This window comes from Pseudomonas sp. SWRI18, assembly GCF_014268345.1.
Classification (GTDB): Bacteria; Pseudomonadota; Gammaproteobacteria; order Pseudomonadales; family Pseudomonadaceae; genus Aquipseudomonas; species Aquipseudomonas cedrina.
Window position 1 is genome coordinate 57672 of the sequence record NZ_JACCQQ010000020.1, and the last position, 57262, is coordinate 114933.

The 57262-nt window shown below is 62.6% G+C and carries 50 protein-coding genes (2 of these 50 only partly in view); 16 read left to right on the forward strand and 34 right to left on the reverse strand.

All coding sequences use genetic code 11. From position 1 onward, the window contains the following. The 8 genes from H0Z09_RS20440 to urtA all read right to left on the reverse strand — a co-directional run. On the reverse strand, positions 1 to 347 hold the 5' portion of the coding sequence (locus H0Z09_RS20440) for a GNAT family N-acetyltransferase (protein WP_186692978.1). It extends 166 nt beyond the left edge of the window; 347 of the gene's 513 nt are visible here — the first part of the coding sequence; its start codon is at positions 345 to 347; its stop codon lies off the left edge, out of view. Positions 348 to 356: 9 nt separating this feature from the next. Continuing rightward, positions 357 to 659: an urease subunit gamma gene (ureA, locus tag H0Z09_RS20445; RefSeq protein WP_186692980.1), complete on the reverse strand. Its 303-nt coding sequence runs from the start codon at positions 657 to 659 to the stop codon at positions 357 to 359. A 160-nt stretch (positions 660 to 819) separates the two neighbouring features. Continuing rightward, positions 820 to 1659 carry an urease accessory protein UreD gene (locus tag H0Z09_RS20450; RefSeq protein ID WP_186692982.1) on the reverse strand — a complete coding sequence of 280 codons (840 nt, stop codon included), beginning with the start codon at positions 1657 to 1659 and terminating at the stop codon, positions 820 to 822. Positions 1660 to 1689: 30 nt separating this feature from the next. Further along, positions 1690 to 2388 (reverse strand): urea ABC transporter ATP-binding subunit UrtE, encoded by a 699-nt coding sequence (gene urtE / locus H0Z09_RS20455; protein WP_076954531.1) that lies wholly within the window; start codon positions 2386 to 2388, stop codon positions 1690 to 1692. A gap of 135 nt (positions 2389 to 2523) precedes the next feature. Further along, positions 2524 to 3357 (reverse strand): urea ABC transporter ATP-binding protein UrtD, encoded by an 834-nt coding sequence (gene urtD / locus H0Z09_RS20460; RefSeq protein WP_186692984.1) that lies wholly within the window; start codon positions 3355 to 3357, stop codon positions 2524 to 2526. Beyond that, complete coding sequence (gene urtC / locus H0Z09_RS20465) at positions 3354 to 4421, reverse strand: urea ABC transporter permease subunit UrtC (RefSeq protein WP_186692986.1); 1068 nt, start codon at positions 4419 to 4421, stop codon at positions 3354 to 3356. The genes urtD and urtC overlap by 4 nt, the downstream gene beginning before the upstream one ends. Beyond that, positions 4421 to 5923, reverse strand: coding sequence for an urea ABC transporter permease subunit UrtB (gene urtB / locus H0Z09_RS20470; protein WP_186692989.1), 1503 nt, complete (start codon positions 5921 to 5923; stop codon positions 4421 to 4423). Before urtB ends, urtC begins: the two co-directional genes overlap by 1 nt. A gap of 147 nt (positions 5924 to 6070) precedes the next feature. Continuing rightward, the gene (gene urtA, locus H0Z09_RS20475) at positions 6071 to 7336 is read right to left on the reverse strand and encodes an urea ABC transporter substrate-binding protein (RefSeq protein ID WP_076954527.1); all 1266 of its coding nucleotides are present in this window, start codon (positions 7334 to 7336) and stop codon (positions 6071 to 6073) included. Between the two features lie 299 nt (positions 7337 to 7635). Between urtA and H0Z09_RS20480 the strand changes: the two genes are divergently transcribed. Beyond that, positions 7636 to 12210 (forward strand): DUF4329 domain-containing protein, encoded by a 4575-nt coding sequence (locus H0Z09_RS20480; protein ID WP_186692991.1) that lies wholly within the window; start codon positions 7636 to 7638, stop codon positions 12208 to 12210. Between the two features lie 5 nt (positions 12211 to 12215). Here H0Z09_RS20480 and H0Z09_RS20485 read toward each other — a convergent pair whose 3' ends face one another. The 7 genes from H0Z09_RS20485 to H0Z09_RS20515 all read right to left on the reverse strand — a co-directional run bounded on the left by H0Z09_RS20485 (position 12216) and on the right by H0Z09_RS20515 (position 17885). Beyond that, positions 12216 to 13598: a PepSY domain-containing protein gene (locus H0Z09_RS20485; RefSeq protein ID WP_186692993.1), complete on the reverse strand. Its 1383-nt coding sequence runs from the start codon at positions 13596 to 13598 to the stop codon at positions 12216 to 12218. A gap of 116 nt (positions 13599 to 13714) precedes the next feature. Continuing rightward, on the reverse strand, positions 13715 to 15775 hold the full coding sequence (locus H0Z09_RS20490; protein WP_186692995.1) for a TonB-dependent copper receptor: 2061 nt from the start codon (positions 15773 to 15775) through the stop codon (positions 13715 to 13717). A gap of 91 nt (positions 15776 to 15866) precedes the next feature. Beyond that, on the reverse strand, positions 15867 to 16256 hold the full coding sequence (locus H0Z09_RS20495) for a DUF2946 domain-containing protein (protein WP_186692997.1): 390 nt from the start codon (positions 16254 to 16256) through the stop codon (positions 15867 to 15869). An 11-nt stretch (positions 16257 to 16267) separates the two neighbouring features. Further along, positions 16268 to 16750: a copper chaperone PCu(A)C gene (locus H0Z09_RS20500; protein WP_186692999.1), complete on the reverse strand. Its 483-nt coding sequence runs from the start codon at positions 16748 to 16750 to the stop codon at positions 16268 to 16270. Positions 16751 to 16796: 46 nt separating this feature from the next. Then, positions 16797 to 17192, reverse strand: coding sequence for a DUF2946 domain-containing protein (locus H0Z09_RS20505; RefSeq protein WP_186693001.1), 396 nt, complete (start codon positions 17190 to 17192; stop codon positions 16797 to 16799). 96 nt (positions 17193 to 17288) lie between these two features. Next, positions 17289 to 17579, reverse strand: a complete 291-nt coding sequence (locus tag H0Z09_RS20510; protein WP_186693003.1) for an addiction module antidote protein — start codon at positions 17577 to 17579, stop codon at positions 17289 to 17291. 3 nt (positions 17580 to 17582) lie between these two features. Beyond that, positions 17583 to 17885: a type II toxin-antitoxin system RelE/ParE family toxin gene (locus H0Z09_RS20515; RefSeq protein WP_186693005.1), complete on the reverse strand. Its 303-nt coding sequence runs from the start codon at positions 17883 to 17885 to the stop codon at positions 17583 to 17585. Between the two features lie 508 nt (positions 17886 to 18393). Between H0Z09_RS20515 and H0Z09_RS20520 the strand changes: the two genes are divergently transcribed. Further along, the gene (locus H0Z09_RS20520; RefSeq protein WP_186693008.1) at positions 18394 to 18642 is read left to right on the forward strand and encodes a DUF6124 family protein; all 249 of its coding nucleotides are present in this window, start codon (positions 18394 to 18396) and stop codon (positions 18640 to 18642) included. Between the two features lie 109 nt (positions 18643 to 18751). Here H0Z09_RS20520 and H0Z09_RS20525 read toward each other — a convergent pair whose 3' ends face one another. Beyond that, positions 18752 to 19483 carry a cobalt-precorrin-6A reductase gene (locus H0Z09_RS20525; protein ID WP_186693010.1) on the reverse strand — a complete coding sequence of 244 codons (732 nt, stop codon included), beginning with the start codon at positions 19481 to 19483 and terminating at the stop codon, positions 18752 to 18754. Then, positions 19480 to 20685 carry a precorrin-6y C5,15-methyltransferase (decarboxylating) subunit CbiE gene (gene cbiE / locus H0Z09_RS20530; protein WP_186693012.1) on the reverse strand — a complete coding sequence of 402 codons (1206 nt, stop codon included), beginning with the start codon at positions 20683 to 20685 and terminating at the stop codon, positions 19480 to 19482. Before cbiE ends, H0Z09_RS20525 begins: the two co-directional genes overlap by 4 nt. Positions 20686 to 20723: 38 nt before the next feature. On the opposite strand from cbiE, the gene cobG reads away from it, so the two are divergent. From cobG to H0Z09_RS20555, 5 genes are all read left to right on the forward strand, one after another. After that, positions 20724 to 22070: a precorrin-3B synthase gene (gene cobG / locus H0Z09_RS20535; protein WP_186693014.1), complete on the forward strand. Its 1347-nt coding sequence runs from the start codon at positions 20724 to 20726 to the stop codon at positions 22068 to 22070. Beyond that, positions 22063 to 22689, forward strand: a complete 627-nt coding sequence (locus tag H0Z09_RS20540; RefSeq protein ID WP_076954512.1) for a precorrin-8X methylmutase — start codon at positions 22063 to 22065, stop codon at positions 22687 to 22689. The genes cobG and H0Z09_RS20540 overlap by 8 nt, the downstream gene beginning before the upstream one ends. Beyond that, positions 22689 to 23420 carry a precorrin-2 C(20)-methyltransferase gene (locus H0Z09_RS20545; protein WP_186693016.1) on the forward strand — a complete coding sequence of 244 codons (732 nt, stop codon included), beginning with the start codon at positions 22689 to 22691 and terminating at the stop codon, positions 23418 to 23420. Before H0Z09_RS20540 ends, H0Z09_RS20545 begins: the two co-directional genes overlap by 1 nt. Beyond that, positions 23420 to 25057, forward strand: coding sequence for a precorrin-3B C(17)-methyltransferase (gene cobJ / locus H0Z09_RS20550; protein WP_186693018.1), 1638 nt, complete (start codon positions 23420 to 23422; stop codon positions 25055 to 25057). Before H0Z09_RS20545 ends, cobJ begins: the two co-directional genes overlap by 1 nt. Before the next feature lie 236 nt (positions 25058 to 25293). Beyond that, positions 25294 to 26073, forward strand: coding sequence for a hypothetical protein (locus H0Z09_RS20555; protein ID WP_076954509.1), 780 nt, complete (start codon positions 25294 to 25296; stop codon positions 26071 to 26073). Here H0Z09_RS20555 and H0Z09_RS20560 read toward each other — a convergent pair. From H0Z09_RS20560 to H0Z09_RS20620, 13 genes are all read right to left on the reverse strand, one after another. After that, positions 26070 to 26666, reverse strand: coding sequence for a MarC family protein (locus tag H0Z09_RS20560; RefSeq protein WP_003171467.1), 597 nt, complete (start codon positions 26664 to 26666; stop codon positions 26070 to 26072). The two genes, H0Z09_RS20555 and H0Z09_RS20560, sit on opposite strands and share 4 nt — an antisense overlap. A gap of 80 nt (positions 26667 to 26746) precedes the next feature. After that, entirely contained in the window at positions 26747 to 29518 is a 2772-nt protein-coding gene (locus tag H0Z09_RS20565) for a response regulator (RefSeq protein WP_186693021.1), read from the reverse strand. A gap of 113 nt (positions 29519 to 29631) precedes the next feature. Next, positions 29632 to 30924: a phosphoribosylamine--glycine ligase gene (purD, locus tag H0Z09_RS20570; RefSeq protein WP_076954507.1), complete on the reverse strand. Its 1293-nt coding sequence runs from the start codon at positions 30922 to 30924 to the stop codon at positions 29632 to 29634. A 227-nt stretch (positions 30925 to 31151) separates the two neighbouring features. Further along, a complete protein-coding gene (gene purH / locus H0Z09_RS20575) occupies positions 31152 to 32759 on the reverse strand; it encodes a bifunctional phosphoribosylaminoimidazolecarboxamide formyltransferase/IMP cyclohydrolase (RefSeq protein WP_186693023.1) in 1608 nt (535 codons plus the stop codon). An 81-nt stretch (positions 32760 to 32840) separates the two neighbouring features. Continuing rightward, a complete protein-coding gene (gene fis, locus H0Z09_RS20580; RefSeq protein ID WP_002555375.1) occupies positions 32841 to 33161 on the reverse strand; it encodes a DNA-binding transcriptional regulator Fis in 321 nt (106 codons plus the stop codon). Continuing rightward, positions 33158 to 34171, reverse strand: coding sequence for a tRNA dihydrouridine synthase DusB (gene dusB, locus H0Z09_RS20585; protein WP_076954505.1), 1014 nt, complete (start codon positions 34169 to 34171; stop codon positions 33158 to 33160). Before dusB ends, fis begins: the two co-directional genes overlap by 4 nt. 184 nt (positions 34172 to 34355) lie before the next feature. Then, positions 34356 to 35588 (reverse strand): DUF3426 domain-containing protein, encoded by a 1233-nt coding sequence (locus H0Z09_RS20590; RefSeq protein ID WP_186693025.1) that lies wholly within the window; start codon positions 35586 to 35588, stop codon positions 34356 to 34358. A gap of 30 nt (positions 35589 to 35618) precedes the next feature. Next, positions 35619 to 36497 (reverse strand): 50S ribosomal protein L11 methyltransferase, encoded by an 879-nt coding sequence (prmA, locus tag H0Z09_RS20595; RefSeq protein ID WP_186693027.1) that lies wholly within the window; start codon positions 36495 to 36497, stop codon positions 35619 to 35621. Positions 36498 to 36805: 308 nt separating this feature from the next. Next, positions 36806 to 38167, reverse strand: a complete 1362-nt coding sequence (gene accC / locus H0Z09_RS20600) for an acetyl-CoA carboxylase biotin carboxylase subunit (protein WP_057724124.1) — start codon at positions 38165 to 38167, stop codon at positions 36806 to 36808. Between the two features lie 17 nt (positions 38168 to 38184). Further along, positions 38185 to 38646, reverse strand: coding sequence for an acetyl-CoA carboxylase biotin carboxyl carrier protein (accB, locus tag H0Z09_RS20605; RefSeq protein WP_076954501.1), 462 nt, complete (start codon positions 38644 to 38646; stop codon positions 38185 to 38187). Positions 38647 to 38670: 24 nt separating this feature from the next. Further along, a complete protein-coding gene (gene aroQ, locus H0Z09_RS20610) occupies positions 38671 to 39126 on the reverse strand; it encodes a type II 3-dehydroquinate dehydratase (protein WP_012721999.1) in 456 nt (151 codons plus the stop codon). 315 nt (positions 39127 to 39441) lie between these two features. Beyond that, entirely contained in the window at positions 39442 to 41403 is a 1962-nt protein-coding gene (locus H0Z09_RS20615) for a methyl-accepting chemotaxis protein (protein WP_186693029.1), read from the reverse strand. A 53-nt stretch (positions 41404 to 41456) separates the two neighbouring features. Next, the gene (locus tag H0Z09_RS20620) at positions 41457 to 43127 is read right to left on the reverse strand and encodes a PleD family two-component system response regulator (RefSeq protein ID WP_186693031.1); all 1671 of its coding nucleotides are present in this window, start codon (positions 43125 to 43127) and stop codon (positions 41457 to 41459) included. A 299-nt stretch (positions 43128 to 43426) separates the two neighbouring features. Between H0Z09_RS20620 and H0Z09_RS20625 the strand changes: the two genes are divergently transcribed. The 4 genes from H0Z09_RS20625 (at position 43427) to speA (ending at position 47542) form a co-directional block, all read left to right on the forward strand. Then, on the forward strand, positions 43427 to 44494 hold the full coding sequence (locus H0Z09_RS20625; RefSeq protein ID WP_076954497.1) for a DUF2333 family protein: 1068 nt from the start codon (positions 43427 to 43429) through the stop codon (positions 44492 to 44494). Positions 44495 to 44496: 2 nt separating this feature from the next. Further along, on the forward strand, positions 44497 to 45057 hold the full coding sequence (locus tag H0Z09_RS20630; protein ID WP_186693033.1) for an NUDIX domain-containing protein: 561 nt from the start codon (positions 44497 to 44499) through the stop codon (positions 45055 to 45057). A 56-nt stretch (positions 45058 to 45113) separates the two neighbouring features. Then, entirely contained in the window at positions 45114 to 45485 is a 372-nt protein-coding gene (locus H0Z09_RS20635; RefSeq protein WP_043049484.1) for a translation initiation factor Sui1, read from the forward strand. Between the two features lie 143 nt (positions 45486 to 45628). Next, a complete protein-coding gene (gene speA, locus H0Z09_RS20640) occupies positions 45629 to 47542 on the forward strand; it encodes an arginine decarboxylase (protein ID WP_186693035.1) in 1914 nt (637 codons plus the stop codon). Between the two features lie 127 nt (positions 47543 to 47669). Here speA and H0Z09_RS20645 read toward each other — a convergent pair whose 3' ends face one another. Together H0Z09_RS20645 and H0Z09_RS20650 are read right to left on the reverse strand one after the other, a co-directional pair. Continuing rightward, complete coding sequence (locus tag H0Z09_RS20645; RefSeq protein ID WP_186693037.1) at positions 47670 to 49013, reverse strand: MATE family efflux transporter; 1344 nt, start codon at positions 49011 to 49013, stop codon at positions 47670 to 47672. 70 nt (positions 49014 to 49083) lie between these two features. Next, on the reverse strand, positions 49084 to 49377 hold the full coding sequence (locus H0Z09_RS20650) for a hypothetical protein (protein WP_186693039.1): 294 nt from the start codon (positions 49375 to 49377) through the stop codon (positions 49084 to 49086). A 204-nt stretch (positions 49378 to 49581) separates the two neighbouring features. Here H0Z09_RS20650 and H0Z09_RS20655 point away from each other — a divergent pair, with 204 nt between their 5' ends. The 5 genes from H0Z09_RS20655 to H0Z09_RS20675 all read left to right on the forward strand — a co-directional run bounded on the left by H0Z09_RS20655 (position 49582) and on the right by H0Z09_RS20675 (position 54157). Next, the gene (locus H0Z09_RS20655) at positions 49582 to 49890 is read left to right on the forward strand and encodes a MazG-like family protein (protein WP_186693042.1); all 309 of its coding nucleotides are present in this window, start codon (positions 49582 to 49584) and stop codon (positions 49888 to 49890) included. Then, positions 49883 to 50632 (forward strand): methyltransferase, encoded by a 750-nt coding sequence (locus H0Z09_RS20660; protein WP_186693044.1) that lies wholly within the window; start codon positions 49883 to 49885, stop codon positions 50630 to 50632. Before H0Z09_RS20655 ends, H0Z09_RS20660 begins: the two co-directional genes overlap by 8 nt. A gap of 24 nt (positions 50633 to 50656) precedes the next feature. Further along, positions 50657 to 51259, forward strand: a complete 603-nt coding sequence (locus tag H0Z09_RS20665) for a DUF4136 domain-containing protein (RefSeq protein ID WP_186693046.1) — start codon at positions 50657 to 50659, stop codon at positions 51257 to 51259. A 45-nt stretch (positions 51260 to 51304) separates the two neighbouring features. After that, positions 51305 to 51862: a DUF4136 domain-containing protein gene (locus H0Z09_RS20670; protein WP_076954489.1), complete on the forward strand. Its 558-nt coding sequence runs from the start codon at positions 51305 to 51307 to the stop codon at positions 51860 to 51862. A gap of 342 nt (positions 51863 to 52204) precedes the next feature. After that, entirely contained in the window at positions 52205 to 54157 is a 1953-nt protein-coding gene (locus H0Z09_RS20675; protein ID WP_186693048.1) for a pilus assembly protein TadG-related protein, read from the forward strand. Here the strand turns inward: H0Z09_RS20675 and H0Z09_RS20680 are convergent. Together H0Z09_RS20680 and H0Z09_RS20685 are read right to left on the reverse strand one after the other, a co-directional pair. Continuing rightward, positions 54154 to 56880: an ATP-binding protein gene (locus H0Z09_RS20680; RefSeq protein ID WP_186693050.1), complete on the reverse strand. Its 2727-nt coding sequence runs from the start codon at positions 56878 to 56880 to the stop codon at positions 54154 to 54156. The two genes, H0Z09_RS20675 and H0Z09_RS20680, sit on opposite strands and share 4 nt — an antisense overlap. Next, positions 56877 to 57262 carry the 3' portion of a TadE/TadG family type IV pilus assembly protein gene (locus H0Z09_RS20685; RefSeq protein WP_186693052.1) on the reverse strand. It continues 58 nt past the right edge of the window, so 386 of the gene's 444 nt are visible here — the last part of the coding sequence; its start codon lies off the right edge, out of view — the gene reads right to left on this strand; it ends in the stop codon at positions 56877 to 56879. Before H0Z09_RS20685 ends, H0Z09_RS20680 begins: the two co-directional genes overlap by 4 nt.

The window sequence follows — 57262 nt, forward strand, 5'->3', positions numbered from 1 at the left end:
ACCATGACGTGCTTGCCGCAGGCGCGCGCGCGTTCGATCAGGGCTTGCATCAGGCGCGGGCCCAGGCCCTTGCCGCGTTGGTCGTTGCGCACGTACACCGAGTGCTCGACGCTGTAGCGGAAACCCTCGAAGGGCCGCCAGTCGCCGAACGAGGCGTAGCCGGTGACCTCAGCGTTTTCGACTGCAACCAGGATCGGATAACCCAGGGCCTGGCGCGCAGTGAACCAGGCCAGGCGGTTGTCCAGTTCCACCGGTTGTTCGTTCCAGATCGCCGTGGTGTTGAGCACCGCATCGTTGTAGATGTCGCGGATCGCCGGCAGATCGTTCTCGGTTGCCTCACGAATCATGGCCGGGCCTCATGCGATGGGCTGGTGCACGGTCACCAGCTTGGTGCCGTCGGGGAACGTGGCTTCCACCTGGATATCCGGGATCATTTCCGGGATGCCTTCCATGACCTGTTCGCGGCTGAGCAGGGTGGTGCCGTAATGCATCAGGTCGGCCACGGTGCGGCCATCGCGGGCGCCTTCCAGCAGGGCCGCCGAAATGTAGGCGATGGTTTCCGGGTAGTTGAGCTTCACCCCGCGTGCGAGGCGGCGTTCGGCGACTAAACCTGCGGTGAAGATCAGCAGTTTGTCTTTTTCCCGTGGGGTCAGGTCCATGGTTCAAGGTCCTTCATAATGCAATTTAAATGATGAACGCCAACCCCTGTAGGAGCGAGCTTGCTCGCGAAAAACCTGAGGGCACTGCGTACATTCAGGATGACCGCATTATCGTTAACGTCTTTCGCGAGCGAGCTCGCTCCTACAGGGAGGCGGATGTTCATGTGCTCCAAATTCGTGGTGCGACGGCGTCCCGGCCCAGCACTGCCGGGCGCAAAAGCCGCCATAAATCAATCAACCAACCCCGCGCCAGCAACGCTTCGCCGGCCAGGCAGCGCGCCACCAGCAAGCCGGGCAGTTGGGTCAAATCTCCGCGCACGGCATTGGGCAGGGCGCGGCATTGTTCAAGTAAGTCACTGTCGATTTCGCCGGTGAGCAACAGCGTGGCAAACACCGGTTGCCCGTCCAGGCCGATGGGCGAGTCGAGCAAACCATCGCCGCCGACAATGCGCTGGCGTTCATGCCAGAGCAACTGGCCATCACGGCGGATATCCAAATGGGATTGAAAGTGGCCCAGCTCAAAACGCTCGCCGCTGGCCGGGCGGCCGAGGGCGATCACGTCCCAGTAGAACAGGCGTGCATCGCCTTGCAGCTCGATGCGGGTAGTGAGTTCGGCCTGGGCGGCACTGAACACAATGGTTTCCTGGGGCAGCCATTCCAGGGTCGCGCCGGCCTCCACGGTGAGGTCGAGCTGCTGATAGGCCGGGCCGCCGGCGCGATACCATTTGGCCGCGCCGGGGCTGGTCAATTGTGCCCAGGCGCCCGCGCCGACATGGGCGCTGATGTCCAGGCGATCGCCACCGGCAATCCCGCCGGGCGGGTGCACGATGATGTGCTGGCACACCTCGGGGCCTTCGGCGTACAGGTGTTTTTGCACGCGCAGCGGGCCGAGGTGGCGGCGCATCACCGGGCGCGTGGTGTCGCCGAAACGCGCGTAGCCGAGTTCCAGCGCGGCGTGCCAGCTGGGGGTGAACAGGGCAGGGGAAACGGGCAGATTCATGGTGTGTACTTATTGTCGGGACGCCACAGATTAGATGGTAACCAGGCCACGCACACCCTCGCTTTGCATATTTTCTCCTCGTCCCTGCTGCACGATTTCGCCACGGGACATCACCAGGTACTGGTCGGCCAGTTCGGCGGCAAAGTCGTAGAACTGCTCGACCAACAGGATCGCCATATCGCCGCGCTCGGCGAGTTTCTTGATCACCGCGCCGATCTCCTTGATCACTGAGGGTTGGATGCCCTCAGTGGGTTCATCGAGGATCAGCAAGCGCGGACGGCTGGCCAGGGCGCGGCCAATCGCCAACTGTTGCTGCTGGCCGCCGGACAGGTCGCCGCCGCGCCGATGCTTCATCTGCAGCAATACCGGGAACAGCTCGTAGATAAACGCCGGCACTTCCTTGGCTTGCGAACCAGGAAAGCGTGACAGCCCCATCAGCAGGTTTTCTTCCACCGTCAGCCGCCCGAAAATCTCCCGACCCTGGGGCACGTAGGCGATGCCTGCGTGCACGCGCTGGTGTGGCTTGAAGCCGGTGATGGCGCGGCCTTCCCAATTCACCGTACCTTCCTTGGCCGGCAGCAAACCCATCAGGCACTTGAGCAAGGTGGTCTTGCCCACGCCGTTGCGGCCGAGCAGGCAAGTGACTTCGCCGATCTTCACGTCAAACGACAGCCCGCGCAGGATGTGGCTACCGCCGTAGTACTGGTGCAGCTTGTCGACTTGCAACATTCTCAAAACCTCCTCAATTCCCCCTGAGGGAACCGAATCAACTGTGGGAGCTGGCTTGCCTGCGAAAGCGATGGCGAATCCAACACTGCTATCGCAGGCAAGTCAGCTCCTGCATAAAGCAAGTTTGCGGCCGGGTCAGCGGCCGAGGTACACCTCGATCACGCGCTCATCGGCCTGCACCTGCTCCAGCGAGCCTTCGGCCAATACGCTGCCCTGGTGCAACACCGTCACATGGTCGGCAATCGAGCCGACAAACCCCATGTCGTGTTCCACCACCATCAACGAATGCTTGCCCGCCAGGCGCTTGAACAGTTCGGCGGTGAACTCGGTTTCGGCGTCGGTCATGCCCGCCACCGGTTCATCCAGCAGCAACAGTTGCGGGTCCTGCATCAGCAGCATGCCGATTTCCAGGAACTGCTTCTGGCCGTGGGACAGCAAGCCGGCCTGGCGATGCAGCGAGGCGGTGAGGCGAATGGTGTCGAGCACTTCATCGATGCGGTCCTTTTGCTCGCCGCTCAGGCGCGCGCGCAGGCTGGCCCATACCGATTTGTCGGTCTTCTGCGCGAGCTCCAGGTTTTCAAACACGCTGAGGGCCTCGAATACCGTGGGTTTTTGGAACTTGCGGCCGATGCCGGCCTGGGCGATCTGCACTTCACTCAGGCTGGTCAAGTCGAGGTTTTCGCCAAACCAGGCGGTGCCGTGGCTGGGGCGGGTCTTGCCGGTGATCACGTCCATCAGCGTGGTCTTGCCCGCGCCGTTGGGGCCGATGATGCAGCGCAATTCGCCGACGCCGATGTACAGGTTCAGGTCGTTGAGCGCCTTGAAACCGTCGAAGCTGACGCTGATGTCTTCCAGGCTCAAAATGGTGCCATGGCGCGTGTTAAGGCCCTTGCCCGCGGCCTGGCCAATGCCGATGGCATCGCGGCCGCTGCCTGCATCGAAAATAGGTTCAAGCATGACGTTCCTCATTTCTTCAGCAGGCCGATGACGCCCTTGGGCAGGTACAGGGTGACGATGATGAACAGCGCCCCCAGGAAGAACAGCCAGTATTCAGGGAAGGCCACGGTGAACCAGCTCTTCATGCCATTGACCACACCGGCGCCGAGCAGCGGCCCGATCAGCGTGCCGCGCCCGCCGAGGGCCACCCACACGGCGGCCTCGATGGAGTTGGTCGGCGACATTTCGCTGGGGTTGATGATGCCCACCTGCGGCACATACAGCGCCCCGGCCAAGCCGCACAGCACCGCGCTCAACACCCACACGAACAGCTTGAAGCCACGCGGGTCGTAGCCGCAGAACATCAGGCGGTTCTCGGCGTCGCGCAAGGCGGTCAATACGCGGCCGAACTTGCTGCGCGCCAGGCGCCAGCCGATGAACAGGCTGGTGACCAGCAGCAGCACCGTCGCGACAAACAACACCGCGCGCGTGCCCGGTTCGGTAATACCGAAGCCTAGAATGCTGCGGAAATTGGTGAAGCCGTTGTTGCCGCCAAACCCGGTCTCGTTGCGGAAGAACAGCAGCATGCCGGCAAAGGTCAGGGCCTGGGTCATGATTGAGAAGTACACGCCCTTGATCCGCGAACGGAAGGCGAAGAACCCGAATACCAGCGCCAGCACGCCTGGCGCCAGCACCACCAGGCACAGGGCCCAGAGGAAGTGCTGGGTGCCGACCCAGTACCAGGGCAATTCGGTCCACGACAGGAACGTCATGAACGCCGGCAGTTCATCGCCGGCCGCCTGGCGCATCAGGTACATGCCCATCGCGTAACCGCCCAGGGCAAAGAACAAACCATGGCCGAGGGAGAGCATCCCGGCGTAGCCCCACACCAGGTCCAACGCCAGGGCGACGATCGCGTAGCACAAGATCTTGCCCACCAGTGTCAGCGTATAGGCCGACACGTGCAGCGGGTTTTCCGGCGAGAGCAGGGAGCACAACGGCAAGGCCAGCAGCAGGATCAGGATGATCGCACCGGCGGCAATCGTCACCTTGGGACCGGCCTTTTGCGTGGCCGTAAGCATCAGTGGCTGGTTCATCAGTCGATCACCCGTCCTTTCAGTGCGAAGAGTCCTTGCGGGCGTTTCTGGATAAACAGAATGATCAGCGCGAGGATCAGGATCTTGCCGAGCACGGCGCCGATCTGCGGCTCCAGGATTTTATTGGCGATGCCCAGGCCGAAGGCCGCCATCACGCTGCCGGCCAACTGGCCCACGCCACCGAGTACCACGACAAGGAACGAGTCGATGATGTAGCTCTGGCCGAGGTCGGGGCCGACGTTACCGATCTGGCTCAGCGCTACGCCGCCCAGGCCGGCAATGCCCGAGCCCAGGCCGAACGCAAGCATGTCCACGCGCCCGGTGGGCACGCCGCAGCAGGCGGCCATGTTGCGGTTCTGGGTGACGGCGCGCACGTTGAGGCCCAGGCGCGTCTTGTTCAGCAGCAGCCAGGTCAGCACCACCACGCACAGCGCGAACGCGATGATCACGATGCGGTTGTAGGGCAGCACCAGGTTGGGCAGCACTTGAATGCCCCCGGACAACCACGCGGGGTTGGACACTTCGACGTTTTGCGCCCCGAACACCAGACGCACCAACTGGATCAGCATCAGGCTGATGCCCCAGGTGGCGAGCAGGGTTTCCAGGGGCCGGCCGTAGAGGTGACGAATCACCGTGCGTTCCAGGGCCATGCCGATGGTGGCCGTGACAAAAAACGCCACCGGCAGCGCGATCAACGGGTAAAACTCGATGGCCGCGGGCGCGTAGCGTTGCAGAATCAGCTGCACCACGTAGGTGGAATACGCGCCGAGCATCAGCATCTCGCCGTGGGCCATATTGATCACGCCGAGCAGGCCGAAGGTGATCGCCAGCCCCAAGGCGGCCAGCAACAGGATCGAACCCAGGGACATGCCGCTGAAGGCCTGCCCGAGCATCTCGCCCATCATCAATTTGCGCTTGACCTGGGCCAGGCTGGTTTCGGCGGCGGTGTGCACGGCGGCGTCGGTTTCAACGCCGGGGGCAAGCAATGCCTCAAGACGGGTGCGCGCCAGCGGGTCGCCGGTGCTGCCGAGCAAACGCACGGCAGCCAGGCGCACCGCGGGGTCGCTGTCGACCAGTTGCAGATTGGCCAGCGCCAGACTGAGGGCGGTGTGCACGTCCTCGTCGGTTTCGGCGGCGACGCGTTGGTCGAGGAATTTGAGTTGCGCCGGTTGCGCACTTTTTTGCAGGGTCTGCGCGGCCGCCAGGCGTACCTTGGGGTCGGCGGCGAGCAGTTGCTGGCTGGCCCTTACGTTGTCGATCAGGCCACGCAGGCGGTTGTTCAGGCGTACGGTTTTCACTTCACCGTTGAGCGTGAGTTGGCCTTGCTGCAGGGCGTCCACCAGCTCGATGCGCGCCGGGTCGGGCTGGGCGGCCCAGTCCTGGAGGAGCTTGGCTTGCTGGGTCGGGTTGGCGGACAGGAAGTCTTCGGCGTCGCTGGCGTGTGCGGCTAAAGGCAGCACAAACAGCAAAGCCAGGAAATAGCGGTAGAGGGCAGTGGGCATAAACAAATGTCCTGATCATGCGCGGTCAAAACTGTGGGAGCGGGCTTGCTCGCGAATGCGTTGTGTCAGCCAATACATCTGTTACTGACCCACCGTATTTGCGAGCAAGTCGCACCGCCGCTCCCAAATTTTTGACCGCGTGGGGCTTTAGTTGCTCTTCACTGCATGGTCCGGCTTTTTGTCATTGCCAGGAATGTACGGGCTCCACGGCTGGGCGCGGATCGGCTCTTGGGTCTGCCATACCACCGAGAACTGCCCATCGGCCTGGATCTCGCCGATCATCACCGGCTTGTGCAGGTGGTGGTTGGTCTTGTCCATGGTCAGGGTGAAACCCGACGGCGCATCGAAGGTTTGCCCGGCCAAGGCTTCACGCACTTTGTCGACGTCGGTGGACTTGGCTTTCTCGGCGGCCTGCGCCCACATATGGATGCCCACGTAGGTGGCTTCCATCGGGTCGTTGGTCACGGCTTTATCCGCGCCCGGCAGGTTGTGCTTCTTGGCGTAGGCTTTCCAATCGGCGACGAATTTCTTGTTCACTGGGTTCTCCACCGACTGGAAGTAGTTCCAGGCGGCGAGGTTGCCCACCAGCGGCTTGGTGTCGATGCCGCGCAGTTCTTCTTCACCCACCGAGAAAGCCACCACCGGTACGTCGGTGGCTTTCAGGCCCTGGTTGGCCAGCTCTTTGTAGAATGGCACGTTGGAGTCGCCGTTCACGGTGGAGATCACCGCAGTCTTGCCGCCGGCCGAGAATTTTTTGATGTTGGCGACGATGGTCTGGTAATCGGCATGGCCGAAGGGGGTGTAGACCTCTTCGATGTCTTTGTCCGCCACGCCTTTGGAATGCAGGAACGAACGCAGGATCTTGTTGGTGGTGCGCGGGTACACGTAGTCGGTGCCCAACAGGAAGTAGCGCTTGGCGCCGCCGCCTTCTTCGCTCATCAGGTATTCCACCGCAGGGATCGCCTGCTGGTTCGGTGCCGCACCGGTATAGAACACGTTCGGCGACATCTCTTCGCCTTCGTATTGCACCGGGTAGAACAACAGGCCATTGAGTTCTTCGAACACCGGCAGCACCGATTTACGCGACACCGAGGTCCAGCAGCCGAACACCACGGCCACCTTGTCCTGGGTCAGCAACTGCCGGCCTTTTTCAGCGAACAACGGCCAGTTCGACGCCGGGTCGACCACCACCGGCTCGAGCATCTTGCCGTTCACCCCGCCCTTGGCGTTGATCTCGTCGATGGTCATCAGCGCCATGTCCTTGAGCGACGTCTCGGAGATGGCCATGGTCCCGGACAACGAGTGCAGGATGCCGACCTTGATGGTCTCGGCGGCCTGTACGGTCCAGGTCAGGCCCATGGCGGCAATGCTGGCCGTGAGTGTGAAAGCCTTGATCAAGCTGCGACGCTGCATGGTGCGATCTCCGTGACCGATTTTTTTTGGATGGCTGATAAGGGGCATTACTCAGGAGATAGCAAGGGCTGTGCCTAAGTCGCCAAACCCATGCCGGCAAGGCGGCTGAGGGCGTCGGCAACACCTGCGCGCACCATTGTGGCGCTCTTGGAGCGCAAGTGGGCAGGTCGGTGTGCCGTTGTGGTGCCTGTTTGATTTATGTAGCGCCCCTTTGCGCTGTGACGCTTCCAAGATGGTGGAAGATCCAGTGCCTGCCTCTGTGGGGGCTGGTTGATCAACTTCTCAGAACAGGTCTTCTCATGGACGAACACAACCAGCCCGTAAAGCGCGCCGCGATTGCCGCCGGCCATTCCAGGCTGCCCAAACTTACCCCGGCCTTTCTCGATGTTGATGACGCCGCGCGGTACGTGCACGAGCAAATCGGCACTCGACGTGATGTCGAGTACGGCAGCGTGATCATGCAACGCCTCTCCGACCAGTTGTATGTGGCGACCGAGCCGGTCAGGGATGAGGCAAGACAGTTCGACCTCACCAGGATCATCGAGCGCGACAGGACAACGGGGGCGCTTGTGAACCCGCAGGGCTACCGATTGGTCGGCTTTCTGCACTCTCATCCGGATACCTTTGAAGAGATACAACGCCAGGAACCGAAGTGGTCGCCCACGCAGGTCAAGGCATTCGTCGGTTTTTTCGCTACGCAAGACATCATCAATAACTGGCGACTGCGTCATCAAATACCGTTCGCTTATTTGTCCGGCCCTGACGGCGCGTTGCTCCGCTACGCCTCCAGCAACACCGTGGCCGAAGGGCAGCGCGTGCTCTGGCTGGACGGTAAAGGTCCGTGGACGTCCGCCCATGACCGTGAACTGACACAGGAGGGTGGCTACAAAGGCCTGGCAGAGGTGGGGTCATTGCGCTTTGTGGTGTCCAGCGCTGCGTGGGGCGGGTCGGTCGGTGATGTGCCGTCCGATTGGGAACCCTATAAAGCGTTCAAGGCGCCCGCGTTGCCGCTGGCGTGCGGGCCGCTGTTCGCGGATGTGCAACAGGCGCTGGCTTATGCCTGGCGCCGCATTCAGCGCCAGCCCACCGTCAGGCAGCGCGTATTTATCCTGCAACTCAATGGTGGCGAACAGTTTTGTACGAGTGAGCCCGAAAAGATTGAAGGGCTTGCACAGACGCTGCCGAGGTTGCCCGAGGGCTGCCATTTACACGGGATTTATTTCCACGCGCGGCCGCTGCCGGGCAATTACCCCGAGTGGGAACCCTGGCTGTACAAAAATTTCGTCAGCCCCCTGGAGCTGGCACAACACATCGCGCAGTTTCGCCAATACAGCCTTGGGACCCAGTCGACCTTGGGCGTCTCGCTGTATATCCGCATGCGCGACGAAGCCATCCTGCGCTACCGGTTTTCCGGCTCGGCGCTGGAGTCGCAGCTGCTTATCGAGCACGAAGACGGCACGGTTCGCGACAACGGCCTCCAGGCCGCACTGCACAACGCCTCGTTGTTGACGCGCGGCTTTGTCGGGCTGGTGGCCAAGGCCGGCGAGTTGAGCGTAGAGAAAACCAGCGCACTGTGGGACCGGCCAGGGATTGTCGATGAACACTGGTTGCCTTATTCGAAGACAACCTTGCCTTCCTTGAGCGCGGCGTTTTTGACGGCCGATGACGCTGCCCGTTACGCCCATCAGCAAATCGGTCCGCTGCGCGAGCAGGAAATGGGTGGGCTGATCCTGAAGCGACGCGACGGGTATTTCGTGATCACCGCTCCTGTGGCTACCGGGCCGAGGCCGTTTGCGTTTGCCGAGCTGTACCCGGTGGATCGCCAGAAAAAACCCATTATTCTCACCCCGGGGCATCGCCTGCATGGGCGTTATGGCTCGCGCCGGGCATTGTCTCTGAGCGATCCGGCCCAGGCTGCACGCTACAAATGGACGCGTGCCGACGTCGAGCTTTACGGGCAAACGTTCCACGATCTTGATGTCGCCGACCTGCTGGCGGCCGAGTGTGTGGGGTATCTTTGCGGCGCCGACGACAGCTTGATCGCCCTGGCGCCCTCCACCACCACAAGCGAGTGGCGGCAGTTATGGCAGACCGATGCGACGGGCGCCGACAGCGCGATTGCCAAGAGCCTTGCGCAGGGCACTCGAACCGCCGCCGATATGGTCAGGACCCTGGCCGAGTGCGGCACGTTGCGCATTGTTATCGGCAACGCGCTGTGGGGGCCGGCCGGGTTCGTGGAACTCGATTGGGGGCCAGGCGTGCGCGTGCTGGAGTTCCAGCGGCCGGAGTCGGTCAGTCATGGGCCGGTCCTGCACAGCGCCGATGCCGCCGCCGACGATGTGCAGCGCTGCGAACTGCACAACCACGGGGAGCATTACGTCGATGTCTACTTTGGCTTCATTCTCAAACATGAAACGCGCGAGGAGTATGTCGCCAGTCAACTGATCCCGGTCAATCGCAAGGCAGCCCTGCTGTCGCTTGCCAGCCTGTATGGCGAGCATCTGCCGGAGGGTTTTGGCTGTCATGCGTTGTATTACGCGCGGCCGTTGGCGGGCAATGGTGCGATGCAGTGGCTGCAGCGGTTTTTTATCGAACTCAAGGACTTCAGCGACGCGATTACCCAGGCGCGTGCCAACGCCTCCAGGCCGCCGGCAGGCGCGCCGATCTATATCGCGCCGCCAGACGGGGCGCTGTTGTGTTACCAATCGCCGTCGACGAGCGCGTTGTTCGAAACCCTCAGCAACGGCGACGATGCGACGGTACTGCAGGCCAAACTCGATATGGGCACCACGGACGCGGTGAAGGTGGTGCGACAGGTCGCGACGTCGGGCAGTTTGCGGGTGATCCGCACGAGCCACTGCTGGGCGCGTTCGGGCCCGGTAGAGGGACTGTGGAACCCCTATGCGAACCTGCTGCGACGGCGACTGAGCCCGACGTTTTTAACCATGGACGATGCCGCCCGTTATGTGCGCCGACGCGTTGCACCCAATCTGGACACGGCCTACGGCGGCCTTATTCTGCGGCGTGATGACGGTTGGTTTGTCGCCACGGAACCGGCGCGTTTGCTTGACGAAGTGTTCGACGTCAAATGGATCTTTCCCGATGAACTGGTCACCCGCGGGCTGTACCCGCTGCGCACGGTGGTGGTCGCCAGCTATCACTCAAGGCCTGCAAGGCACTGGCCGTTCGTGCTGTCGCCTGCTGAATCGGCGATCTACAGCAACACGTTTTCCACGCGTCTGCTGTCCCAGGCATTGCTGGGCGATCCGGTGCGCCGCTACCACTATCTGCTGGCGCCGGAGGGTGCGGTGATTCGCTTGCGTTCGCGACCCGAATTGAAATACCCGGAAATCACCGAGGCTGACCTGATTGCCCGCCCGCATGACCCTCATAGTTGGGTGCGCGGGGCGCTGGAACAACGGATTCGCAACGGGCAGCTGACCCCCGGCGAATATGTCAATCGCGTGGCCCGCACCTTCGAGTTGCAGGTGGTGCAGAGCAGTGCGCTGTGGGGCGAAGACGGTCCGGTTGGCGCCTGGCGCGCTTTTGCCGCGCCGGCCCGTGGCACCGGCAACTACGTGCAGGCCCGCCAGGACCCGGCGTGCAGCCCGGTGCACGCGAGCGCGGATGACGCGGCGCGTTATGCGCATGAAATGGCCGGCGCGCGCAGTGAGTTGCAGTTCGGCTATGTGTTGCAGGCCATGGGCAAGGAGCAGTTTGTCTCCACGCTGCCGGTCACCGACGACGGCTCGGGCCTGGCCCATCGTCGTGTGTTTTCGGATGCCGGATACCCGCACCGCTATGAATTGGCCGCAATGTACATCTGTGGGGCGTACATCGAAGATTTTCACCCAGGCGGGCGTTTTCTCAGTGGCGACGAGATCTACCGTGGGCTGATCTCGCCCGTGACGCTTCAGGCCGCCACTTACCAGGTCAGCGCCACGGCCAAGCGGGCGGCGTTGCCCCTGTACCTGTCATGTGCCGATGGCGCGTTGCTGAAGTTCACGGTGCGTAACGGGATTCTATTCCGGCAGAACGACCAGGTTTTGTTGAAGCTTCGCTCGCTGACGCCACGCGCTTATATTCGGCGCATTGCCGCCGCCGGCGACCTGCGTATTCTGGTGCCCAGCGACAATTGGCCGGGCGTCGGCATAGTGGACGCGCAGTGGCAACCGGGGAGTTCGCGGGGCGTGCCACCGGCCAGCGAAAACCGTTGGGCGCAGGGGCCGATTCACGCGCACCGCGATGATGCGGCAGAGTATATCCACCGTCGCGCCGGGCGCTTTGAGGGCCAGCAAGCGATCAGTGCATTGCTGGAGAACGTCGGCGGCAGCGACAACCATATCCCTACGCTGGCGGAGGCGGACGAGGGGTTCCCTTCTGCCACCGCGGCGCGCCTGTTTCCGGCAGCGCTGATCGGCGTGCACCCGCAATGGCCGCAGGGTTATCGGGTCAGCGCTGCGCATTTGATCTTTCATGCCGGGTTGGATCAGCCGCAGTTGGGTGCAGAGCGCTCGTACCAGGTCAACTTTGTGTCCTGGCGCGAACTGGGTTTTTACCTGCACACCTTGAGGCAACAGGGGCTGCACATCAGCGGCTTTTACCTGACCGCCCGCGACGGCGCCTTGCTCGCCTACACGCCAAGCTTCAGCCGCGACGAATACAACCTGCTGGCGACCACCGGCAAATGGCTGGAGAGCAGCGGCTACACCGCGTTCGCCCCCGCGCCGTCCGGAGTGATCTCGGAGCTGGCGCGCATCGGCGAGTTGCGCGTGATCCGCAGCGGCGAGTTCTGGACGGTGCACTCCCGCCTTGCCCCCGATCTGAAACTGCCGGATGCATCCACTCAAAGGCCTGTAAGGGATGAACTTTAATCCCTTTATGCGGAACCCGAGGCGGTCTGATCCCGGTTGAAAAGACGCGCCAACACCAGGCGATCCAGCAACCCCACCAGGATCAACGAGGCGCCCACCAACGGGAAGAGGATCGCCAGCCCCAGCATGATCACCATCGCGGTTTTCCACTTGGGCAAGTCATGGCGCAGCGGCGGCACACCGAGGCCGCCCTGTGGCCGGCGCTTCCACCAGATCACCACGCCACTGACCGCGCTGAGCAGGATCATCAGGCAGATCACCAACACGATCAGCTGGTTGACCCAGCCGAACATCTTGCCCTCGTGCAGCATCACGCCGCTCTCGGTGGCGCGGGCGATGAGGTTGTAGTGTTCCCAGCGCACATCGGCCAGGACCTTGCCGATGTACTGGTCCACATGCAGAGTGGCGTCATTGCGCGGGTTGTCGGCGAACACCGCAACCGTGAACACGCCTTGGGCGGTGGTGGGGAAGGTAATGTTGTAGCCGGGCTCGACATTGCGCGCGGTGGCCAGGTCGACGACCTGCTGCAGGCGCACCGTGGGCGCGGCCGGGGCTGAGTGCAGGGCGCCATGGTTCATGTGCTCGGCATGGTCGCCGGACATCGGCATCGGTGTGTTTTCCATGGCCCAGGGCACGGTTTGTTGCGTCGAGGTATTAAGCACGCGCGCCTGCTGGTCTGACTGCGGCACGTTGTTCCACATCGCTGCCGGGAAGGTGTTCCACAGATCGGCGTATTGCTTGCCCCAGAAGCCGGTCCAGGTCATGCCGCTGAGCAGCATCATCAGCAGCAGTGACGCGCCCCAAAAACCGGTCACCGCGTGCATATCGCGCCAGAACACCCGGCCACGGCTGTTCAGGCGAGGCCACAGCACACCCGCCGACGACTTGCCGCGCGGCCACCACAGGTACAGGCCCGAGACCACCAGCATCACGCCCCAGCCGGCGGCCAGTTCCACCAGGCGATCGCCGACGGTGCCGATCATCAGTTCGCCGTGCAGCGCGCGGGCGATGGCTTGCAGGTTGTATTTGGCGTCCTGTTCGCCGAGTACGGTGCCGCGATACGGGTCGACGAACACCGTCACTTCGCGGCCGCCGTTTTGCATCACGAATTGCGCGCTACGGGTAGCGTCAACGGGGGGCAGGTATTTGCTGATCGCGCCTTGGGGGTAAGCGGCCTGGGCGCGTTGCAGTTGCTCGTCGGCGCTCAAGGCGTGCTCGGCGGCGGGCACGGTGAGCAGGTCAGCGTACATGAGCGGGTCGAGCTGGGGTTTGAACAGGTAGATGATTCCGGTCAGCGCCAGCAGCACCATGAAAGGGGCGACGAAGAGGCCGGCGTAGAAGTGCCAGCGCCAGGCCAGGTTGTAGAAAGAGATTTTTTGGGTGCTCATTTGGGGCTCCGCAAGGCTTTGATTTTTTGTGTTCGTTACACCGCTATCGCAGGCAAGCCAGCTCCCACATTTGTATTCACCATTCAAATGTGGGAGCTGGCTTGCCTGCGATGCTCTTAGAAACTCATGTCCACTTTGGTCCAGAGGGTCCGCCCAGGCTCCTTGATCGCCTGCGGGTCGCTGGCCGGGTAGCCGAAGCCGGCGTTGCCGGCCAGGTTCAAGTGCTCGGCGTATGCCTTGCCGAACAGATTGTCGACACCGGTACTGACCTTGAAGTTTTTATTGATTCGATACGCCGCGTTCAGCGAGAACACCCCAAAGCCGCCGCTCTTGTCGTAGTCCTTGCCGACCACATTGCCCTTGTTCGGGTCGATGCGGTGTTGTGCGGCGACCACCCGCCACAGGGCGCCGGCGCTCCAGTCATCTTCGCTGTAGGTGAGCCCCAGGCGCGCGTCCAGCGGTGGCATTTGCGGCAGGGCCTTGCCGTCGCTGCTGTTCTTGCCCCAGGCGTAGGCGAGGGTGGCGTCGGCTTTCCAATGGCGTGTCAGCTTGTACGCCGCGCCCAGTTCGCCACCCATGATGCGGGCGTCGACGTTGCGAGCCTGGGAGGTGGCGCCCATCATGCCGGGCCGGTAGTCGAACAGGATGAAGTCCTGCACCCGGCCGATATAACCCGAGGCCCAGGCTTCAAGGTCTTCGGCTTTGTATTGCGCCCCAACGTCGAGTTGGGTGGTTTTCTCGGGCTTGACGCCGTCGAAGGCATTCACCGAGCCGGTCGCGCCGGTGTTGGGGGAGAACAGTTCCCAGTAATCCGGGAAACGTTCCGAATGGCCCAGGCCGGCATAGAGCGTAGTGGGGCTGTCGGCCAGGTCGTGTTCATAGCGCACGAAGCCCGACGGCAAGGTGTCGGCGCGGGTGTCGTCGGCGGTGGGGTTGGCGCGGGTGCTCATGCCGGAGCCGGTGGTCTGCCTATAATCCTTGGCCGAGGCGCGGTCCAGGCGCGCGCCGCTGATCAGGCGGTCGCGCTCGGCGGCATACCAGGTGAGTTCGCCGAATACGCCGTAGTTGTGAAAGTCGGCGTCCTTGGTGCGCGGCAGATCCTTGTAGGTGTCGATGCCCATGCTGCTGCGGGCGCGGTGCTCGTTGGTCTGCGCATCCAGGCCGCCGATCAGTTGCACATCGGCCCAGCGCCAGGTGGCCTTTATCCGCGCGCCGAGGGTGCGGCGGTCAACGTTGGAGGCCATCGGCCCCGTCATCATGCCGGTGCCTGGCGGTGTGCGCAGGCTGTAGTTGTCCATCACATGGTCGGCGTAGTTGTAGTAGAGCTGGGCTTCGACCTTGTCCAGCACCTCGCCGAGGTTGGATTTTTCAAAGCGCAGCCCCAGGCTTTCGCGCAGGAACTGCGAACCGTCCATGCCGCGTCCGGCGTAGCGCGCTTCGCCGTCGCCTCGGCCGGCGGTGAGTTCCAGCAAGGTGTCGGGGTCAGGGGTGAAACCCACGGCCACATCGCCATTCCACTTGTCATAGCGCGAGGCGACGGTGTCGTTATTGCCGTCCTTGTAATCGTCTGCATGCGCCTGGTTGCCGATCACCCGCACGTAGCCCAGCGGCCCGCCGGCAGCGGCATCGATGACCTTGTCGAAGCGCCCGTTGGAGCTGGCCAGCACACTGGCATTGAGCCGTGTACCCAGTTCGCCGAACTGCTCCGGCTTGCGCTCGAACAGGACGGTGCCGGCCGAGGCGCCAGGGCCCCAGAGTACGGTTTGCGGGCCTTTGATCACGGTGAGCTGATCATAGGTCTGCGGGGAGATATACGAGGTAGGCGCATCCATGCGGCCGGGGCAGGCGCCGAGCATCATGCTGCCGTTGGTGAGGATATTCAGGCGCGAGCCGAACATGCCGCGCAGCACCGGGTCGCCATTGGTGCCGCCATTGCGCACCAGGGCAAAGCCGGGGATGGTCTTGAGGTAGTCGCCGCCATCGCTGGCGGGCACCGGCTGGCGCGGTTCCTTGGGGTTGGTGACCACGGTCAGCGGCGAGCTGGGGGCGATCGCGGTGATCACGGTGGGGCTCAGTTCATGCGCGTCGGCCCTGGCCTGTGGCGCCAGGAGTACGCCGCATAAAACGGCGAGCACAGGGGTACATCCCAAACGGGTGTCAGCAGAAAACCTGGACATGACAACTTCCATTTATCAATCGTAAACAACACGGCCAGCAGCCTGCGGCTGTCTGTCTAAAGTCGGCCGGGTGAAGTAACGGTGTCAGTGCTTACGAGACGCTGGGCGGCGCGCGACTGCGGGCGCCGGGGAAGATGCTCTGCCGGGCATGGCCCAGGCGGGTGGTGGGGGTGAGGGCGTTGGCTGGCGGCGGACTGCCCAGGGTGAGCGTTGGAATACCGCCAGGCAGGGCAGGGCAGCTGTAAAGCAGATCGCAATAGCCGCACTTGGACCAGAGGGCGTGGTGTTCGTCAGGCGCTTTTTTGTGATGGGCATCGCCGTGATCCATCGGCATGCTCATCGACATACCGGCGTGATGGTCCATCGGCATCGCCTGGGAGATCAGCGGACCGATAAAGATCATCAGCATGGCGAACAGGCTGATCCAACTGCCGCGTCTTACGCGCGAATGTGGAGAGAACCTGGCGCGTGGGGCGCCCATCGAGTAACCGCCTACTGGGCGTGCTTATGCGCGTGGGCGGCCATCGGCGGCACCTTTTGTACCGACACCTCCACCTCGACCTTGCCGGCTTTTTCAAAGGTCAGGGTCAGCGGGAATTGCTTGCCGTCGGCCAACAGGCCGCGGTCTTTGATGCCCAGCAGCATCACGTGGTAAGCCATCGGCGCGAAGGTCAGTTCACCCTTGGCCGGTACGGCGACACTGGGCACCTGTTGCATCTTCATCAGGTCGCCCTGCATCACATGCTCGTGCAGCTCTGCTTTTTCCGCCAGCGGTGTGTCGGCGCTGAGCAGGCGATCCGGGGTGGCGCCGGTGTTATGAATCACGAAATACGCCGCGACGGTGGGGGCGTTGGGCGGCAATTCCTGGGACCAGGGGTCGCTGACCAGCAAGTCGCCGGCCTTGTAGTCTTCGGCATTGGCGGCACTGAACACCGGCAGCAGCAACGCAGCCAGAAGCAGGGAAGATTTGAGCATGGCAGTTCTCCAGAACGGGTCTAAACGCAGTTCACTTGCGAAGCAATCAGGCCGTCGGAGAAGCGCGGGGGTTGAGGCTCGGCCATTGCTGGCGCGGGGTTGGGTTTTGCAGCTGGGTTGGCGGCAGGCTCTGCACCGCGGTGAAGCGCGTGACATACAACTGCGGTACATGCCCTGGCAACGCCACCAGCGACGGTGAGCCGGAGCAACACCAGCAGTGCTGCATGGCGGAGTGATCGTCCTGCTGCGGCGCCGGAATCTCCAGCTTGCCCAGGGCTATCGCCTTGAGGCTGGCGCCATTGGAAGAACAGAAACTGCCCCACATCAGGCGCTTTACCGGATCGTCCGTCTGCTGCATCGCACTGGCCAGCGGCATGGCAAAGGCGTTGAACAGCACTGCAAGGCAGGCGATCCAGGCAATTGCAAAGCGTTGACGGGCCATGGCGGACAATCCGTAGGGTTAAACGATCAGGCGGGTATTTAGCCTGATCGGGGGGGATAAGTAAAAAAGGGCGGTGTGGTTTGGTGTCGCAGTGGGTCAGACCGCCGTGGCGTGAAGCTTGAGGCCCAGAGCTTTCATGACTTTCATGATAGTCGCGAATTCGGGATTGCCAGTGCTGGAGAGGGCTTTGTACAGACTTTCTCGTCCGAGGCCGGCGTCGCGGGCTATTTGGGTCATGCCTTGGGCGCGGGCGATATCATTGAGAGCGGTGCGAATCAAAAGACCATCGCCTGCATCGTCTTCAAAGCAGGTCTCTAGGTACGCAGCCATTTCCGAAGGGGTTTTCAAATATTTTGCCGCGTCAAAGCGGGTAAAAGATTCGCTCATAAGTCACTCCTTATTGCCGAGATTTAATGCCATTTGTTTTGCACGCTTGATGTCCCGGCTTTGTGTTGATTTGTCACCACCGATCAGCAACAGATAAACCACCTTATTTCTACGAGTGAAGTAAACGCGATACCCAGGACCATAATGGATTCGCATCTCGGACACTCCATCACCTACGGGCTCACAGTCACCGAAGTTTCCGGCTTCAGCCATTCGTATTCTTTTCACAACACGCACTTTTGCGAATGGATCCCGAACGGCTTCCAGCCATTTGACAAACTCAATGGTTTCATTGAAAACAATCATCTCGGATCGTATTCCTTGGGATACAGAATGGCAAGTTTCGACGCGCTGCAAAAGCAGTGCATCCCCATCGCGGGCGCCGGAGCAAAACCGCGAGAGGGGAGGTTAGGGCGGGGGCTTTTGGCTGAGCCAGCCAGCTTGTTCGGAAGTGTTCGTAGGGGGATTCGGCTTTCGGTGGTGAAGCCTGATAGGACTGGTTATCCGTATAAATAGAAATTTCCGACAAGTCTTTGAGGTTGTCCCTAGGACATTCAATCTCTAGTCTCCGTACACCGCTGCAAACTCAGCGGTCGGGCGTCGCGGCCCGGTTTACCAATGCGCCTATGCGCCATTGTCCGCTTTCAGTCGGCGCTTTTTTATCGTCTACTGTGCGGCTACATGGTGGCTGTGCGCGGGATACCTTCGGGTATGCCGGGTTCATTGGTAACCGGTCCGCGAACCTGCGTACAGCTGCCACCCTCTATCGCGTCGCGGCGATCAGTGGCAGCTCCACTACCAATGGAATCTCACAATGATCAAACCAACCCCCAATCCCCCCATCCGGCTCTTCACCGTGGTCGATGGCATCAGCACCGAAGACCTGCTGGTCAATCTCAGCGAAACACTCGCCTCGGCCAATGCGCTGAGTTGTGACCTGGCGTTTGATTTGGAAGGCCCGAAACGAGAGGAATTGCTCGGCGTTGCGCAGTTGATTGAGCTGGCACAGTTGCTGGCTGATCGTGTGCACAAGGGTTTCGGACCCGCGATAACGGCGGCCTGATAACACAGTCCAAATGTGGGAGCGGGCTTGCTCGCGAAGGCGGTGTGTCAGTCGGCGCATGTGTTAACTGATACACCGCCTTCGCGAGCAAGCCCGCTCCCACATGGAGTCAGTGGTGTCTAGAGAGAGCGGTGATTGCCTGTAGCACCGCAGCTACGCTGGTGAATTCTCGATCCACCGCAACCAACACCGGGCGTTTCAATACAAGCACCGGCACGCCCCGCGCCCTTGCCACTTCCAGCTTCGGCTCGGTGGCGGTGCTGCCGCTGTTCTTGCTGATCAGCACATCGATCTGCCGCCGTTCAAACAGCGCACGCTCGTCCTCGATCAGAAACGGCCCACGCGCGCCGATCACTTCACAGCGCTCGTTCCCCGGATAAACATCCAGCGCCCGTAGCGTCCAGAACTGGTCGGCAGGAATTTCGTCGAGATGCTGCAGCGGCTCGCGGCCCAGGGTGAAGAGGGGGCGCTTGAAGGGTTTCAACGTTTCAATCAACGAGGCCCAATCACCGACTTCGCGCCAATCATCGCCCGCTTGCGGCTGCCACGCCGGGCGGCGTAATGCCCAGCACGGCACACCGCATAACTGCGCAGCCTGGGCCGCGTTCTGGCTGATCTGCGCCGCATACGGGTGGGTCGCGTCGAGGATCAAACTGATCCGCTCATCGCGAACAAACTGCGCCAATCCTTCAGCGCCACCATAACCGCCGACACGCACTTGGCAGGCGAGATCGGTAGGTACGCGGCCCACTCCGGCCAAGCTATAGATATGCTCCGGCCCCAAGGTTCGGGCGATGGCCAACGCTTCGGTCACGCCGCCCAGCAGAAGAATTCTTTTCATAGCGGCTTGACCACCTCCAGCAAGGTGATCGGCAGCGCCTGGCGCCAGGTATCAAACTCCCCCAATGGCTGCGCCTGGGCCACATGAATGCGGGTCAGTTCGCCGCCATGCTGCGCGCGCCAGTTCATCAGGGTCATTTCGCTTTGCAGGGTCACGGCGTTGGCGACCAGTCTGCCGCCGGGGCGCAGGTGCTGCCAGCAGGTGTCGAGCACGCCGTCGCGGGTGATGCCGCCGCCGATGAAGATGGCGTCCGGTGCTTCCAGGCCTTGCAACGCATCGGGGGCCTTACCGCGAATCAATTGCAGGCCGGGCACGCCAAGAACGTCGCGGTTGTGTTCGATCAGGCCCTGGCGGCCCGAGTCGGCTTCAATCGCCAGCGCGCGGCAACTCGGATGCGCCCGCATCCACTCGATACCGATGGAACCGCTGCCCGCGCCCACGTCCCACAGCAGCTCGCCGGGCATCGGCGCGAGGCGGGCGAGGGTCATGGCGCGCACGTCGCGTTTGGTCAGTTGGCCGTCGTGCTTGAATGCCGAGTCCGGCAGGCCGGCCAGGCGCGAGAGGCGTGGCGTGTCGATAGACGCCAGGCAATCGATGGCCACCAGATTCAGGTCGGCGACCCGAGCGTGATGCCAATCCGCAGCCAGACCGTCGAGACGCCGCTCGTCCGCGCCGCCCAGGTGTTCAAACACGCTCAACCGGCTGGGTCCAAATCCGGAGTCAGCCAACAACGCGGCAATCAACCCAGGACTGCGACCGTCGTTACTCAACACCAACATCCTTACGCCACTGGCCAAATGTGCGTTCAACGCCGCCAACGGCCGTGCCACCACGGAGAGCGTCACCACGTCCTGCAACGGCCAGCCCAACCGCGCCGCCGCCAGCGATACCGACGACGGCGCCGGCAGAACCCGCAACTCATCGGCCGCGATCTGGCGCGCCAGGCTGGCGCCCACGCCATAGAACATCGGATCGCCGCTGGCCAGCACACACACCGGCGTACCGCGCCTTGCCAGCACCGGCGCCAGTGAAAACGGGCTCGGCCACAGCTCACGCTCGCCCCGAATACACACCGGCAGCAAGTCCAACTGGCGCTGTGCACCTATAATCCGCGTGGCGCGCAACAGGGCGTGCCGGGCATTCCTGCCCAGCCCCTTGAAGCCGTCTTCACCGATGCCTACAACCGTCAGCCAGGGCGACATAACCATTCCTTGAACGACATCCGACGGGCAGGCTTTTCATGCCGCCGGACAAAGCAGGCATAATACCGCGCCTTTACCCGTCAACCGGTAGCCCCGTGAACCAGACGCCCGCTGTGAATACCTTGCGCCCCTCGGCTTGTCCGGGGTTGCTGCGTATTGTCCAGGCGCTGGACGGCGGGATTTGCCGGATCAAATTGGCCGGTGGCTCGATCCGCGCCGCCCAGGCCCGCGCGGTGGCGGATGCGGCCCAGGCCTATGCCGGCGGGGTGATCGAGGCAACCAACCGCGCCAATCTGCAGATCCGCGGGATCGGCGCCGAAGAACAGGCGTTGATCACCCTGCTGCTGGCCGCCGGCCTCGGCCCGAGCAACGCCGCCGGTGACGACGTGCGCAACCTGATGCTCAGCCCCAGCGCCGGTATCGACGAGCAGATGCTGTTCGACACGCGCCCGTTGGCGGACCAGATCCTGGCCTCGCTGCAAAACGTCCCGCGTTTCCATGAGCTGTCAGCCAAGTTCGCCGTGCAATTGGATGGCGGTGAGGCCCTGGCGATGCTCGAGCATCACCATGACCTGTGGCTCTCAGCGTTCGTGCGCAATGGCGAAACGCTGCTCGCGTTCGGGCTGGCCGGTTGCCCGGGCCTGGATGCCCCGTTGGGCGCCGTTCGATTGGAGCAGGGCCACGCGCTGGTCACTGCGGTGCTGGAAGCCTTTCTTGATGTGGCCACGCCGGAACAAACACGCATGCGCCACCTGGTGGTGGATAAGGTGCTGAGCCGCCTGAGCCTGCCGCTGCTGTCCGCGAATGGCTTCAAACGCCCCGCCAGTGGCGCTTCGCTGCACATGGGCACTTATCCACAGCCGCAAAAGAATCAGTTCTATGTCGCGGCCGTTGCGCCCCTGGGCCGCCTGGATTCGACGATGCTCAAGGGCGCCGCCCAGCTCGCCGACGATTATGGCGACGGCACCTTGCGCTTCACGCCTTGGCAAGGCGTGCTGCTGCCCAATGTGGAAAAACCTGGCGTCGTGACCGAGCGCCTGACGCAACTGGGCTTGCTCTGCTCCGCCGACCAGCCCCTGGCGCGCATGACCGCCTGCACCGGTTCCAGCGGCTGCGCCAAGGCCTTGGCCGACACCAAGGCCGATGCGGCGCAACTGGCCGCGCTGCGCACCGACCACGACGTGCACCTGTCCGGCTGCCCACGCTCCTGCGCCGCCGCGCACATCGCACCGGTCACGTTGCTGGCCGCAGGCCCAGGCCACTACGACCTTTATTTTCGCGAGGCAGCCCAGCCAGGTTTCGGCCGGCTGCACGCGCGCAACCTTTCTATTGAAGCGACGGGCGCCCTGCTGCGCGCTCGCCCACGGAGCAACACCGATGATTGATTACATCCGCGACGGTCAGGAGATCTATCGCAACTCCTTCGCCATTATTCGCGCGGAAGCCAAGTTGGAGCGTATCCCGGCTGATTTGGAGAAACTCGCGGTGCGGGTGATCCATGCCTGCGGCATGGTCGACGCCATCGACGGCCTGCAGTTCTCCGCGGGCGCGGGCAAGGCCGGGCGCGATGCACTCGCGGCGGGCGCGCCGATTCTGTGCGATGCGCGGATGGTCTCCGAAGGCGTGACCCGCGCGCGCCTGCCGGCCAATAACCCGGTGATCTGCACCTTGCGCGACGACAGCGTGCCCGAGCTGGCGCGGCAACTGGGTAACACCCGTTCCGCCGCCGCGCTGGAGCTGTGGCGCCCGCATCTGGAAGGCAGCGTAGTGGTGATCGGCAACGCGCCGACCGCCTTGTTTTACCTGCTCGAAATGCTGGATGCCGGCGCGCCGAAACCGGCGTTGATCCTTGGCTTCCCGGTGGGTTTCGTGGGGGCCGCCGAATCCAAGGCGATGCTCGCCGCCGACAGCCGTGGCGTGCCGTTCGTGATCATGCAGGGCCGCCTGGGCGGCAGCGCGATGGCCGCCGCCGCGGTGAATGCCCTGGCCACGGAGGTCGAGTGATGCACCCACGCGGACGTTTGATCGGCCTGGGCGTGGGCCCCGGCGATCCGGAACTGATCACCCTCAAGGCCCTGCGCCTGCTGCGCGAATCGCCGGTGGTGGCGTACTTCGTGGCCAAGGGCAAGAAGGGCAACGCCTTCGGCATCATTGAGGATCATCTGGTGCCGCAACAAACCCTGATGCCGCTGGTGTACCCGGTGACCACCGAGGCGTTGCCGGCGCCGCTGTCCTACGAGCAGGTGATCAGCGATTTCTACGACACCGCCAGCGTTGGCGTGGCCGCGCATCTGGACGCCGGCCGCGATGTGGCGGTGATCTGTGAAGGCGACCCGTTCTTCTACGGCTCCTACATGTACCTGCATGACCGCCTCGCCGAGCGCTACGAAGCGCAGGTTATCCCCGGCGTGTGCTCGATGCTCGGCGGCGCTTCGGTGCTGGGCGCGCCGCTGGTGTATCGCAACCAGAGCCTGTCGGTGCTCTCCGGCGTATTGCCCCATGAAGACCTCAAGCGCCGTTTGGCGGACGCCGACGCGGCGGTAATCATGAAGCTGGGGCGCAATTTCCCGAAAGTGCGCCAGGTGCTCGAAGAGCTCGGCCTGGCCGAGCGTGCGCTGTACGTGGAACGCGCGACCATGGCCAACCAGAAGATCGTGCCGCTGGACCAGGTGGAGCCGATGTCGTCGCCGTACTTCTCGCTGATCATTGTGCCTGGCGAACGGTGGCAAGGTTGATGCGCCCGGCGATTGTCATCCTCGGCCAGGGCAGCCTGGCCACTGCGCGCAAGATCCAGCAGCTGTACCCCGGTGCTGCGATCCACGGTTTGGCCGGGCGCGTCGAGGGCGCTGACCACGCTTACATCGAGTTCGGCGCCACGCTGCGTCAGCTCTACCAGCAAGGCACACCGCTGATTGCGCTGTGTGCCGCCGGCATTGTGATCCGCACGCTGGCGCCGCTGCTGCTGGAAAAGGGCGAAGAGCCCGCTGTGCTCGCCGTGGCCGAAGACGGCAGCGCCGTGGTGCCGCTGCTCGGCGGCCTGGGCGGCGTGAATGTGATGGCGCGTGAGATCGCCGCTGCGCTGGGCGTGGCGGCTGCCATTACCACCAGTGGCGAGTTGCGTTTCGGCACCTGCCTGCTCAACCCGCCCGCCGGTTACGCGTTGGCTGATCTGGAACTGGGCAAGCGTTTTGTCTCGGACTTGCTGGCCGGCGAGAGCGTGCGCATCGAAGGCGCGGCGCCGTGGCTGGAGCAGGCCAATCTGCCGCAGGATCAACAGGCGCGCCTGGCCATTCATGTGGGCAGTGCCAAGCGGGTACCTGCGGCCGACGAATTGTTGATCTATCCGAAGACGGTGTGCGTGGCGTGCAAGCCGGGCGCGCAATTGGCGGAACGTGTGCGGGCCGCTTTGCATGATGCGGGTATCGCCGTGCAATCCCTGGCCTGCCTGCTGGCCAGTGACACGCAGATGGCCGAAGCGTCGTTGCATCAAGCCGCGTTGGAACTGGGCGTGCCGCTGCGTTTCAGTGATCTCGCTCAGGACGCCGATATCGTCGTCAGCGTCGCCGAGCAGCCTTTGGACCTGTCGCAAGTCGGTCGCGCCCGTGGCCGCCTCGCTGTGATCGGCCTGGGCCCGGGCGCCGCCGAACTGATGGTGCCGGCGGTGAAAGCCGAACTGACGCGTTGCACCGACGTGCTCGGTTACGAAACCTACGTGCGCATGGCCGGGCCGTTTCGCGACGATCAGGTGCAGCACTGCACCGACAACCGTGAAGAAATGCAGCGTGCGCGCCATGCCTTCGAACTGGCGGCCCAGGGCCGTTCGGTGGTGGTGGTGTCCTCCGGCGACCCTGGCGTGTTCGCCATGGCCGCGGCGGTGCTCGAGGCCTTGCATGAGTCCAGCGACCCGGCCTGGCATCAGGTCGACCTGCAGATCCTGCCCGGCGTCTCGGCCTCCCTGGCTACAGCGGCCCAGGCCGGTGCTCCGCTGGGGCATGACTTCTGCGTGATGTCGCTGTCGGACAACCTCAAGCCCTGGTCGATTATCGAAAAGCGCCTGGACCTGGCGTCCCAGGCCGACCTGGCGCTGGCGTTCTACAATCCGATCTCGCGTTCGCGGCCGTGGCAGTTGGGGCGTGCGCTGGAAATCGTCGCGCTGCATCGCACGCCTGAGACGCCTGTGGTGCTGGGCCGTGATATCGGTCGGCCGGGGCAGACCCTGCGCGTCACCACGCTGGGGCAACTGACGCCGGAGCAGGTGGACATGCGCACCATGGTGCTGATCGGCTCGTCCACCACCTGCACCTTCCCCCGTGCCGGTGGTGGTGAGTGGGTGTACACGCCGCGCTGGTACGGCGAGAAACCCGCCGGCTGAAAGCGGCTCTTCAGGCGCCGGAAAGCTCCGAATGACCCAGGGAATTTCCTGGCGTTGTCCGGGGCTTTTTCTTTTTTTCGCGAAGACTTCTGCACACGTGCCGGCGACCCCGCGTGATCCCTGGGCGCTACGGTTTGCCGTGTTGCCTCAAGGGATGTTTGTCGTCTGGCAAGTCCGTCGGCGGGTGGACTAGGGTGAACATAAGCCCCGAGTTGGGGTGCTTGTGGAGAGTCAAAATGGAGCGACATCACAGAAGGATCAACAGTACAAAAAGGCGCAAATTGATTGCCGCCTACAAGTTGCCCGGAGCGCCGGGAACGGGTGAGCCTTGTGCGCCGGACAGCGAAGACGACTTCAACGCGGCGGTGGTCAACAACGGCGTGATCTCGTTTGCCGATGGCTTGTCGGGGCTGAACCGGGAATACATCCGCAAGAGCTATCTGCTGGCCAGCAGCTATGTCAGCGATGTGTTGCACATCCAGCGCGGTACCGAGGGTTGGTACGAGGAGTTCATCAAGGTGATGACCGGCTTGGGCTGGCTGCCGGTGCGCAGCCGCTTCGAGCGGGTGTCACGTTCAGGCAAGGGGCTGACCGTGCAGTCCCAGGTGCTGGGTATCATCGCTGCCCTGCTGGGGTCGACGTCCTTGTCTGCGCCACTGCTGGCGGCTCTGCCCAGGTTGGCGGCCGATGCATTGGAGGCGTTGAAGCAGACACCGGCGACGTTCGAGCTGTTCAAGCGCAACAGCACGGTGCACCAGGGCGCGGATTTCGGCCTGGCGTCCTGTGCCGAGATGGAGGGCGAATTGAAAATGGTGCTGGTGACTTACAGCACCCACAGCGTGAGCAAGCAGGTCGGGTTGCCATTTCTGGAATGGGACAGCTCCTCGTTCGAAGCTTTCAGTGGGCAGACGTGCCTGGTGCTGAACACTTCGCTGATCAACGAAAAGACCCTGCAGCTGATGCGCGAGAGCGCAGGTGACAAGGTGCGGCTGGCCATCGCCAAGTACCGGATCTAGGGCACCAGGTAGCCGCGTACGCCGGTAAAGATGATTTGCGCGGCCAGAGCGCACACGAACAACCCCATCAACCGACTGACAATCTGCAAGCCCTGGTCGCCAAGGATGCGCTCGATACGGTTGGACAGGTACAGCACCACGCCAACCGTTAGGCTGGCCAGGGCGATACTGAGGATGGCGGTGAGCTTGTCGTCCCAGTGTGGCTGGCTTACGCCCATCACCAACAGCGCCCCGATGGTGCCGGGACCGACGGTGAGGGGGATGGTCAGCGGCACGATGGTCACGTCCTGCTGCACGTTGTCGGTCTGCACGGCCGACTTGCCCTGCGCCATGCCCAGCGCGGAGATAAACAGCACGCTGCCGGCGCCGATGCGGAACGCGTCTACGGTGATGCCGAACACACTGAAAATCACCCGGCCGAACAGGTAGAGCAACACGCTCGACACCAGGGTCGCCAGCGCCACTTTCCAGGCCAGGCGCCGCCGCTCTTTGCTGGAATAGCCACGGGTGAGGCTGATAAAGCAGGACAGCACGAAGAACGGGCTGTAGAGCACGAGCATTTTCAGGTAGACGCTGAATAACACGTGGAGCATGGAAGTGGCTCGCGCAAGAAAGTACTGCGCGAGTCTATCAGGCGACAGCAATCAAATGTGGGAGCGGGCTGCATTCCAAGTCAGCTGGGGGCGTGTTCCGGCCTTTGCTGACGCTGCGCCACCCAGAACTCCACCAGTTCACGCAACTGCGACAACTCCACCGGCTTGGCCATGTGCCCGTCCATCCCGGCTTGGCGTGCCCGCTCCTTGTGTTCCGACAGGATGTGCGCCGTCAGCGCCACCACCGGCGTGCGAATGCGCTGGTGGCTGACTTCCCAGGCGCGCAATTGCTGCGTCGCCGAGAAGCCATCGAGGATCGGCATTTCGCAGTCCATCAACACCAGGTCATAGCGCTGGGCCTTCATCGCCTCCAGCGCTTCTTCGCCATTGCTGGCGGTGTCCGGGTCGAGGTTGAGTTTGCCGAGCATGCCGCGGATCACTTTGGTGGAAATGCTGTTGTCTTCGGCCACCAGAATGCGGAAATCGCTGGGTACGGTGACGGCCGCCGGTGCGCCGGGCAACGCGCGAGGCGCTGTGTTGCCCTTGCTGCGCTGGGTCAGTTCGTCGGCCAGGGTGGTCTTGAGCGTATAACCGGCCACGGGTTTGGCGAGGATGCGTTTGATCCCGCAGTTGCGCGCGATGATCTTGCTGGGGGCATTGCTGATGCCGGTGAGCATGATCAGCAGGATGTCGTGGTTCAGGCTTGGGTCTTCCTTGATCTTCGCGGCCAGTTGCATGCCGGTCATGCCGGGCATGTTCTGGTCCAGCAGGACCACGTCGAAGTAATCACGCAAGTGCGCCTTGGTGCGCAGCAGCGCCAGGGCTTCCTTGCCGGAGGGCACGGCGCTGACGTTGAGGCCCCAGGCCGAGCACTGCTGCACCAGGACTTTGCGGCAGGTGTCGTTGTCGTCCACCACCAGCACCCGGGCGCCTTTGAGCGGGCCGTCGAGATCGGAGGTCGGATGCTCCAGGCGTTCCGGGTCCAGCGGCAGGGTCAGCCACAGCGTGCTGCCCTGATGGCTGCCGCTCTTGATCCCGAACTCGCCGTTCATTAACAGGATCAACTGGCGGGCGATGACCAGGCCCAGGTGACCGTTCAAGCGGGTGGCCGAGAAGAAGTTCTTGCTGTGCAATTCGCTGTGCAGCAGGGCTTCGCGCTCGGCCGCTTCCATCGGCAGGCCGCTGTCTTGTACGGCAATGCGCAGGCGCGGCTGGGTGCTGCGGTCGTCCAGGGCAACCACGATCAGCACTTCGCCTTCATCGGTTTTTTGCAGGGCGTTCTCCAGCAGGCTCAACATGGCCTGGCGCAGGCGCGTCGGGTCGCCGCTGATCACGCGCGGTACCTGGGGCTGGATAAAGCTGATCAGTTCGACGTTTTGCTGTTCGGCCTTGGCGCGGAAGATGCTCAGGCAGTCCTCGATCAGCGCATTAAGGTCGAACTGCACGTCATCCAGCTCGATCTGGCCGGATTCCAGCTTGGAGATATCGAGAATTTCGTTGATCAGGGTAAGCAGCTCATTGCCCGCACTGTGGATGGTCTGCACGTAGTCGCGCTGTTTCACCGACAGCGGGGTACCCAGCAGCAGCTCGGTCATGCCCAGCACGCCATTCATGGGGGTACGGATTTCGTGGCTGATCTTGGCCAGGAACTCCGCCTTGGCGGCGATTTCGGCGTTGCTCGCCGCCAGGTCGCGGCTGAGGCTGAATCGCGCCTCGACCAGCGCACGTTGACGCTCGCCCAACGCCAGGCTCATCAACAGGCCGCTGAGGCAGATAAATGCCAGCAACGTGACGATCAGGCCCTGGGGCGACACCATCGTCAGGCCCAGCAGCGCCGGCAGGATGATCAGCGTACCGATGTTGAACACCACCATCGCCGCCACGAACAGGCGGGCCGGGCGATAGCCCTGCTGCCAGTGATAGGCCGAGACAAACAGCATGCTCAAGCCAGCCAGGGCCACCAGGACGTAGGTAATGATGTTCAGGGGTAGAGTGTTGACGAATAACAGGAGCAGGCCGCACAACACGATGAACAATATGTCGGCCATCAACAGCTTGTTCAGGGGATGCGGGCCCAGGGGCATGAAGAATCGGTAGGCAAACATCAGCCCGCACGGCGCGGTCAGCAGCAACGCCAGGTAGGCGCCGGGGGCCTGGACCGCGTGCCAGTTCGGCAACCATGGGCCCACCAGGTTCAGCAGCAGCGCCAGGCTGAGCATCAATAACACTTCGCAGGCCGCCAGCCACAGGCTGCTGCGCGAGCGGTGATAGGCGAAGCGTGTGAGGTTGTGCAGGATCAGCATCAGCAGGCAACCGAACAGCAGCCCGTAGATCAGCGTCTGGGTCTGGTCGGCCGCGGCGAGCACGGCCGGCTCCAGGGTGATGTAGGGGCGCAGTTCGTGTTCCGACACCAGGCGCAGGTAGACGTCGAGCGGCTTCTGGCTCTGGGGCATCGGCAGCATGAAGTCACTGCTGGGCAGTGGTCGCTCAGCCTGCGGTTGGCGCGTGCCGGTGCTCTGTTGTTCCACCAGAGCATCGCCGTCCAGTACATAGAGGCTCAGGTGCGACAGGTCCGGGGCGAATACCCGCAGCACTTGTTCGTGCTTGCCGGGTTGCAGCTTGAAACGCACCCACAACGCACCGTCCGGCGGCGCGGCGGTAATGCGGTCCAGTTCGATGGGGCTGAATTGATTGGTGTAGCGCGAGGAACGGATATCGCTCAGTTGCAGGTCGGCCTGTTCATCAAGCAATACTGCCCAGCCACTGCCTTGCGCCGCGGCCTGGGCCGGGAACAAACAGAGCAGTGTCAGCAGGCTGACAGTAAAACCTATGGCGATCCTGAGCCAGCGCACGGCGAAATCCCTTCGTAGGTTGATGCACGCGTTAACTATGCGCGGGGAGGCCTGCATACGGCAAGGGCCACGGGCCCCTGCCTAGCCGAACGGATAGTACTGACGCCGACGGATCAGCTGTTTTCGCCACGTTCACGGGCAATGGCGCGGTAGCCGATGTCCTTGCGGTAGAAACAGCCTTGCCAATCGATCTTCGCGGCCAGTTTGTACGCCTGTTGCTGCGCGGCGTCGACACTGGCACCCATGGCGGTGGCGCACAGCACACGACCACCGGCGGTCACGACCTGGCCATCCTTGAGCGCGGTGCCCGCATGGAACACCTTGCCTTCCAGCTTGGCGGCGGCGTCGAGGCCGTCAATGACGTCACCCTTGGCGTAGTCCGCCGGGTAGCCACCGGCCGCCAGCACAATGCCGACGCTTGGGCGTGGGTCCCACTGCGCTTCAACCTTGTCCAGGGCCTGGGCCAGCGCGGCTTCCACCAGCAGCACCAGGCTCGATTGCAGACGCAGCATCACCGGTTGGGTTTCCGGATCGCCGAAGCGGCAGTTGAACTCGATGACTTTCGGGTTGCCGGCTTTGTCGATCATCAGGCCGGCGTACAGGAAACCGGTGTACACATTGCCTTCATCGGCCATGCCACGCACGGTCGGCCAGATCACCAGGTCCATCACGCGTTGGTGCACCTGGGCGGTGACGACCGGGGCAGGGGAGTACGCACCCATGCCGCCGGTATTGGGGCCGGTGTCGCCGTCGCCGACGCGTTTATGGTCCTGGCTGGTAGCCATCGGCAAGACGTTCTTGCCGTCGACCATCACGATAAAGCTGGCTTCTTCGCCGTCGAGGAACTCCTCGATCACCACGCGCGAACCGGCGTCACCAAAGGCGTTGCCGGCGAGCATGTCGCGCACGGCGTCTTCGGCTTCCTGCAGGGTCATCGCCACGATCACGCCTTTGCCGGCGGCCAGGCCATCGGCCTTGATCACGATCGGCGCACCTTTTTCACGCAGGTAAGCCAGGGCCGGCTCGATCTCGGTGAAGTTCTGGTAGTCGGCGGTCGGGATCTTGTGGCGGGCCAGGAAATCCTTGGTGAATGCCTTGGAGCCTTCGAGCTGGGCAGCGCCGGCGGTGGGGCCGAAGCAGTCCAGGCCACGGCTGCGGAACAGGTCCACCACGCCGGCAACCAGCGGGACTTCCGGACCGACGATGGTCAGGGAGACATTCTTCTCGGCGAAATCGGCCAACTGCTCGAGAGCCAGTACGTCGATGGCAACGTTCTCGCATTTGGCTTCAATGGCGGTACCGGCGTTGCCGGGAGCGACGAAGACTTTCTGGACGCGCGGGTCCTGGGCAACTTTCCAGGCCAGGGCGTGTTCACGGCCACCGCTGCCAATGATCAAAACATTCATTTCAAAAACCTCAAATTCTGTAGGCGCCGCAGGAGCGCTTCAATGTAGAGCCTAACTCATGTGGCGAGCGGGCTTGCCCCGCGTTGGGCTGCGAAGCGGGCCCAAAACCGAACACCAGGATTTGCCTGACGCACCGCATTCTTCTTGTCTGGGGCTGCTGCGCAGCCCAACGCGGGGCAAGCCCGCTCGCCACAAAGAGCCCGCTCCCACATTTCGATCGAGTTGGATCAGTGGCGGAAGTGGCGCATGCCGGTGAAGACCATGGCGATGCCGGCTTCATCAGCGGCGGCAATCACTTCGGCATCACGCATCGAACCCCCCGGCTGGATCACGGCGGTCACGCCGGCTTTCGCAGCGTTGTCCAGGCCATCGCGGAACGGGAAGAACGCATCGGACGCCATCACCGAGCCCGCCACCTGCAAGCCGGCGTGCTCAGCCTTGATCGCAGCGATGCGCGCCGAGTTCACACGGCTCATCTGGCCGGCGCCGACACCGATGGTCTGGCGGTTCTTGGCGTAGACGATGGCGTTGGATTTGACGTACTTGGCCACTTTCCAGGCGAAGATCAGGTCGTTGATCTCTTGCTCGGTCGGCGCGCGCTTGGTCACAACTGTAAGGTCGTCGCTGCCGATCATGCCGATGTCGCGGCTCTGTACCAGCAGGCCGCCGTTGACGCGCTTGTAGTCCCAGGCCGCCGCGCGGTCGGCCGACCACTCGCCGCAGGCCAGCAGGCGCACATTGGCCTTGGCGGCGACGATGGCACGGGCCTCTTCGCTGACGCTTGGCGCGATGATCACTTCGACGAACTGACGCTCGACGATCGCCTTGGCGGTCTCGGCATCCAGTTCACGGTTGAAGGCGATGATGCCGCCAAAGGCTGATTCGGTATCGGTGGCGTAGGCCAATTCATACGCCTGGCGGATACCGCCTTCTGCGTCCGGGCTCACGGCGACGCCGCACGGGTTGGCGTGCTTGACGATGACGCAGGCCGGCTTGACGAAGCTCTTCACACATTCCAGCGCGGCGTCGGTGTCGGCGACGTTGTTGTAGGACAGTTCTTTGCCTTGCAGTTGGGTCGCGGTGGCGATGCCGACTTCGGCCGGTTTTGCCTCAACGTAGAACGCCGCGCTCTGGTGCGGGTTCTCGCCGTAGCGCATTTCCTGGGCCTTGATGAACTGGCTGTTGAAGGTGCGCGGGAACTGGCTGCGGCCTTCTGTCGAGAGTGTTTCGGCGGCCTGGTTCACGGTGCCCATGTAGTTGGCGATCATGCCGTCGTAGGCGGCGGTGTGTTCGAACGCCTTGAGCATCAGGTCGAAACGCTGGGCGTAGGTCAAACCACCGGCTTTCAGGCTTTCGAGCACCTGGGCGTAGTCGCTGGCGTTGACCACGATGGCCACGTCCTTGTGGTTCTTGGCCGCCGAGCGAACCATGGTCGGGCCGCCGATATCGATGTTTTCGATTGCGGTCGGCAAGTCGCAGCCTGGTTTGTTGATGGTAGCTTCGAACGGGTAGAGGTTGACGGCCACCAGGTCGATCGGCTTGATGCCGTGCTCGCTCATGATTGCGTCGTCGATGCCGCGACGGCCGAGGATGCCGCCGTGGATTTTCGGGTGCAGGGTCTTGACCCGACCGTCCATCATTTCTGCGAAACCGGTGTAGTCCGCCACTTCCACTGCGGCCACGCCGTTGTCCTGCAGCAGTTTGAAGGTCCCGCCCGTGGAAAGGATTTCCACGCCCAGGGCTTCCAGCTCCCGGGCGAATTCGAGGATCCCGGTCTTGTCGGAAACACTGATCAAGGCGCGGCGGATCGGCAGGCGGGTAGTCTGGTCGGTCATTTCAATTTCCATCAAAAGCTAAGGAGTCAGCAAAAAAGGCGACCGTTTTTACGCGGGCGCCTTTCTGGTTTGATTGAATGCTTACAGCAAATCGTATTGCTTGAGCTTTTTGCGCAAGGTGCCACGGTTAAGGCCCAGCAGCTCACTGGCTTTGGTCTGGTTGCCCTTGACGTAGTTCATCACGCTTTCGAGCAAGGGAGCCTCGACTTCGGAGAGCACCAGGTTGTACACGTCCGTGACGGAAGCGCCCTCGAGGTGGGCGAAATAATTGTGCAGCGCCTTCTCGACACTCCCGCGAAGGGTCTGGCCTTCTTCGCTCGGCGTGTTGAGGTGCTGTTTCAAATTGACGTTGTCGCTCACGGGCGTTGTTCCACTCACTAAAGTCTCGGTCATCATCGTCATGCGGCCACCCCTTTTCCGTCCCCTGGTCCCAGGCTCTTGTCTCGTTCGGCAAAGAACTCACGAACGGCGGTGACCTGTGCTTGCGTTTCATCCAAACGATTGAACCCGGCGCGAAACTCCCTGGCGCCCGGCAGCGTTGCCAGATACCAACCCACATGCTTGCGCGCGATGCGCACGCCCATCACCTCTCCGTAGAAGGTGTGAAGGGCAGCCAGATGCTCTAGCAGAATACGTTCCACCTCGACCAGCTCCGGCGACGGCAATATTTGGCCAGTACGCAGAAAGTGCTCGATCTCACGAAAAATCCACGGACGCCCTTGAGCGGCCCGGCCAATCAACAAGCCATCGGCACCGGTTGCGTCCAGCACGCGCCGGGCTTTCTGGGCTGAATCGATGTCGCCATTGGCAAAGACCGGCATCGACACCGCCTGCTTGATGGCGGCAATGGTGTCGTACTCGGCCTCGCCTGTGTAAAGGTCGGCGCGGGTGCGGCCGTGCACCGCAAGCGCTGTAATGCCCGCCTGTTCGGCGATCTTCGCCACCGTCAGGCCATTCTTGTTGTCCCGGTCCCATCCGGTACGAATCTTCAGGGTGACCGGCACATCCACTGCGGCGACAACGGCCTGCAGGATCTCGGCAACCAACTGCTCATCTTTCAACAGCGCGGAACCGGCGGCCTTGTTGCAGACCTTCTTGGCCGGGCAGCCCATGTTGATGTCGATGATCTGTGCCCCCAACTCCACGTTGGCCCGGGCCGCATCCGCCAGCATTTGTGCATCTCCACCGGCGATCTGTACCGAGCGTGGCTCGGGATCACCTTCGTGGATCATGCGCATCCGCGATTTGCGGGTGTTCCACAGGCTCATGTCGCTGGTGACCATTTCCGAGACTACTAGACCCGCGCCCAAACGTTTGCACAGCTGACGAAAGGGCTGGTCGGTAACCCCCGCCATCGGGGCGAGAATCAAGCCATTGTGCAATGTGTATGGGCCGATGCGTACCGCCGACATAGGACTTCCCTGTTGTGGGGCCGGATCATTAGAGTTCGAAAAAGGGTTGGCATGATACCCGCTCTCGATGACTGGATAAAGGCTGAATTGGATAAAATCTGAACAGTTATTTTTTATCGCCAGCGGTTTGGTTGCGCGCGGGGAAGTCAATAACCTGCCGTCAAACCCCCGCGCATCAACCGCTTCACTCAGGCGAATGGAAGCTCAGGCTGTAATTCACGGCTTTGTTGCCTGGGTCGAGGATATCCAGGGAAATATGGATCGGTACCTGCGATGGCATTTCGCTGACGCCGGCCAACTCGCCGCTGAGGTATTCGGCGGGTTTGAAGCGGCGGCTGGCGATCAGGCCGCCGTTCAGGTCGGCAAAGCGCAGCTCCAGCAGCGGGAAGGGCTGGGAAAAGGTCGCGCGGTTATAGAGGATCGCGTCCACCACCAGCGCCCCGGCGAAATCCGGGTGGCTGCGCACCACCAGATTGCTGCTCTTGATATGGGCGATATCGACCCGCGACGGCACGGTACAGCCCAGTGTGGGGCACAGTTGCTGGAACCACGGGCGATAGGCGTCCTGGCGGGCCAGGTCGTCGAATTGGTAGGCGATGTATTGGCCGGCCAGGCCGGCGGCGGCGATCAGTACCAGCAACAGCCAGACCAGGCGACGGCCCAGGCTGGCCGGACGCTTTTGCGCGTAGAGATGCAGTGGGTCGTCTTCGAGGTCCAGCAACTGGTCGTTGTGCACACTCGCTTCGGCGCGCGGACGCTTGCGACTGGGTTTTGGGCGTTCTTCGGGTTCAACGTCATCGGCCGATTGGGTCAATGGCGTGAACGGCGGATCGATGTGGTCGTCATCTGGCATCGAATGCAAGGGCGGCTCATCGTCGATGTCGTCGGCGTGCAGCGACATGGATGGCTCGGTGCGCTGCCGGGTCGCGGCGATGTGCGGCGGTTCGGGTTCGCTTTCAGCCTGGACGCGCTCCTCGGGCGGTTCGCTGAACAGGCTGGCGGCCCATTTTTCTTCTTCGGCCTTAACCGTGTCGCGGCTGGCGCTGAAGGATTCGTCCCTGTGGCGCCGGTCGGTGCCGGGCTGGCGGCGTTCTGCGCCGGCGGGCAGCGTGTGCTGGATCTCGCGGCGCTCCAGCTTGGCGAGTTCTTCGTCCAGGTCCAGGGCGTCCAGGTCCAGCTCTTGGGCGGTCCACTGCTTTTGGCTGATCGCCCGCACCGGTTCAGGCGCCGCCTCGACCGGCACGCCCGGTTCCGGCGCAGGCGCTTGGCCGCGTTGCTGCAGCAACTGGCGCGCCGCATTGAACACTTGCAGGCACGAGCCGCAGCGAACCACGCCGCGAGCCGCGCTCAATTGAGCGTGGTTGACGCGAAAGCGTGCTTGGCAATGCGGGCACTGGGTGACGAAACTGTCGGTCATGCGGCCATCCGATTCAGGCAAGCGCTCATTCTAGCGCCGACGACCGCTGATGCGTACCCAGCCATCACGGTTGGCGATCGGATCCAGCGCAAAATCCTTGGCATAGGCCGCGGCGACGTCTTCGCCCTGCTCGGCAAGGATGCCCGACAGCGCCAGGCGGCCGCCCGGCTTGACCAGGCTCGACAGCTGCGGCGCCAGGGACACGAGCGGGCCGGCGAGGATATTGGCCACCAGGACGTCGGCCTGTACCTGCGGCAAATCCTGCGGCAGGTAGAGTGGGAACTTGCTTTCAGGAATGTGGTTGCGCCCGGCGTTATCGCGGGAAGCTTCCAGCGCCTGCACGTCGATATCGGTGCCGACGGCTTCCTTGGCGCCCAGCAGCAGAGCGGCAATCGCGAGGATCCCCGAGCCGCAGCCGAAGTCCAGCACGTGGCTGTCGGTCAGGTCCTGGCCGTCCAGCCATTCCAGGCACAGTGCGGTGGTGGGGTGCGTGCCGGTGCCGAACGCCAGGCCGGGGTCCAGCAGCAGGTTGACGGCGTCAGGTTCCGGCGCCGCGTGCCAGCTCGGTACGATCCATAGGCGCTGGCCAAAACGCATGGGCTGGAAGTTATCCATCCAGCTGCGTTCCCAGTCCTGGTCTTCGATCACTTCGCTGTGATGCTCCGGCAGCGGGCCGCCGGTCAGTAATTCCATATGGGCAAGCACGGCGGCATCATCGGTGCCGTCTTCGAACAGGGCCAGCAAATGGGTGTGGGACCACAGTGGCGTGGTGTTGAGTTCCGGTTCGAAGATCGGTTGGTCTTCGGCGTCCATGAAGGTGACCGAGACAGCGCCCACCTCGAGGAAAGCGTCTTCATAGGTTTCGGCTTGTTCTGGGCTGATGGCGAGACGGACTTGCAGCCAAGGCATGGCGGGCACCTTTGAAAAAATGAATGTGCGGCGAGTGGGCCGCGAAAGGGCGCAAGTTTACGCGAGAGCAGGATGTTGTGGCGAGCGAGGCTTTCTGTGGCGAGCGGGCTTGCCCCGCGTTGGGCTGCGAAGCGGCCCCAATATTGGCAAATGCGGTGTACCAGACACTCCCCTGCGCCTGGTTTTGGGGGCCGCTTCGCGACCCAACGCGGGGCAAGCCCGCTCGCCACAACAAGCCCACATTGGAATTGTGTACATCCCTAAACAACAAAACCGCCCGAAGGCGGTTTTGTGGGTGGAGCACGAACTTACTGGTTGGCCAGCTTGTGTTCCAGGTAGTGAATGTTCACACCGCCTTCGCAGAAGCCTTCATCACGGACCAGGTCCCGGTGCAGCGGGATGTTGGTCTTGATGCCGTCGACCACGATTTCGTCCAGGGCGTTGCGCATGCGGGCCATGGCCTCGTCGCGGGTGGCGCCCCAGGTGATCAGCTTGCCGATCAGCGAGTCGTAGTTGGACGGAACCTTGTAGCCGCTGTACAGGTGCGAATCCACACGTACGCCGTTGCCGCCGGGCGCGTGGAAATGCTTGACCAGGCCTGGGCTCGGCATAAAGGTTTGCGGGTCTTCGGCGTTGATCCGGCATTCCAGCGAGTGGCCGTGGATCTTCACGTCGTCCTGGGTGAAGGACAGCTTGTTGCCGGCGGCAATGCTGAGCATCTCCTTGACGATGTCGATACCGGTGACCATCTCCGATACCGGGTGCTCTACCTGCACACGAGTGTTCATCTCGATGAAGTAGAAACGACCGTTCTCGTAGAGGAACTCGAAGGTACCGGCGCCACGGTAGTTGATGTCGATGCACGCCTTGACGCAGCGCGCGAGGACTTCCTCGCGGGCCTTCTCGTCCAGGCCCGGTGCCGGGGCTTCTTCCAATACCTTCTGGTGACGGCGTTGCAGCGAGCAATCGCGGTCGCCCAAGTGGATGGCGTGGCCCTGGCCATCGGACAGTACCTGTACTTCCACGTGACGTGGGTTGGTCAGGTACTTCTCCAGGTAGACCATCGGGTTGCCGAACCAGGCGCCCGCTTCGGAGCGGGTCTGCTTGGCGGCTTCGATCAGGTCTTCTTCCTTGTGCACCACACGCATGCCGCGACCACCACCGCCACCGGCGGCCTTGATGATCACCGGGTAACCGACTTCGCGACCAATGCGCAACGCGGTTTCCTCGTCTTCAGGCAGTGGGCCGTCGGAACCTGGAACGGTCGGCACGCCGGCGGCGATCATGGCGTCCTTGGCCGAGACCTTGTCGCCCATCAGGCGAATGGTTTCGGCTTTAGGGCCGATGAAGGCGAACCCGGATTTTTCCACCTGTTCGGCGAAGTCGGCGTTTTCCGCGAGGAAGCCGTAGCCTGGGTGGATGCCATCAGCGCCGGTCACTTCAGCGGCGGCGATGATGTTCGAGACTTTCAGGTACGAGTTCGTGGCCAGTGGCGGGCCGATGCAGATGCTCTCGTCCGCCAGTTTCACGTGCATCAATTCGGTATCGGCCGTCGAGTAAACAGCGACGGTCTTGATGCCCTCTTCCTTACAGGCGCGCAGGATACGCAGCGCGATCTCGCCGCGGTTGGCGATCAGGACTTTTTGCAGTTTCTTCGCAGGTTTCAACATCGAAGGCGCTCCGCGGTTCAAACGATGGTGAACAGCGGCTGGTCGTACTCAACCGGCTGACCGTTTTCTACCAGGATGGATTCGATGACGCCGGCTTTTTCAGCGGTGATGTGGTTCATCATCTTCATCGCTTCAACGATGCAGATGGTGTCGCCCACTTTCACCGTCTTGCCGACTTCAACGAAGGCTGGCGAGGTCGGTGCCGGGGTGCGGTAGAACGTACCGACCATTGGCGACTTGACCACGAAGCCGTTCAGCGCAGGTGCGGCCGGGGCTGCAGCAGGCGCGGCAGCGGCAGGTGCTGCGGCAGGTGCAGCAGCCGGGGCCGGTGCTTGCATCTGTGGCGCATAGAACTGCTGGGCCGGTGTCTTGCTGTGGCGGCTGATCCGTACGGACTCTTCGCCTTCCTTGATTTCCAGCTCGTCGATACCGGATTCTTCCAGCAGTTCGATCAGTTTCTTAACTTTACGGATATCCATGAATCATCAACTCCCAAGGGTCGGTCAGGGGCGCTTGGCCGGTTGTTCAAGCTGTTCCAGGGCGGCCTCCAGGGCCAGTCGGTAACCGCTGGCGCCAAGGCCGCAGATCACTCCTACCGCTACGTCGGAGAAGTAAGAGTGATGGCGGAAAGGTTCACGTTTGTGCACGTTCGACAAATGCACTTCGATGAATGGGATGCTCACCGCCAGCAACGCGTCACGTAATGCAACGCTTGTGTGCGTAAAAGCGGCGGGATTGATCAGGATAAAGTCCACGCCTTCGCCGCGCGCGGCATGGATGCGATCAATCAATTCGTACTCGGCATTGCTTTGCAGGTAGAGCAGATGGTGCCCGGCTTCACGCGCCCTGCGCTCAAGATCGAGGTTGATCTGATCCAGGGTGACTGCCCCGTAGACGCCCGGTTCACGGGTGCCGAGCAGGTTCAGGTTGGGTCCGTGAAGAACCAGTAAGGTCGCCATCGGCTGTTCCTTGTTATTGATGTGGGTACGGCAGAACCCGGCGACTATGCCGCAAAGCCTTTGTGACTGTCCAGTTCTATGCAGTAGGCGGCACGATTAGCGAGGATTGCGCAAAATTTGTGACTGTGGTCCAGGTTCTGGTCATTGGTAACACTGTTTTGAAATCCATGAAGATCCAATGTGGGAGCGGGCTTGCTCGCGAATGCGGTGGGTCAGTGATGAATGTGTCCACTGATACACCGCATTCGCGAGCAAGCCCGCTCCCACATTTTTATCTCCACAGGGTTTTGGATCTTCAGGGGCAGGGAGATCGAGTCAAACGCGAAACGCCTGCACCGCCGTATTGAGCTGCCCGCCCAGCACCAGCAGGTGTTCGCCCTGGCGCCGGCCCTGGCCGATGCGCAGCAGATTATCTTCACCCAACTGATGAATTCGCTCGCTGTTGTCGCGTATTTCACTGACGGCACCACTTTGCTGGGCAGTCACATCGGCGATGCGCACCGCCGTGTCGGAAATGGTTCGGATCGCCCCGACGATTTCATCCAGCGCACCGTCCGCCGCCTGGGCCTGCTGGGCGGTGGCTTCGGCGTGTTCGACCTGGGCACGCATGCCCTGAACGGATTGGTGCGCGGCGGTTTGCAGGCCGGCGATCAGGCCTTGGATCTCGGCCGTGGCGCCGGCGGTGCGTTGGGCCAGGGAGCGGACTTCATCGGCGACCACCGCAAAGCCGCGCCCGGCTTCACCGGCGCGGGCGGCTTCGATGGCGGCGTTGAGGGCCAGCAGGTTGGTCTGGTCGGCAATGGATCGAATCACTGTGAGCACGCCGCCGATGGTGGCGGATTCTTCGGCGAGTTTTTCGATCATCTGCGCGTTCTGCTGCACTTCCCCGACCAAGGCATGCAGCCCGGTCAGGCTCAGCCCGATCACCCGCTGGCCTTGCTCCACCGCCTGGCCGGCGCTGCGGCTGGCGCCGGCGGCGTGGCTGGCGTCGCCCGCCACTTGCTGGATGGTCGCTTCCAGTTCGCCCAGCGAGTCACGGATCTGCGCGGTATCCCCGGCCTGGCGTTCGGCGCCGTCATGCAGGCCGCTGCTCAGTTCGGCAAGGGCGCGGCTGCTGCCGGCGACTTCCTGCGCGTTGCCGCGAATGGTGCCCACCAAGTCCACCAGATAGGCACGCAGGCGGTTCAGGGAGGCTTCTATATCGCGCAGCTCACGGTTGGTCTTGCCCAAGGCAATCGGCCGGCTGAAGTCGCCTTCGGCCCAGGTCGACAGCGCCGGTGCCAGGTTGGTCAGCACCCGTGCCAGGCGCCGTTGCAGCGTGTCGATCAGCAGCGCAATCAGCAGGATCAAGCCGATCATCACGCCCTGCATCAGGCGCACTTCGCCCTGGATAATGCCGTGCTGGGCACGCACCACCGGCTCAAGGCCGGCGATGGCCTGTTGTACGGCATTGATTTTCAGGTGGGTAGCGGCGGCCAGGTCGGCGCGTTTCTGGATCTGCTCGCGGGTGCGCTTGAGTTCGGCGGGGTAGCGGGTCAGCAGGCTGTTGAGCTCGCGCTTGAGGTCGACGCCGCTGTCCTGGGCTTCGGTTTTTTCGGTATTTTCCAGGCCCATCAGCGCCGAAAAATCATCCGTATTGGAGTCTGCGCTGGCCTTTACCCCGAGCAACGGCAGTTGTTCCAGCAGGTCCGCCTGGCTGCGGATATTGCCGACTTCACGTTCCACATCAGCGGCGAGTTCCGCGCGCCCGCTGCTCACCAGTTTGTCGCGCGCCAGTGACAGTTTTCCCAAGTGCTGGGAGGCGGCGAGCAGCGGCGGCAGGTAGCGTGCGGCTTCGGCGGAATTGACACCCATGGCGTACTGGCTCAGTTGTTCCAGGTTCGCGCCCAATTCGCGCTCGGCCTGCAGCAGCAAGGCTTGCGGGTCGCCTGCGAGCTTGCCGGCGGCCAGCAGGTCGGTCTTGCTGAACCCGTCCAGGTCGACCAGGCTGGGGCGCAGGTCTTGCGCAAGATTTGCCGGCAGTTCATCCAGCGCGTGCAACAGGCCTTCCAGGCTCTGGCTGGCGCTGCTCAGGCGCAGCGCATCGCCGCTGGCCAGGTAGTCGTCGATATTGCGCGCGGCCTGGTTCTGGAACGTCTGCGACAGGCCCAGGTAGCGTTCCATCAGCAGATAAGGCCGCTCCAGCGCCCGTTGCGACCACCACAGCGTCGCCCCCAGCGCCAGGCACACGGCCACCAGAAGAAGGGTATTGAGATTGGTCAGCAGCTTCAGGCGCATGCGTGGTTTCAACCGACAGCAAAAGATAAGTGCCTGAAGTTATTGCGTTTCCATTACAGCGTTATGACCGAATCAGTGGAATCCGATGAAAAGATGGCACTTTGCTTTGATGCGCGCGACGCCTGCACGCGATTGCGTCCGGCGTGCTTGGCGCGGTACAGCGCTTCGTCGGCCTGGGCCGCCATCATCAGGCTGTCGGAACCGTCGCACAGCTCCACCAGCCCGGCGCTGAAGGTGCACCACAAATCCTGGGGCTGCGCCGGATAGTGGATTTCGGCAAAGCGGCCGCGGATTTCATCCAGCACCTGGCACGCCGATTCCAGGTCGGTATCGGGCATCACGATGGCGAACTCTTCGCCGCCGTAGCGTCCGATATAGTCGGTCTTGCGCAGGCGTTGCTTGAGAAACAGCGCCAGGCTCTTGATCACGCGATCGCCCATGGGGTGGCCGTGGCTGTCATTGACCCGCTTGAAATGGTCGATGTCGAGCATGGCAAAGCTCAACGGCTTGTTTTCGCGGCGTGCGCGAAAGCTGCAGTCTTCGAGCAATTGCAGGATATGGGTGTGGTTGTACAGGCCGGTCAGGCTGTCGCGCACCATGCGGGCCTTGAGGTTGCGCGCACGCGCGGCGCGGTTGCGCACGGTGGTGATCAGGTGGCGCGGTTTGATCGGCTTGGTGAGGAAGTCGTCGCCGCCTTCGCTCATGGCGTCCAGTTGCTTGTCCAGATCGTCCTCGGCCGACAGGTAGATGATCGGCACGCTGACGTAACGGTCGTTATGCCGGATCACCTTGGCCAGTTCGGTACCGGTACAGGCGGGCATGTACATGTCGAGGATGATCAGGTCGGGCTGGAAATCCGCCAGTTCCGCCATGGCCTGGATTGGCTCGATCAGCGTGCGGGTGACGATGCCGGCGCTGTTGAGCAGCCGCTCGGTGTGCAGCGCCTGGGCCCGCGAGTCGTCGATGATCAGCACTTTATACGGCTCGTACTGGGCGACGCAGGTCAGTACTTCGATTTTTTCCAGCAGGCTGGAAGCTTCCAGGGTGCCGGTGAGGAATTCCTGGCCCCCGGCGCGCACGGCCGCCAAGCGGGTGGGCGTGTCGGTTTCATGCAGGCTGAAGAACAGCAGCGGCAGCTTTTGCTCCAGGCCTTCCTGGGCCTGGGTGGCGAGTTTGAGGCCCAGGCCCGGGCCGCAGAAATCCACATCCATCACAATGGCCGAAGGCAAACGCTCGGCCATGACTGCATGAAACGCCGCCACGCTGTCCAGGGACTGGGCGCTCATGCCAAAGAATTCCAATTGTTTGGCCAGGCGCTCGGCACGGTCGTGATCGGCCAGCATCACGTAGATCGGCTTGCGCATCGGTGGCAGCGAGGTGTGCTCCAGCTGATCGCCCTGGCGCAGGCCGGTGCGTGACAGGCGCTGCATCAAGCGGTTGAGTTCAGTGATCAACTGGCTGCTCAGGCGCCCACGGTTCTCGTCCACCGCCTTGAGGGTCTCGCCGATGTGCTGCGCTAACTGGCCGTGTTCCGGCTGTTCGAAACGCTCGGCAAAACGCAGCAGGCGCACATTGGCCTCGCTGAGTTCGCAGAGGTCGGCGGCGGACCATTCGCTGCGTTGCAGGCGCTGCCAGATCTCAAGAATTTGACGTGCCTGATGAATTACCCGCTGGGCAAAATGCTGCTTGAGACGCTCACGGCTCGGGTCTTCTGGCTCGGTCATATCCTGACTACTAGTTAGGGTGCATGCTGAGGTCGACTGATGGCTCTATGCTAGCACCTCTTTTCCCCTGGATGAGTGTCATGCGTCAATAAACTGCGTATTCCGAAGCATTCAGTTGCTGACTGGATGGTCGCGCGGCGTAAAAAGCGTGCATCCTTTATAGTCCAAGACCCAGTGTGTGCCAGTTTGCCGAAAAGCCCCGCATGGGCGGGCACGATGGGGTAGGGTTGTGGTCGGAGTGTTTGAACGCACGCCGTCAATTGAAGTGCATGAACTCAAGTGATTGAAAGGATATCGCCATGCTGGACTGGAAAAACCGTGCAGGCAGTGCCAAAGGCCCCGCGCCTGAGCCCAAGTCGGCCAACCGCAGCTATTTGCGCAACCTGCTGATGAGCCGGGCGTTGCTGAGCGTCATCGGCCTGTACCTGTTGGTGACCGGCGCCCTGGGCTGGTACTGGAGCGAAGAGCCGGCACTGTTTCCGGTCCAGCAAAATGCGCAGATCGCCGCCGAAAAAGATGGCAAGCAGATGGTGGTGGGTTTCACCACCGTGGAAACCCTCAAGACCGTGATGGGCACCTTGCTGCATAAGCCCGGTGGCTACATTGCCAACGACCGCTTCCCGCCAGGCTTGTGGATGGACAACATGCCGAGCTGGGAATACGGCGTACTGGTGCAGGTGCGCGACCTGACCCGTGCCCTGCGTAAAGACTTCGCCCGCTCCCAGTCGCAATCGGCCGAAGACGCCGACCTGGCCAAGGCCGAGCCGCGCTTCAACTTCGACAACAAGAGCTGGGTGCTGCCGTCCAGCGAGTCGGAATACCAGGAAGGCATCAACTCCCTGAGCCGCTACGAAGCGCGCCTGTCCGACCCGAACCAGCGTGGGGCACTGTTTTATGCCCGTGCCGATAACCTCAACAACTGGCTGGGCGATGTCGCCACCCGCCTGGGCTCGCTGTCGCAACGCCTGTCGGCCAGCGTTGGCCGGGTAAAACTGAACACCGCACTGAAAACCGAAGCACTGGCGCCGGGTGAAGTGCCCCAGGTCGACGAAGAAGTGGTGGAAACCCCATGGATGCAGATCGATAACGTGTTCTACGAAGCCCGTGGCCAGGCGTGGGCGCTGTCCCACCTGCTGCGTGCCATCGAAGTCGACTTTGCCGACGTCCTGGCCAAGAAAAACGCCACCGTCAGCGTGCGTCAGATCATTCGTGAGCTGGAAGCCTCGCAGGAACCGGTTTGGAGTCCTATGATTCTTAATGGCAGTGGCTTCGGCGTACTGGCGAACCACTCGCTGGTGATGGCCAATTACATTTCACGGGCAAACGCTGCAGTGATCGACTTGCGTCAGCTCCTCAACCAGGGTTGATGATGGACGCTACTCAAAAGGAGGCCGCGCACCGTGCGGCTTCCGACGCTGAACTGATCCAATGGGTCGACGAGTACGACAACCTGCTTGGCACCCTCGTCCGGTGCGACCTGCGCGAGCGCGGGCTGATCGGCCGCTGCACCTTTATCTTCCTGTTCAACTCCAAGGGTGAGCTGTGTGTGCATCGGCGCACCCTGAGCAAAGCCCTGTATCCCGGTTACTGGGACACGGCGGCCGGCGGGATGGTCGCGGCAGGGGAAACCTATGCCGATTCGGCGGCCCGTGAGCTTGGAGAGGAACTTGGCGTCAGCGGGGTGGCATTGACCGAGCACGACCATTTCTTCTTCGAAGACGGCGACAGCAGGCTTTGGTGCACCTCCTACTCCGCAGTATGGGACGGCCCACTGTGCCTGCAACCCGAAGAAGTCATGGAGGCGCGCTTTTTACCGATTGAAACGGTGCTGCGCGAGGCCAAGCAAAAGCCTTACTGCCCGGACGCTCAAGAGGGCCTGCGGCGTTATCTGGCGTTGCGTCGCTATGAAATGGCGCCATTTGGCCCTTAGCAACTTGGCTTTTTGCCGTTACACTGCGCCACTTTTCATCCCCTAGAGGATTGCCGGTGGCCAAGAAAGCCGCATCCTTCGCCGCCCTGGGTGGCCTGGTATTTTCCACCGACGCAGGTCGACACTGCCCGGACTGTCGCCAGCCCGTGGACGCCTGCATCTGTAAACAAACCCTGATCCCCGAAGGCGACGGTATTGCCCGCGTGCGACGCGAGAGCAAAGGCCGTGGCGGCAAGACGGTGACCACCATCACCGGCGTGCCGCTTGCAGAAGACGCGCTGAAGGAACTCGCCACCACGCTGAAAAAGCGTTGCGGCACCGGTGGCGCGTTGAAGGACGGGGTCATCGAGATTCAGGGCGATCACGTCGAGTTGCTGTTGGCCGAGCTGATCAAGCTCGGTTACAAGGCCAAGAAGTCCGGCGGCTGAAAGCCTCTTCCCAGCCAGTGTCTAAACTCTGTCCCGCGCGCGGGGTCCTACCTTGCACGCAGGCAAATCGTCATTTTCATTCTTTAGACTGCGCCAGCCTCAGAGAGGGGCGGTGTTTTCGACTTCATTTATAGGGGACTTCGATGTCCGTACGACGCACACGCAAAGACGATGGCAGCCAATGGACAGTTGCGGACAGCCGCAGTGTTTACGGGATTCGCCATTGGGGGGCCGGGTATTTCGCGATCAATGATGCCGGTCGCGTTGAAGTCCGTCCGAACGGCCCGAACAGCACGCCCGTCGACCTGTACGAGCAAGTTGACCAGTTACGTAAAAGCGGCCTGTCGCTGCCGCTGCTGGTGCGCTTCCCCGACATTCTGCAAGACCGTGTACGCCAGTTGACCGGTGCGTTCGATGCCAACATCGCGCGCCTGGAGTACCAGAGCAAATACACCGCGCTGTACCCGATCAAGGTGAACCAGCAGGAAGCGGTGATCGAGAACATCATCGCCACCCAGAACGTCTCCATCGGCCTGGAAGCCGGCTCCAAGCCTGAGCTGCTGGCCGTATTGGCCCTGGCGCCGAAGGGCGGCACCATTGTCTGCAACGGTTACAAGGACCGTGAGTTCATCCGCCTCGCGCTGATGGGCCAGAAGCTTGGCCACAACGTGTTCATCGTGATCGAGAAAGAATCCGAAGTCGGGCTGGTGATCGAAGAGGCCGCCAGCCTCAAGGTCAAGCCGCAGGTCGGCCTGCGCGTGCGTTTGTCGTCGCTGGCGTCGAGCAAGTGGGCGGACACCGGTGGCGAGAAGTCCAAGTTCGGGCTGTCGGCGGCGCAGTTGCTGTCGGTGGTCGAGCGCTTCCGCGCGGCGGGCCTGGACCAGGGCATCCGTTTGCTGCACTTTCACATGGGTTCGCAGATCGCCAACCTGGCCGACTACCAGCACGGGTTCAAGGAAGCCATTCGTTATTACGGCGAGCTGCGCAACCTCGGCCTGCCGGTGGACCACATCGACGTGGGTGGCGGCCTGGGCGTGGATTACGACGGTACGCACTCGCGTAACGCCAGCTCGATCAACTACGACATGGACGACTACGCCGGCGTGGTCGTGGGCATGCTCAAGGAATTCTGCGACGCGCAGAACCTGCCGCACCCGAACATCTTCTCCGAAAGCGGCCGCTCGCTGACCGCCCACCACGCCATGCTGGTGGTGCAGGTGACGGACGTCGAGAAACACAACGACGAAATCCCGACCATCGAAAACAAGGAAAGCCTGCCGGAAACCGTGCAATGGCTGGTGGACCTGCTCGGCCCGACCGACATCGAGATGGTCACCGAGACCTACTGGCGCGCCACGCACTACATGAGCGACGTGGCTACCCAGTACGCCGACGGCAAGCTGACCCTGGCCGAGAAAGCCCTGGCCGAGCAGTGCTATTTCGCCGTGTGCCGCCGCCTGCACAACTCGCTCAAGGCCCGCCAGCGCTCGCACCGCCAGGTGCTGGACGAACTCAACGACAAGCTGGCCGACAAATACATCTGCAACTTTTCGGTCTTCCAGAGCCTGCCGGACACCTGGGCCATCGGCCAGGTCTTGCCGATTCTGCCGCTGCATCGCCTTGATGAAGAGCCGCTGCGTCGTGCGGTGTTGCAGGATTTGACCTGCGACTCCGACGGCAAGATCAAGCAGTACGTCGACGAGCAGAGCATCGAAACCAGCTTGCCGGTGCATGCCTTGAATGAAGGCGAGGATTACTTGCTGGGCATCTTCCTGGTCGGCGCCTATCAGGAAATTCTCGGCGATATGCACAACCTGTTCGGTGACACCGACTCGGTGAACATCTACCAGCGCGAAGATGGTTCGGTGTACAGCGCAGGGATCGAGACGCACGACACGATCGAAGACATGCTGCGCTACGTGCATTTGTCGCCGGAAGAGTTGATGACCCATTACCGGGACAAGTGTGCGAGCGCGAAGATCAGTGCCAGCGAGCGTACCCAGTTCCTGGATGCGTTGCGTTTGGGCCTGACACGGTCGTCCTACCTGTCCTCGTAATCCAAGGTCACAGCAAGTCCAATGTGGGAGCGGGCTTGCTCGCGAAAGCGGTGTATTAGGCAACTAATTTGCTGCTGATGTACCGCTTTCGCGAGCAAGCCCGCTCCCACATTTGGACCGTATTCCTTCAGTTATTGCCCAGCCACAGCCCCTGTCGGTTCAACCGCCAGGCAATCGCCCACAGCGTCAAACTGCGCACCGCCATAAACACCAGAAAGGTTATCCACAGCCCGTGGTTGCCCAACCCTTGCAACGCCCAGGCGATGGGCAGCACCAACACCACCGTCAGCAACATCCCATTGCGCATCTCCCGCGCGCGCGTTGCGCCAATAAACAACCCGTCCAGCAAGTAACTCCACACCGCAATCAACGGCAACACCGCCAAATACGGCAGGTAGATGTCAGCGGTTTCGCGCACGCTGGGGATGTCGGTCTGCATGGCGATAAACAGGTGACCGGCGAGGGTGAACAACAGCGCGAATCCGACGCTGGCGATCAACGACCAACCGCCGGCTACCACCAGCGAGCGGCGCAAGGCGTGGCGGTCATGGGCGCCGATGGCGTGACCGCACAGGGCTTCGACCGCATGGGCCAGCCCGTCCAGCGCATGGGCGGTCAGCAACAGGCCGTTGAGCAGCAAGGCATTGGCCGCCACGGTCGCGTCGCCCAGGCGCGCGCCTTGCACCGTGATCATGAAAAACACCGATTGCAGCGCGAGGCTGCGGATGAAGATGTCGCGGTTGACCGCCAGCAGCGGGCGCCAACTCTGCCACAATTTCAACGCGGCCCAGGCGATGTGGCCGGGGTAACCTCGCAAGGCTTTTTGCGTCAGCGCCAGGCCGAGCAGGGCGCCGGTCCATTCGGCGATCACCGAGGCGCGGGCGGAGCCGACCACGCCCCACTCCAGGCCAAGCACAAACCACAGGTTCAGGACGATGTTGATCAGGTTGGTTGTCAACAGGATCGCCAAAGGCGCGCGGGCGTTCTGCGTGCCGAGGAACCAGCCGACCAGCGCATAGCTGGCCAGCGCGGCGGGCAGGCCGAACAGGCGGGTATGGAAAAAATCCTGGGTCAGTTGATTCAGTTCGGGGGAGGGTTGCATCCACTCCAGGGCCAGATGGCTGAGTGGAATGCCGACGGTGCCGAGCAGCATCGCCAGCCCCAGCGCCAGCAACAGACCCTGCAAGAGGATTTGCCGCAGTGCAGCGCCATCCTTGCGACCGGCGGCCTGGGCGGCGAACCCGGTGGAGCCCATGCGCAGGAAGCCCATGGCCCAGGCCAGGAAGGTATACAGGCTGGCCCCGACCGCCACGGCCCCCAACTGGTGAGCGTGGGGCAGATGGCCGATGACCATGCTGTCCACCAGGGCCACCAGCGGCACGGAGATATTAGACAGGATCATTGGCGCGGCCAGCGCCCACACCCGGCGGTGGGTGGGGCGGTGGCGCCAGTCGGTGAGTAAGGTGGGCATGCAGGCTCCTTGGGGGAGCGGCATTGTACCGGGCTTGAGCGACGCAGCCGAACCTATGTGGGTGGGCCTGCTAGTGGACGACCCAGCTAAGGAGCCACAGGCCGAGCAACAGCCAGATAATCCCCATGATGACCGAGGCGCGCATGAAGGCGCGAACGGCCGAATACAGAAAAAGCAGGCCGATGATCAGGGTGATGATGCTGATGATCGAGGTGTCCATGCCCAAGGTCCGCGACAGGCCTTCGACGAAGTTGCTGCCGGCGCGGGTCAAGGCGCCGAAGATTCCGCTGAGCCCGTCGACGATAAAGCGGATGACGGAACCGAGCGCCTGGCCCAACCATTCGAAAAAACTTTCTACCTGCATGTGTGTGTCCTGATGAGAAGGTGGGCGTATCTGTGTCTTGGTTGTTATTGCGACGGGCTAGTTCCCTGCAAGCATAGAGGTTGCTCGTGTGAATTTGCGATTAATCATTCAAGGATGTGCGCAGTTTATTGTGGGCGCCACCACCGCTATTCACTTGCCTTCAACGCCCATCCCCCCGAAGCTATACGCCTTCAGGAGCGCCCCATGAACCTCGAACACCTCACCGAACGCCTGCACCGCATCCGCGATACCAACCACTGGAAGCGATTCCATAGCCCGAAAAACCTGGCCATGGCCGCCAGCGTCGAAATGGCCGAGCTGGTGGAAATCTTCCAATGGCTGAGCGAAGACCAATCGCGCCAGCTACCGGCTGACACCCTTGCCCATGCCGGGCAGGAAGTCGGCGATATCGTGCTGTACCTGCTGTTGCTGTGCAGTGAGCTGGGGCTGGACATGAACGAAGTGGTCAGCGCCAAACTGGCCGACAGCGAGCGGCGGTTTGCCCATGAGTGATCGTCATTTCGACCAGTTGGCCACGCGCTTCGCCGAGAAAATCTACGGCGGTGCCAAAGGCGCCATCCGCTTGGCGGTGCTCCAGGCGGATCTCACCGAAGCCCTGCCCAAGCGCCCGTTGCGCGTACTGGATATCGGCGCGGGCCTGGGCCACATGTCGCTGTGGCTGGCCGAGCAAGGTCATCAAGTTACCCTGGCCGAACCCGCCGAACCGATGCTTGAAGGCGCGCGCCAACGCTTCGCCGATGCCGGGCAAACCGCCACCTTTATCCACGCGCCCTGGCAAGACCTGCGCGGCCAGCTCACCGAGCCTTACGACCTGGTGCTGTGCCACGCCGTGCTGGAATGGCTGGCCGAACCCCATGCGATCCTGCCGGTGCTGCACCAACTCACGGTGCCCGGCGGCTGGTTGTCCCTGGCGTTCTACAACCGCGATGCGCTGATTTATCGCAACCTGCTCAAGGGCCACTTCCGCAAGATGCGCAACAACGACATGGCCGGCGAAAAGCAGAGCCTCACGCCGCAACAACCGCTCGACCCCCGTGAATTGGCCGCGCAACTCGCCGGCCTTTGGCAGGTCGAAAGCCAAAGTGGTGCGCGGGTGTTTCACGATTACATGCCGGTGGAATTCCAGGCCCGCGCCGATTTACAGGACCTTGTTGAGATGGAGCTCGCTCACCGTCGTCACCCAAGCTTTGCCGGACTTGGGCGCTATTTGCACTGGATCTGCCGTCCGGTTTAAGCGGCCCAGTCTGCGGAGGTCGAAATGCGTCGTCTCTGTTTGATCCTGTTATCCCTGGGGTTGGCTGCCTGCTCAAGCCCCAACCCTTATGTCGCGGCCTCCAAGCCGATCCCGCCGGCGCCGCCCCAGGCCGCCACCACCTTTGATGCCAGCGCCTACCCTGCGCCGGTGCGCGACTACGGCGCCTACCGCAGTTGGGCCTGGCGCAACGGTCAACTGCCGGCGGGCACGGCCTGGGCGGACTCTGCGCAGATCGCCGAAGCGGTCAGCGGCGCCCTCGACCAGCGCGGCCTGCGCCCGCTGCACGACAACCGCCCCGCCGACCTGCTGGTCAGCGCCAATGTGCGCCAGGAAAAGCGCCTCAGGCAAGTGCGCGATGACTACGGCTATGGTTACGGCGGCTACAACCGCTATAACAATGGCTACGGCATGTACAACTCGATGCCGATCGTGCGTACCTATGAGGTGCAGGTCGTGGTGGTTCGCGTCGATCTGTTCGATGCCCGTACCGGCCAGCCGGTGTGGAGCGCCAGTGCGGAAACGAGTAGCCAGGGAAGCCTCAGCGAGCGGGGAGACGCTTTGCGACAGGCGGTGCAAAAGGCAATGACGGCGTATCCCCCCAGTTAAACGCTATTCTTATTTCAAGCGCGGGTCGCGTTTTGGAGGAAAACCATGTTTCGTCGTATCGCTACGCTTGCCGTTGTAGTGCTGCTGGGCGGTTGCCAGACCAGCCAGGTCAACCACGATTATGATGCCAGCCGGGATTTCGGCGCCTACCGCAGCTGGGCCTGGAAAGACCCGGCCCTGCAATATCGCCCGGATGATCCGCGCATCAAGAGCGACCTCACCGAACAGCGCATCCGCCAGGCCGTGAGCGAACAACTCGACCAACGCGGCCTGCGCCCGGCGGCGCCGGGTACCCGCGCCGACGTGAACGTTCAGGCGTACCTGATCGTCGAGGACCGCCAGCAACAGGTCACCACCAACTATGGCGGCGCCTGGGGCGGACCCTGGAATGGCTATTGGGGCGCGCCGATGTACAACGAAACGCGCAACATCACCTACAAGGTCGCCACCCTGCAGATCGACTTGCTCGACGGCAAGGACGGCAAACTGGTCTGGCGCGGCAGCGACGAACAAATGATGGCCAGCTCGCCAAATCCACAGGACCGCGACAAAGCCATCCGCGCCACCGTTACACGGGTGCTCTCCAGCTATCCACCCCGCTAGGCACCCCCACACATTACTCGTGGGCGCTGGCTTGCTACACATCTTTCACAGGCTGACAAATCTCCTTGTGGCGAGCGGGCTTGCCCCGCGTTGGGCTGCGAAGCAGCCCCAGAACCAGACGCTGAATTTTTCCAGGAACACCTCAGTGCTTTTCACAGGGGCTGCTTCGCAGCCCAACGCGGGGCAAGCCCGCTCGCCACAACAAGCCCGTTCGCCACAACAGGCCCACCACCACGCAAGCCAGCTTCCACAGGGCCTCCGTCAGTCGTCAAATGTGGCAACTGGCTAGCGCTTGTCTACACTCCAAACCAATAACGGAGAGTAAGCGCTAAGGAGTGCCTGATGTCTCCCCGACTTGGTTGCAGGCAGCGTGGTGCGATTGGCTTGATGGCGGCAGGCACCCTGGCGGTTGCCCTGGTGTTCATGGTGCTGGCGGTGGACAGCGGCCGTCTCTACCTGGAAAAACGCAAGTTGCAGTCCATCGCCGACACCTCGGCGCTGGAGACCGCCAGCCGTGGCGGCTTGTGCAGCCCCGCGAATACAGCCAACGACTACGCCCGGGAGAACGCCGCCCGCAACGGTTTCACCGTGGTCGCCGGCGACAACAGCCGTGGCCTGACGGTGACGTGCGGCACATTGCCGACCAACGCAAGCAATATCCGTGTCTTTACCCCGGATGCCACTAAAAGCGAGGCCGTGCGCGTGATCGCGACACGCAGCGTGGCGACCAGTATCGCCACCGGCATCTGGAATATGTTCAGCGCCGCCCCTGCGCCAGCACAAACCGTCTTGAGTGCGATGGCTGTGGCCGCTTATGCGCCGCCGGTGGCGCAGTTGACGCTTCGTAGCAGCCTGGCTTCGGTCGACTCCACAAAATCGCCGTTTCTGAATGCAACCATCGGCGGCTTGTTGGGTGGCAGCCTTTCGCTGACGGCTGCGGGCTGGAATGGTTTGATCCAGACCAACGTGAACCTGCTCAGCTACTTGGACCAGCTGGCGATTCAATTGAATGTGGCGGCGGGCGACTACGACGCGTTGCTCAACACTGCCGTATCCGCGACGCAATTGATCGACTCGACGGTAAAGGTGCTGCAGAAAAACGGGACGGTCGCGACGGCGATCATCAACGACGTGATTTCGGTGAAGGCAATCGCCCCCAATACCCAAGTCTTGAAGGTAGGGGACTTGCTGAAGATCGCTACCGGAACCCCAGCCGCCGCGTTGAATACTAACGTGCAACTGTTTCAGTTGCTTGAGACCGTGGCGCAGCTGTCCAGCAGCAAGAGTGCGGCGGGGGCGGCGGTTCAGTTGAATATTCCATTGATAGGCAATGTCTCGATCCAGACCAAAGTCATGGAGCCGCCACAGATGTCGGCTATTGGTAACCCTGCGAAGGCAAAGGCGGGTCTGTTGATGACCCCCAAGACGGATCAGATTTCTGTCAGGACCGCACAGGTCAGAACTCTGGTGACGGTCCAGGCGCCGGTGCTTAATGTTGTTTCTTCTGTGGCGACGGTGCTGAAAGGGCTGGGCGCGCCAGTTTCGAACCTGGTCTCAGGGCTGCTGAACCTGAACATACCGGCCGCAGTGGGTGGCTTGCTGTGCCTGGTTGCGTGCGAGATAACGGATGTGGCGATCACCGATAAATTGATGATCTACATCGAAGCAGGCAGTGCGCAAGCGCATGTCACGGATTTCACTTGCGCTACAACGGCAACTAAGTCACTAACGGTGCAATCAACCACCTCGGTCGCTACCTTGGGGATCGGCGACATCAACCCGACTTCCGCATTTTCGTCGTCGGCCGCGGTAAATGTCCAACCGGTGAGGTTGGTGGATTTCGGTAAGCGCTCGTGTGCTGTGCTCAATCTGCTCTGCAGCCCCAACCGGACGCCTAATGTAGGCGGCGGATTGAACTTGAAAGGGTTATCTACAGTGGGCGCTCAGACCACTACGTTGGTGTATGCCCCTGTCGCCGAGATGAATATAACGCCGACCTACAAAAGCCCGCCCGGCACCAACGATATCCTTGCGAGCCTGGAGGCTACAGTGAGCAATCTGCAGGTGACCTACGTGCCCCCCAGCGGCAGCGTTTCCAGCGGGGCACTCGCCGGTGTCGCGAGCTCTCTGTCCACCATCACGAACGCGGTTATCGGACTGGTCCGAGGTGTTCTTTCGCCGATCCTGGACCCTATCGTCAACACCCTGTTCAAGTCCCTCGGCATCAACCTCGGCAACGCCGAAGTCGGCGCCAACCTCAGTTGCCACATGGGCCGCGCCTACCTGGTGATCTAGATCACCGGCAATTCCACACAAAACCTCGCCCCGTGCTCCCCGTTGGCGACGCTCAAGCGTCCGCCCATGTTTTCCACGATCCCGTAGCTCACCGACAACCCCAGCCCCGTGCCCACGCCAATCGGTTTGGTGGTAAAGAACGGTTCGAAGATCCGCTCCAGCAAGCGTGGATCAATGCCTGGGCCGTTATCCTCCACCCAGATGCGTAGATGGCGGCTGTCGTGCTCGCAATGTATCGCGATGCAGGGGCGGAACGCCGGATCGGTGTGCCGTTTGCTCAACAGCGCATCACGGGCATTGACCACCAGGTTGATCAGCACCTGCTCAAGCTGATCCACGTAACCCTTGACCTGCAGCGTAAAGTCCGCCGGCGCGATGCGTAGCTCCACACCCTTGCCGCGCAAGCCTTCGCCGAGCAGCGACAGCATGCCTTCCACCGCCTGCGACGGGTCGAAAGGGTGTTGTTCGATCTCTGAGCGGCGGCCAAACACGCGCATATGGTCTACCACTCGCGTGGCGCGCTGGACCTGGGCGTCGATGCGCTGCAGTTTTGCGGTGAGGTAGTCGGCCTGCGCATCGCCGCTGCTCAAGCGCTTGAGCATGTTGACGATGGCCATGCGCATCACATTCAGCGGCTGGTTGATCTCGTGGGCCAGGCCCGTGGCCATTTCACCCAAGGTAGCCATCTTGGCGCTTTGCGTCAGTTGCTGCTGGGAGCGCCGCACTTCGGTGTTGTCGCGTCCCACCGCCTGTATTTCCACCAGCCTGCCTTGCTCATCGAACACGCCACGGTCCGACCAGACCCACCAGGCATGTTCGCGGCCGGGCAGTTCCAGGCTGATTTCGGCGGTGCTGACCGGGAATTCAACGGTCAATTGGCCGATGCGTTGCACAAAGGCCTGGCGTTGTTCGTCCGACAGCCAATGGCCCAGGTTCAACCCCGGCAGTTGCGCGGGCAGGCACTCCAGGTGGTTGGCCAGCGGCGTGTTGCCGAAGGTCAGTGTCAGGTCCGGGCGATAGCGGCAGATCATCGCCGGGGAGTCTTCAACCAGGATGCGGTAGCGCTCTTCGCTTTGTTTGACCTGTTCGGCGGCCAGCGTCGCTTCGGTGACGTCCAGCCACAACCCCACCGCTTCGAGCGGCAAGCCAAGGTCATCGCGCAGTAACTTGGCTTCATCCAGCAGCCAATGGTACTGGCCCTGTTTGTCGCGCAGGCGATAGCGGCTGCGCACGGCGCCTTCTCGCAACAGCTGGCGGGTGCGTTCGAAGTAAAGGTCGCGGTCGTCGGGATGGATCAGGGAGGCCAGGCTGTCGTGGTTGCAGTCGGCCAATGTCCAGCCCAGCAGCGGCAACAGGCTGTCGCTGAAGAAGGCCGGGTGCAAGGCGCCGTTGACGTAGCGCTGCACATAGATCACCGCCGGTGAGCTGGCGATGAGGTTGTCCAGGCGTGCATGGGCGGCGGCGGCTTGCGTTTGCTGGTTCTTGATGTCGCTGATGTCGAGCATGAAGCCGATCCAGCGCCGGCTGTCGCCCACGCCCAGCACCTGGCCCTGTACGCGATACCACAGCGGGTTGTGGTCGGCGTCGCTGCGTTGCAGGCGCACGCTGGCCAACAGGGGGTTGCCCAGGGTTTGCAGGTCGTGCAGGCGACTGCCCAGTTCCTGGCGATCAGCGGGGTGGATCAGTTCCAGCCACTGGCCCAGCGCCTGGCGGCTTGGCATATCTTCCGCGCTGAGGTTGTGCAGCAACTGCGGTGCGAGCTGGATTTCATGGGTGTTCGGCAGCAGCTCCCACCAGCCGGTGCCGAGCAGGCCTTGCAGGGCTTCCATGCGTTCGAGCTGGCGGTGATAGCGCTGTTCACGCAAGCGGCTCAGCAGCGGGGCGGCGAGGGCGGCGGTGAGGTTCAGCCAGTCCCGTTCGCTGGTCTGCGATTGACCACTGAAAAAGCCGCAAAGCAGCCAGGCGGCGACGCCCCGGCTGTCACGATAGGGCACCAGAAGCCCATCGGCATTGCCGAAAATACCCTGCAGGCGTGGGTTGTCGCTACGCGCTTGGGCCAGGCTCAGCGGCGCATTGCCGTTGGCGCTGTCCAGGCAGGTGCCCAGGGCCTGGCCGGTCTGCCACAAGGCGGGGGCATCGTGGGCCGCGTAGTGGCTGTAGATCCGCCAGCCCTGGTCTTCCTCATCGAGCAACGCCAAGGCGATGCAGGGGATTCGCCAACGCTGCGCCAGGCTGCGCAAGTGCTCGTTGAACACATCGGGCACGCGGGGCAGGCTGCACACCCGTAACTGCTCGCTCATCTGGCACGCCAGTTGATGGTTCTGCTCACGGTGCTGCGCCCGTTGCCGCTCGGCGAGCAGGTCGCCAATGTCCTGCAGGCGCAGGCACCAGCCGGCACCCTCGGGTTCGATCCAGCCTCGGGTGTGCAGGACCTGGCCGGCAACAGCCTGGAAATCCAGGTCCAGGCTCTGGCGTTGCCAGTCGGCGGGGCTGCCTTCGATGCTCAAGGCACTGCCGGCGCACAACAGTTCACGCAGCAGCGGCCGGGGTTCGCCCGCCGCCCGCGTCAAGAGTTGTGGGCGCAGGGTGCCGCTGATAGTCAACACGTGGCCTTGGGGATCCAACTGCAGCTGCAGCCCTGGTATCGGCACACTGGGTGGGGCCAGAGGCGTGACGCTGGTGCGGCCGAGCAGGCGCCCGAAGAGTTTATCCCCCGAGGTCAAAACTGCAGACTCGAGCGGGCAGTCAGGTTGGCCGGCAAATTCGGCACGGGGCCAATGCCGGGCACCACCAACGTCGGGAAGACGGAATGCAGGCGGCTGGTGGGGTAGCTGATGGTGACGGTCAGCGTGGTGCCGTTGTAGGCCGCGGTGATCAAGTCTTCGGTGAATTGGAAGCTCGGTGGGATCCAGTCCAGTTGCAGGATCGCCGTTGTCTTGGCGCGGTTGGCCACCTGCGTGCCGTAAGCGGTGCCGGCGGCCACCGGGTCCACCGACATGGCCTGGCGCACGGCCTCCGCTGCCGCCTGGTTGAACGACTGCATCAACAACATCGGCAGGCTGTAGCTGATCAACCCATAGAACACGGCAAAAAAGATCCCGAAGA

Coding starts and splice junctions, on each gene's coding strand:
- H0Z09_RS20450 (WP_186692982.1), bottom strand. CDS start 1,659: ATGAATCTGCCCGTTTCCCCTGCCCTGTTCACCCCCAGCTGGCACGCC.
- urtC (WP_186692986.1), bottom strand. CDS start 4,421: ATGAACCAGCCACTGATGCTTACGGCCACGCAAAAGGCCGGTCCCAAG.
- H0Z09_RS20525 (WP_186693010.1), bottom strand. CDS start 19,483: ATGAAAAGAATTCTTCTGCTGGGCGGCGTGACCGAAGCGTTGGCCATC.
- cbiE (WP_186693012.1), bottom strand. CDS start 20,685: ATGTCGCCCTGGCTGACGGTTGTAGGCATCGGTGAAGACGGCTTCAAG.
- H0Z09_RS20495 (WP_186692997.1), bottom strand. CDS start 16,256: ATGGGCGCCCCACGCGCCAGGTTCTCTCCACATTCGCGCGTAAGACGC.
- H0Z09_RS20505 (WP_186693001.1), bottom strand. CDS start 17,192: ATGGCCCGTCAACGCTTTGCAATTGCCTGGATCGCCTGCCTTGCAGTG.
- H0Z09_RS20480 (WP_186692991.1), top strand. CDS start 7,636: ATGGACGAACACAACCAGCCCGTAAAGCGCGCCGCGATTGCCGCCGGC.
- H0Z09_RS20625 (WP_076954497.1), top strand. CDS start 43,427: ATGCTGGACTGGAAAAACCGTGCAGGCAGTGCCAAAGGCCCCGCGCCT.
- prmA (WP_186693027.1), bottom strand. CDS start 36,497: ATGCCTTGGCTGCAAGTCCGTCTCGCCATCAGCCCAGAACAAGCCGAA.
- H0Z09_RS20675 (WP_186693048.1), top strand. CDS start 52,205: ATGTCTCCCCGACTTGGTTGCAGGCAGCGTGGTGCGATTGGCTTGATG.
- H0Z09_RS20485 (WP_186692993.1), bottom strand. CDS start 13,598: ATGAGCACCCAAAAAATCTCTTTCTACAACCTGGCCTGGCGCTGGCAC.
- H0Z09_RS20650 (WP_186693039.1), bottom strand. CDS start 49,377: ATGCAGGTAGAAAGTTTTTTCGAATGGTTGGGCCAGGCGCTCGGTTCC.
- cobJ (WP_186693018.1), top strand. CDS start 23,420: ATGCGCCCGGCGATTGTCATCCTCGGCCAGGGCAGCCTGGCCACTGCG.
- H0Z09_RS20670 (WP_076954489.1), top strand. CDS start 51,305: ATGTTTCGTCGTATCGCTACGCTTGCCGTTGTAGTGCTGCTGGGCGGT.
- urtA (WP_076954527.1), bottom strand. CDS start 7,336: ATGCAGCGTCGCAGCTTGATCAAGGCTTTCACACTCACGGCCAGCATT.
- cobG (WP_186693014.1), top strand. CDS start 20,724: ATGCCGCCGGACAAAGCAGGCATAATACCGCGCCTTTACCCGTCAACC.
- urtE (WP_076954531.1), bottom strand. CDS start 2,388: ATGTTGCAAGTCGACAAGCTGCACCAGTACTACGGCGGTAGCCACATC.
- H0Z09_RS20520 (WP_186693008.1), top strand. CDS start 18,394: ATGATCAAACCAACCCCCAATCCCCCCATCCGGCTCTTCACCGTGGTC.
- H0Z09_RS20510 (WP_186693003.1), bottom strand. CDS start 17,579: ATGAGCGAATCTTTTACCCGCTTTGACGCGGCAAAATATTTGAAAACC.
- H0Z09_RS20645 (WP_186693037.1), bottom strand. CDS start 49,013: ATGCCCACCTTACTCACCGACTGGCGCCACCGCCCCACCCACCGCCGG.
- H0Z09_RS20555 (WP_076954509.1), top strand. CDS start 25,294: ATGGAGCGACATCACAGAAGGATCAACAGTACAAAAAGGCGCAAATTG.
- H0Z09_RS20655 (WP_186693042.1), top strand. CDS start 49,582: ATGAACCTCGAACACCTCACCGAACGCCTGCACCGCATCCGCGATACC.
- H0Z09_RS20660 (WP_186693044.1), top strand. CDS start 49,883: ATGAGTGATCGTCATTTCGACCAGTTGGCCACGCGCTTCGCCGAGAAA.
- aroQ (WP_012721999.1), bottom strand. CDS start 39,126: ATGGCGACCTTACTGGTTCTTCACGGACCCAACCTGAACCTGCTCGGC.
- H0Z09_RS20615 (WP_186693029.1), bottom strand. CDS start 41,403: ATGCGCCTGAAGCTGCTGACCAATCTCAATACCCTTCTTCTGGTGGCC.
- purD (WP_076954507.1), bottom strand. CDS start 30,924: ATGAATGTTTTGATCATTGGCAGCGGTGGCCGTGAACACGCCCTGGCC.
- dusB (WP_076954505.1), bottom strand. CDS start 34,171: ATGTCGGCGGTACGCATCGGCCCATACACATTGCACAATGGCTTGATT.
- H0Z09_RS20590 (WP_186693025.1), bottom strand. CDS start 35,588: ATGACCGACAGTTTCGTCACCCAGTGCCCGCATTGCCAAGCACGCTTT.
- H0Z09_RS20665 (WP_186693046.1), top strand. CDS start 50,657: ATGCGTCGTCTCTGTTTGATCCTGTTATCCCTGGGGTTGGCTGCCTGC.
- urtB (WP_186692989.1), bottom strand. CDS start 5,923: ATGCCCACTGCCCTCTACCGCTATTTCCTGGCTTTGCTGTTTGTGCTG.
- H0Z09_RS20540 (WP_076954512.1), top strand. CDS start 22,063: ATGATTGATTACATCCGCGACGGTCAGGAGATCTATCGCAACTCCTTC.
- H0Z09_RS20630 (WP_186693033.1), top strand. CDS start 44,497: ATGGACGCTACTCAAAAGGAGGCCGCGCACCGTGCGGCTTCCGACGCT.
- H0Z09_RS20490 (WP_186692995.1), bottom strand. CDS start 15,775: ATGTCCAGGTTTTCTGCTGACACCCGTTTGGGATGTACCCCTGTGCTC.
- H0Z09_RS20545 (WP_186693016.1), top strand. CDS start 22,689: ATGCACCCACGCGGACGTTTGATCGGCCTGGGCGTGGGCCCCGGCGAT.
- urtD (WP_186692984.1), bottom strand. CDS start 3,357: ATGAGGAACGTCATGCTTGAACCTATTTTCGATGCAGGCAGCGGCCGC.
- H0Z09_RS20515 (WP_186693005.1), bottom strand. CDS start 17,885: ATGATTGTTTTCAATGAAACCATTGAGTTTGTCAAATGGCTGGAAGCC.
- speA (WP_186693035.1), top strand. CDS start 45,629: ATGTCCGTACGACGCACACGCAAAGACGATGGCAGCCAATGGACAGTT.
- H0Z09_RS20560 (WP_003171467.1), bottom strand. CDS start 26,666: ATGCTCCACGTGTTATTCAGCGTCTACCTGAAAATGCTCGTGCTCTAC.
- accB (WP_076954501.1), bottom strand. CDS start 38,646: ATGGATATCCGTAAAGTTAAGAAACTGATCGAACTGCTGGAAGAATCC.
- H0Z09_RS20620 (WP_186693031.1), bottom strand. CDS start 43,127: ATGACCGAGCCAGAAGACCCGAGCCGTGAGCGTCTCAAGCAGCATTTT.
- accC (WP_057724124.1), bottom strand. CDS start 38,167: ATGTTGAAACCTGCGAAGAAACTGCAAAAAGTCCTGATCGCCAACCGC.
- ureA (WP_186692980.1), bottom strand. CDS start 659: ATGGACCTGACCCCACGGGAAAAAGACAAACTGCTGATCTTCACCGCA.
- purH (WP_186693023.1), bottom strand. CDS start 32,759: ATGACCGACCAGACTACCCGCCTGCCGATCCGCCGCGCCTTGATCAGT.
- fis (WP_002555375.1), bottom strand. CDS start 33,161: ATGACGATGATGACCGAGACTTTAGTGAGTGGAACAACGCCCGTGAGC.
- H0Z09_RS20500 (WP_186692999.1), bottom strand. CDS start 16,750: ATGCTCAAATCTTCCCTGCTTCTGGCTGCGTTGCTGCTGCCGGTGTTC.